The organism is Clostridium chromiireducens (genome assembly GCF_002029255.1).
GTDB classification, from domain to species: domain Bacteria; phylum Bacillota; class Clostridia; order Clostridiales; family Clostridiaceae; genus Clostridium; species Clostridium chromiireducens.
The window spans coordinates 1-57671 of record NZ_MZGT01000013.1; the positions used below are offsets into that span (position 1 = coordinate 1).

The 57671-nt window shown below is 32.2% G+C and carries 56 protein-coding genes and 1 other annotated feature (1 of these 57 running past the window's edge); of the genes, 48 read left to right on the forward strand and 8 right to left on the reverse strand.

Features of this window, described 5'->3' with window-relative positions; translation table 11 throughout:
• On the reverse strand, window positions 1-936 hold a 936-nt coding region (locus CLCHR_RS05985; RefSeq protein ID WP_079438794.1), incomplete at its 3' end, for a PucR family transcriptional regulator.
• A 224-nt stretch (window positions 937-1160) separates the two neighbouring features.
• On the opposite strand from CLCHR_RS05985, the gene CLCHR_RS05990 reads away from it, so the two are divergent.
• Entirely contained in the window at window positions 1161-2111 is a 951-nt protein-coding gene (locus CLCHR_RS05990) for a flavodoxin family protein (RefSeq protein WP_079438795.1), read from the forward strand.
• Between the two features lie 222 nt (window positions 2112-2333).
• Here CLCHR_RS05990 and CLCHR_RS05995 read toward each other — a convergent pair whose 3' ends face one another.
• Window positions 2334-3215, reverse strand: a complete 882-nt coding sequence (locus CLCHR_RS05995) for a LysR family transcriptional regulator (RefSeq protein ID WP_079438796.1) — start codon at window positions 3213-3215, stop codon at window positions 2334-2336.
• Between the two features lie 141 nt (window positions 3216-3356).
• Here CLCHR_RS05995 and CLCHR_RS06000 point away from each other — a divergent pair, with 141 nt between their 5' ends.
• Window positions 3357-5255 (forward strand): beta-glucoside-specific PTS transporter subunit IIABC, encoded by a 1899-nt coding sequence (locus tag CLCHR_RS06000; protein ID WP_079438797.1) that lies wholly within the window; start codon window positions 3357-3359, stop codon window positions 5253-5255.
• A 221-nt stretch (window positions 5256-5476) separates the two neighbouring features.
• Complete coding sequence (locus CLCHR_RS06005; protein ID WP_079438798.1) at window positions 5477-6913, forward strand: 6-phospho-beta-glucosidase; 1437 nt, start codon at window positions 5477-5479, stop codon at window positions 6911-6913.
• A gap of 138 nt (window positions 6914-7051) precedes the next feature.
• On the opposite strand, the gene CLCHR_RS06010 is transcribed toward CLCHR_RS06005, so the two are convergent.
• Window positions 7052-7912 (reverse strand): AraC family transcriptional regulator, encoded by an 861-nt coding sequence (locus tag CLCHR_RS06010; protein ID WP_079438799.1) that lies wholly within the window; start codon window positions 7910-7912, stop codon window positions 7052-7054.
• Between the two features lie 311 nt (window positions 7913-8223).
• On the opposite strand from CLCHR_RS06010, the gene CLCHR_RS06015 reads away from it, so the two are divergent.
• From CLCHR_RS06015 to CLCHR_RS06065, 11 genes are all read left to right on the forward strand, one after another.
• Window positions 8224-9375 carry a Gfo/Idh/MocA family protein gene (locus tag CLCHR_RS06015; RefSeq protein WP_242965995.1) on the forward strand — a complete coding sequence of 384 codons (1152 nt, stop codon included), beginning with the start codon at window positions 8224-8226 and terminating at the stop codon, window positions 9373-9375.
• A gap of 8 nt (window positions 9376-9383) precedes the next feature.
• Complete coding sequence (locus CLCHR_RS06020; RefSeq protein WP_341456883.1) at window positions 9384-9878, forward strand: VOC family protein; 495 nt, start codon at window positions 9384-9386, stop codon at window positions 9876-9878.
• Window positions 9879-9919: 41 nt separating this feature from the next.
• On the forward strand, window positions 9920-10738 hold the full coding sequence (locus CLCHR_RS06025; protein ID WP_079438801.1) for a sugar phosphate isomerase/epimerase family protein: 819 nt from the start codon (window positions 9920-9922) through the stop codon (window positions 10736-10738).
• Between the two features lie 44 nt (window positions 10739-10782).
• Complete coding sequence (locus tag CLCHR_RS06030) at window positions 10783-12141, forward strand: ABC transporter substrate-binding protein (RefSeq protein ID WP_079438802.1); 1359 nt, start codon at window positions 10783-10785, stop codon at window positions 12139-12141.
• A 71-nt stretch (window positions 12142-12212) separates the two neighbouring features.
• Complete coding sequence (locus CLCHR_RS06035; protein ID WP_079438803.1) at window positions 12213-13106, forward strand: carbohydrate ABC transporter permease; 894 nt, start codon at window positions 12213-12215, stop codon at window positions 13104-13106.
• Between the two features lies 1 nt (window position 13107).
• The gene (locus CLCHR_RS06040; RefSeq protein WP_079438804.1) at window positions 13108-13896 is read left to right on the forward strand and encodes a carbohydrate ABC transporter permease; all 789 of its coding nucleotides are present in this window, start codon (window positions 13108-13110) and stop codon (window positions 13894-13896) included.
• A gap of 41 nt (window positions 13897-13937) precedes the next feature.
• Window positions 13938-14303 carry a tautomerase family protein gene (locus tag CLCHR_RS06045; RefSeq protein WP_079438805.1) on the forward strand — a complete coding sequence of 122 codons (366 nt, stop codon included), beginning with the start codon at window positions 13938-13940 and terminating at the stop codon, window positions 14301-14303.
• Between the two features lie 150 nt (window positions 14304-14453).
• Window positions 14454-15542 carry a Gfo/Idh/MocA family protein gene (locus CLCHR_RS06050; RefSeq protein WP_169896767.1) on the forward strand — a complete coding sequence of 363 codons (1089 nt, stop codon included), beginning with the start codon at window positions 14454-14456 and terminating at the stop codon, window positions 15540-15542.
• Window positions 15539-17149, forward strand: coding sequence for a glycoside hydrolase family 43 protein (locus CLCHR_RS06055; RefSeq protein WP_079438807.1), 1611 nt, complete (start codon window positions 15539-15541; stop codon window positions 17147-17149). Before CLCHR_RS06050 ends, CLCHR_RS06055 begins: the two co-directional genes overlap by 4 nt.
• Before the next feature lie 266 nt (window positions 17150-17415).
• Entirely contained in the window at window positions 17416-18159 is a 744-nt protein-coding gene (locus CLCHR_RS06060; RefSeq protein WP_169896768.1) for an SDR family NAD(P)-dependent oxidoreductase, read from the forward strand.
• Between the two features lie 39 nt (window positions 18160-18198).
• Window positions 18199-18660, forward strand: coding sequence for a VOC family protein (locus tag CLCHR_RS06065; RefSeq protein ID WP_079438809.1), 462 nt, complete (start codon window positions 18199-18201; stop codon window positions 18658-18660).
• 237 nt (window positions 18661-18897) lie between these two features.
• Here the strand turns inward: CLCHR_RS06065 and CLCHR_RS06070 are convergent, their stop codons facing one another.
• Window positions 18898-19434 carry a fumarylacetoacetate hydrolase family protein gene (locus CLCHR_RS06070; protein WP_242965996.1) on the reverse strand — a complete coding sequence of 179 codons (537 nt, stop codon included), beginning with the start codon at window positions 19432-19434 and terminating at the stop codon, window positions 18898-18900.
• 299 nt (window positions 19435-19733) lie between these two features.
• Here CLCHR_RS06070 and CLCHR_RS06075 point away from each other — a divergent pair, with 299 nt between their 5' ends.
• The 4 genes from CLCHR_RS06075 (at window position 19734) to CLCHR_RS06090 (ending at window position 24315) form a co-directional block, all read left to right on the forward strand.
• Window positions 19734-19988, forward strand: coding sequence for a glycerate kinase (locus CLCHR_RS06075; protein WP_079438810.1), 255 nt, complete (start codon window positions 19734-19736; stop codon window positions 19986-19988).
• 326 nt (window positions 19989-20314) lie between these two features.
• Window positions 20315-22147: a helix-hairpin-helix domain-containing protein gene (locus CLCHR_RS06080; RefSeq protein ID WP_079438811.1), complete on the forward strand. Its 1833-nt coding sequence runs from the start codon at window positions 20315-20317 to the stop codon at window positions 22145-22147.
• A 148-nt stretch (window positions 22148-22295) separates the two neighbouring features.
• A complete protein-coding gene (locus CLCHR_RS06085; protein ID WP_423236626.1) occupies window positions 22296-22982 on the forward strand; it encodes a response regulator transcription factor in 687 nt (228 codons plus the stop codon).
• A complete protein-coding gene (locus tag CLCHR_RS06090; protein WP_169896769.1) occupies window positions 22972-24315 on the forward strand; it encodes a HAMP domain-containing sensor histidine kinase in 1344 nt (447 codons plus the stop codon). The genes CLCHR_RS06085 and CLCHR_RS06090 overlap by 11 nt, the downstream gene beginning before the upstream one ends.
• 219 nt (window positions 24316-24534) lie before the next feature.
• On the opposite strand, the gene CLCHR_RS06095 is transcribed toward CLCHR_RS06090, so the two are convergent.
• Entirely contained in the window at window positions 24535-26070 is a 1536-nt protein-coding gene (locus CLCHR_RS06095; protein WP_079438814.1) for a methyl-accepting chemotaxis protein, read from the reverse strand.
• 66 nt (window positions 26071-26136) lie between these two features.
• On the opposite strand from CLCHR_RS06095, the gene CLCHR_RS24715 reads away from it, so the two are divergent.
• Window positions 26137-26304 carry a hypothetical protein gene (locus tag CLCHR_RS24715; protein WP_169896770.1) on the forward strand — a complete coding sequence of 56 codons (168 nt, stop codon included), beginning with the start codon at window positions 26137-26139 and terminating at the stop codon, window positions 26302-26304.
• Window positions 26305-26402: 98 nt separating this feature from the next.
• Complete coding sequence (locus CLCHR_RS06100) at window positions 26403-27185, forward strand: class I SAM-dependent methyltransferase (RefSeq protein WP_079438815.1); 783 nt, start codon at window positions 26403-26405, stop codon at window positions 27183-27185.
• Between the two features lie 288 nt (window positions 27186-27473).
• On the opposite strand, the gene CLCHR_RS06105 is transcribed toward CLCHR_RS06100, so the two are convergent.
• A complete protein-coding gene (locus tag CLCHR_RS06105; protein WP_079438816.1) occupies window positions 27474-28475 on the reverse strand; it encodes a linear amide C-N hydrolase in 1002 nt (333 codons plus the stop codon).
• Window positions 28476-28905: 430 nt separating this feature from the next.
• Here CLCHR_RS06105 and CLCHR_RS06110 point away from each other — a divergent pair, with 430 nt between their 5' ends.
• The 8 genes from CLCHR_RS06110 to tkt all read left to right on the forward strand — a co-directional run bounded on the left by CLCHR_RS06110 (window position 28906) and on the right by tkt (window position 37533).
• The gene (locus CLCHR_RS06110; RefSeq protein ID WP_079438817.1) at window positions 28906-30189 is read left to right on the forward strand and encodes an MFS transporter; all 1284 of its coding nucleotides are present in this window, start codon (window positions 28906-28908) and stop codon (window positions 30187-30189) included.
• Between the two features lie 391 nt (window positions 30190-30580).
• Window positions 30581-31630, forward strand: coding sequence for a LacI family DNA-binding transcriptional regulator (locus tag CLCHR_RS06115; RefSeq protein WP_079438818.1), 1050 nt, complete (start codon window positions 30581-30583; stop codon window positions 31628-31630).
• A gap of 12 nt (window positions 31631-31642) precedes the next feature.
• The gene (locus CLCHR_RS06120; RefSeq protein WP_079438819.1) at window positions 31643-32386 is read left to right on the forward strand and encodes a sugar phosphate isomerase/epimerase family protein; all 744 of its coding nucleotides are present in this window, start codon (window positions 31643-31645) and stop codon (window positions 32384-32386) included.
• 20 nt (window positions 32387-32406) lie between these two features.
• Entirely contained in the window at window positions 32407-33372 is a 966-nt protein-coding gene (locus CLCHR_RS06125; RefSeq protein ID WP_079438820.1) for a sugar kinase, read from the forward strand.
• Window positions 33373-33389: 17 nt separating this feature from the next.
• Entirely contained in the window at window positions 33390-34013 is a 624-nt protein-coding gene (locus CLCHR_RS06130; RefSeq protein ID WP_079438821.1) for an orotidine 5'-phosphate decarboxylase / HUMPS family protein, read from the forward strand.
• Window positions 34010-34552 (forward strand): 6-phospho-3-hexuloisomerase, encoded by a 543-nt coding sequence (gene hxlB / locus CLCHR_RS06135; RefSeq protein ID WP_079438822.1) that lies wholly within the window; start codon window positions 34010-34012, stop codon window positions 34550-34552. The genes CLCHR_RS06130 and hxlB overlap by 4 nt, the downstream gene beginning before the upstream one ends.
• Before the next feature lie 74 nt (window positions 34553-34626).
• Window positions 34627-35274, forward strand: a complete 648-nt coding sequence (gene fsa, locus CLCHR_RS06140; protein WP_079438823.1) for a fructose-6-phosphate aldolase — start codon at window positions 34627-34629, stop codon at window positions 35272-35274.
• A 267-nt stretch (window positions 35275-35541) separates the two neighbouring features.
• Window positions 35542-37533: a transketolase gene (gene tkt / locus CLCHR_RS06150; RefSeq protein ID WP_079438824.1), complete on the forward strand. Its 1992-nt coding sequence runs from the start codon at window positions 35542-35544 to the stop codon at window positions 37531-37533.
• A 271-nt stretch (window positions 37534-37804) separates the two neighbouring features.
• On the opposite strand, the gene CLCHR_RS06155 is transcribed toward tkt, so the two are convergent.
• Entirely contained in the window at window positions 37805-38293 is a 489-nt protein-coding gene (locus CLCHR_RS06155; protein ID WP_079438825.1) for a MogA/MoaB family molybdenum cofactor biosynthesis protein, read from the reverse strand.
• A 275-nt stretch (window positions 38294-38568) separates the two neighbouring features.
• On the opposite strand from CLCHR_RS06155, the gene CLCHR_RS06160 reads away from it, so the two are divergent.
• The 20 genes from CLCHR_RS06160 to CLCHR_RS06255 all read left to right on the forward strand — a co-directional run bounded on the left by CLCHR_RS06160 (window position 38569) and on the right by CLCHR_RS06255 (window position 57185).
• The gene (locus CLCHR_RS06160; protein ID WP_079438826.1) at window positions 38569-38919 is read left to right on the forward strand and encodes a Na-translocating system protein MpsC family protein; all 351 of its coding nucleotides are present in this window, start codon (window positions 38569-38571) and stop codon (window positions 38917-38919) included.
• Window positions 38920-39074: 155 nt separating this feature from the next.
• Entirely contained in the window at window positions 39075-41216 is a 2142-nt protein-coding gene (gene fdhF, locus CLCHR_RS06165; RefSeq protein WP_079438827.1) for a formate dehydrogenase subunit alpha, read from the forward strand.
• A 20-nt stretch (window positions 41217-41236) separates the two neighbouring features.
• Window positions 41237-42448, forward strand: a complete 1212-nt coding sequence (locus tag CLCHR_RS06170) for a molybdopterin molybdotransferase MoeA (protein WP_079438828.1) — start codon at window positions 41237-41239, stop codon at window positions 42446-42448.
• Window positions 42426-42965 carry a molybdopterin-guanine dinucleotide biosynthesis protein B gene (mobB, locus tag CLCHR_RS06175; protein WP_079438829.1) on the forward strand — a complete coding sequence of 180 codons (540 nt, stop codon included), beginning with the start codon at window positions 42426-42428 and terminating at the stop codon, window positions 42963-42965. The genes CLCHR_RS06170 and mobB overlap by 23 nt, the downstream gene beginning before the upstream one ends.
• 3 nt (window positions 42966-42968) lie before the next feature.
• Window positions 42969-43760: a formate dehydrogenase accessory sulfurtransferase FdhD gene (gene fdhD / locus CLCHR_RS06180; protein ID WP_079438830.1), complete on the forward strand. Its 792-nt coding sequence runs from the start codon at window positions 42969-42971 to the stop codon at window positions 43758-43760.
• A 23-nt stretch (window positions 43761-43783) separates the two neighbouring features.
• A complete protein-coding gene (locus CLCHR_RS06185; protein ID WP_079438831.1) occupies window positions 43784-44341 on the forward strand; it encodes a 4Fe-4S dicluster domain-containing protein in 558 nt (185 codons plus the stop codon).
• 18 nt (window positions 44342-44359) lie between these two features.
• Window positions 44360-45745 carry a [FeFe] hydrogenase, group A gene (locus CLCHR_RS06190; protein ID WP_079438832.1) on the forward strand — a complete coding sequence of 462 codons (1386 nt, stop codon included), beginning with the start codon at window positions 44360-44362 and terminating at the stop codon, window positions 45743-45745.
• The gene (locus CLCHR_RS06195; protein ID WP_079438833.1) at window positions 45746-46315 is read left to right on the forward strand and encodes a 4Fe-4S dicluster domain-containing protein; all 570 of its coding nucleotides are present in this window, start codon (window positions 45746-45748) and stop codon (window positions 46313-46315) included.
• Between the two features lie 4 nt (window positions 46316-46319).
• Window positions 46320-46946 (forward strand): molybdenum cofactor guanylyltransferase, encoded by a 627-nt coding sequence (locus CLCHR_RS06200; RefSeq protein ID WP_079438834.1) that lies wholly within the window; start codon window positions 46320-46322, stop codon window positions 46944-46946.
• Window positions 46939-47895 (forward strand): GTP 3',8-cyclase MoaA, encoded by a 957-nt coding sequence (gene moaA, locus CLCHR_RS06205; RefSeq protein WP_079438835.1) that lies wholly within the window; start codon window positions 46939-46941, stop codon window positions 47893-47895. The genes CLCHR_RS06200 and moaA overlap by 8 nt, the downstream gene beginning before the upstream one ends.
• Before the next feature lie 4 nt (window positions 47896-47899).
• A complete protein-coding gene (gene moaC, locus CLCHR_RS06210; RefSeq protein WP_079438836.1) occupies window positions 47900-48370 on the forward strand; it encodes a cyclic pyranopterin monophosphate synthase MoaC in 471 nt (156 codons plus the stop codon).
• 8 nt (window positions 48371-48378) lie between these two features.
• A complete protein-coding gene (locus tag CLCHR_RS06215; protein WP_079438837.1) occupies window positions 48379-48810 on the forward strand; it encodes an MOSC domain-containing protein in 432 nt (143 codons plus the stop codon).
• A gap of 95 nt (window positions 48811-48905) precedes the next feature.
• Window positions 48906-49166 (forward strand) — a binding site (T-box leader).
• Window positions 49167-49397: 231 nt separating this feature from the next.
• Window positions 49398-50597, forward strand: a complete 1200-nt coding sequence (gene tyrS, locus CLCHR_RS06220) for a tyrosine--tRNA ligase (protein ID WP_079438838.1) — start codon at window positions 49398-49400, stop codon at window positions 50595-50597.
• Window positions 50598-50819: 222 nt separating this feature from the next.
• Window positions 50820-51956 (forward strand): ornithine cyclodeaminase family protein, encoded by a 1137-nt coding sequence (locus CLCHR_RS06225; RefSeq protein WP_079438839.1) that lies wholly within the window; start codon window positions 50820-50822, stop codon window positions 51954-51956.
• A 33-nt stretch (window positions 51957-51989) separates the two neighbouring features.
• Entirely contained in the window at window positions 51990-52301 is a 312-nt protein-coding gene (locus CLCHR_RS06230) for a (2Fe-2S)-binding protein (protein WP_079438840.1), read from the forward strand.
• Window positions 52302-52328: 27 nt separating this feature from the next.
• Window positions 52329-53906 (forward strand): FAD-dependent oxidoreductase, encoded by a 1578-nt coding sequence (locus CLCHR_RS06235; protein ID WP_079438841.1) that lies wholly within the window; start codon window positions 52329-52331, stop codon window positions 53904-53906.
• Between the two features lie 11 nt (window positions 53907-53917).
• Window positions 53918-54247 (forward strand): (2Fe-2S)-binding protein, encoded by a 330-nt coding sequence (locus tag CLCHR_RS06240; RefSeq protein ID WP_009172312.1) that lies wholly within the window; start codon window positions 53918-53920, stop codon window positions 54245-54247.
• 1 nt (window position 54248) lies between these two features.
• The gene (locus CLCHR_RS06245; protein WP_079438842.1) at window positions 54249-55376 is read left to right on the forward strand and encodes an NAD(P)/FAD-dependent oxidoreductase; all 1128 of its coding nucleotides are present in this window, start codon (window positions 54249-54251) and stop codon (window positions 55374-55376) included.
• A 93-nt stretch (window positions 55377-55469) separates the two neighbouring features.
• Complete coding sequence (locus CLCHR_RS06250; RefSeq protein ID WP_079438843.1) at window positions 55470-55874, forward strand: Rid family hydrolase; 405 nt, start codon at window positions 55470-55472, stop codon at window positions 55872-55874.
• A gap of 462 nt (window positions 55875-56336) precedes the next feature.
• Window positions 56337-57185 (forward strand): helix-turn-helix domain-containing protein, encoded by an 849-nt coding sequence (locus CLCHR_RS06255; RefSeq protein ID WP_079438844.1) that lies wholly within the window; start codon window positions 56337-56339, stop codon window positions 57183-57185.
• Window positions 57186-57278: 93 nt separating this feature from the next.
• On the opposite strand, the gene CLCHR_RS06260 is transcribed toward CLCHR_RS06255, so the two are convergent.
• Window positions 57279-57671, reverse strand: the final stretch of a protein-coding gene (locus CLCHR_RS06260; RefSeq protein WP_079438845.1) for an APC family permease. The gene runs 936 nt beyond the window's last position; only the last 393 of its 1329 coding nucleotides appear in the window; its start codon lies beyond the right edge, outside the window; its stop codon occupies window positions 57279-57281.

Below are 57671 nucleotides of genomic sequence, written 5' to 3' on the forward strand. Positions count from 1 at the left end.
ATAATACTCTATATAATCTTCAAAATAATTTATAGTATTATCTATTTTCATACATAATGATAATTCTAAGGCGTATATAGATTGGTAAAAAAAATCTTGTATATGTAATAGATTTTGGAAAACCATGCTGATACCACACCGTAAATTATTTAATTTCAAAAATTCTAAGAGAGTTTCTTTAAGAGAATCAGTAATAACCTCTTTATGCTCAGTACTTATAAGAAAAGTAATAGTATCCTTATAATATGTTGAAATACAATTTCCTAATATAGTTTTAATTTTCTTTATTAATTCCTTTAATCCGAAATTATGTCTATAATCCTTATATTTTTGTTTAAAGGGTACTGAAAGTATAATCAAGTTTTCATATAAATTAAAATTTATATATTGTAATCGTTCTGTTATGTATTCAACATTATCTATTCTATTTATTAATAAATCTGTTAAATAATATTCTTCATCCAATCCAGAATTACTAATAAACAAATTTTCTTTCTGAAGTTGAATGGAAAATACCTTAGACAGTACATTTGTCAATTCTAAATCTTCTGCATTGAATTTCCTTTTACTTTGCAAAACAGATATATATCCAACAGTAATATTATTAATTCTGATAGAACAAAAAATTAAAATCTCATCTGAGTTATGAAAAAACGCATTATCTGAATTATAGATGTTATCAATACATTTATTCTTTTGCATTAATTGAACAATATCTAGCAAAAGGTAACTTTCTCCATTATGAGTTTCTATGCTTGAATTATCAAGCTTGGCTAGGCTTGAACGGGCCATAATGCGATAACTGGTATCTAAAATAAAAATAGGATTACCTAAAAAATTTTCGCCAATGTTAAGAATCCCATCCATACTATTTTCAGTAAATAAACTATTGTATAGTTCGTATTTTTTTTTATATAAGTCATTTTTTTTCTGCATAAGTTTCTCCTTATTTTATCCGAATTAGAAAAATGTCTAAATAGTAAGCAATTTAAAGCATTATTTTAAGACTTATTTTGGATGAACTTCACTTCTTCACATGATAATATTATAACAAAAGATTTGATTTTGTAAGTGAAAATTCATGCCTTATAAAAAAACAAAACATAAAATTATAAAACACTTTAAGAAAAATATTAAAGTTGTTAAAAGGAGATTATATTATGGCTTTTACAGTATTAGGTATCACCGCAGGAAGAAAGGATTCAAATTCTGAAATTTTATTAAAAGAAGCATTACTTGCATGTCAAGAACAAGGTGCAGAGGTTAAAATGATTAACTTAAGAGATTATCACATTGAGGAGTGTTCAGGATGTACAGCTTGCACACATGGTATGAGTGCTGGAAAAAATGTTGGATGTACATTAAGTAAAAAAGATGATAAAGAAGCAATCATGAATGTTATGCTAAATGTGGATGCTATAATTGCATCAGCACCAACTTATGATTTAATGCCAACAGCAACATTTTCAAAATTTATGCATAGAAATTTAGCGTATGAATCAGCATTTTTAGAATTTATTGGAGCAATTGAACATAGAGATAGAGTTGCAGGATTAATTGCTGTTGGAGGATCTACTCGTTCATGGCAGTCAATGGCTTTAGAAAGTATGCAAGCTACATGTTTTACAAATGATTTTAGAGTAGTAGATATGTATTTAGCAACAAGAGTACCGGCTCCAAAACAATGTTTATTACATGATGATATGATTGAACGTGCTCATAAGATGGGTGAAAACATCATGAAATCATTAAATACACCTGTAGCAGAAAGAGAATGGCTTGGAGATGAAGGTATGGGATGGTGCCCACATTGTCATTCAAATGCATTAATTTTAGGAGAATTACAATGGGATGGGTTACTTTTCCCAGTTGAATGTCAAGTTTGTGGTGCAGGCGGAAATTTAGAAAAGACAGAAGAAGGTAAATGGAAGTTTGTAATTCAAGAAGATGGATTAAGCCGTGATCGTACTGATACTGAAGGAAGAGCAGAGCATGTAAAAGAAATTATGCATACACAAGGTGGCTTCTATACTGAAGAAAATCTAACAAAAGTTAAAGAAAAGTTTGTTAAGTATAAGGAATTAAAATTTCCTACAATTGATATAAATTAACAATAGATATTAACTTTTAATCTAGAATAATAAGTTTTTAAACAAAATAAATTTTATGGTGAATTTCAAAGGTCACGCTTCGCCTTAACTATGAAACCCACGAAAATATTGAATTTTCGTGGGTCTTTTATTTTATATTTGGTTTTAAAGCAATAAAAATACTCTTAATAATTTTTGATATCTATCTGGCATATAAAACACTTTATAACCGAAGTTAGAAAACTAATTATTTTGATGAAAATCTCTAATAATCTCTAAGAAAGATTTTAAAATATCATCTAAAAACAAATCTTTCCTATATATTAAGTTAATTGTTTGCTTAGGCGGATAATCAGAAATAGGAATTGCTTTAAAGTCAATTTTATTTACAGATTTTATATAAGAGTTTGGCAAAATAGTAATGTTATCTGAATGCTCTATTAACCTTATACAAGAATCTAAATTAGTTGCTTGAATCCTAGGTCTGCAAATATGATTTATCATGCTAAAGGCTTTATCAATATTTTTTCGTGAATTGGAATAATGAGGTAATAATACGATATTCTCTTGTGTCAAATCTCTTAAGAAGACAGAAGAATACTTTGCGAGTCTTGAGCTTAATGGCACAACTGCAAGATAAGACTCAATATTTAGCAGCTCAGAATGTATGGCGGAATCTTCTGAGGCCTCATAAATTAATCCTAAATCTAGCTTACCATTTTTTACATTATCAATAATTGTATTGCTGCTGTGCTCTTCCATTGTAATTAAAATATTATTATTAATATTATTAAATCTTGAACAAGGAATTAGTAACAAGTGAGAGCCGGATGCTCCTATTTTGATTTGTTCTCTTGATTTTCCTGCATAATTTTTAATGTCTGCTTCTGCTTGTTCAAGATCAAAGAAAATCTTATATACATGTTGTTTTAATATTTTACCAGGCTCTGTTAGTACTGTCCTTTTTTGAACATAATCAAAAAGTTTAACATTCAACATGCTTTCTAAAATTTTTATTTGATTACTTAGTGTTGGCTGTGAAATATTAAGACGTTCAGCAGCTTTTGTATAATGAAGCTCTTCAGCAAGGACTAGAAAGTAGTTTAATAATCTTATTTCTAACATAATATTATATTGCCTCCCATTCATAGATAGAAACTATGATCATCATATTAAATATAGTATTGATAGATAAATCATAAGCCAATATAATTAATTTGTAAATGATATCAAAAAAGAAAAATAAACTAACAGGGGGAGAATATTATGGATTATAAGCAGTTATCCAAAGATATTATTAAAAATGTTGGCGGTGTGGAAAACGTTTCCTCGTTAACACATTGTGCTACAAGATTGAGATTTAATCTAAAAGATGATAGTAAAGCAGCTACTGATATATTAAAAAATACAAAAGGCGTTATGGGGGTTGTAAATAAAGGAGGACAATATCAAGTAATCATTGGAAGCGATGTTGCAAATGTATACGCAGAAATAAATAAAATTGCTAGTTTTGACAATGATTCTTCAAGTGAAGTAAAGGATGATAAAGGTCCAGTAGTAAAAGTGCTTGATACAATTGCGGGTATTTTCACACCAATCATACCAGCTATTACTGGAGCTGGTATGTTAAAGGCTGTTATGGCACTATTAGTTACTTTTAAGGTAATTGGAGCTCAGAGTCAGGTATATTCAGTACTTAATTTTATGGCAGATGCAGCCTTTTACTTCTTACCATTTTTAATTGCTAATTCAGCAGCAAAGAAATTTAAATGTAATCCTTATATGGCAATGTCAATTGCAGCAGTTATTTTGCACCCTAACTTTGTTAGTATGGTGGGGGCAGCTAAAAAGAGTGGGGAAGGAATTTACTTTTTAGGGTTGCCAATAACTTTAGCTAGTTATTCATCTTCTGTTATTCCAATTATTTTAGGTGTTTGGTTTATGTCCTTTGTTGAACCTATAGCAGATAGAGTTTCACCAAATGCAATTAAATTTTTTACAAAGCCACTATTAACGCTATTAACTACTGGATTAGTAACTTTAATTGTGCTTGGGCCTATCGGAATAATTTGCGGTAATGGAATTTCTGGAGCTATTGCATTTTTAAATACATATGCTAGATGGCTGGTTCCTTTTATTGTTGGTACATTCTCACCACTACTAGTAATGACAGGTATGCATTATGGATTGATTCCTATTGGCATTAATAATTTGGCAACGGCTGGTTTTGATACAGTTGTAGGACCAGGTATGCTTGGATCTAATATTGCACAAGGCGGAGCAGCACTTGCTGTAGCGCTTAAAACAAAAAATAGTCAATTAAAACAATTAGCTTCATCAGCAGGTATAACTGCAGTTTGTGGTATTACAGAGCCAGCTATGTATGGAGTTACATTAAAATTAAAACGTCCTCTAATTGCAGTTATGATTGGTGGAGGCGCATCAGGATTATTTTTAGGACTTACTGGAGTTGGAAGATATACTTCAGGTTCACCAGGGCTTTTAGCATTACCTGGATATATTGGAACTGATGGCTTTAAAAATATTATGCTTGCATGTATTGGTGCAGCTATAGCATTTGTTGTTTCGTTTATTGCTACTCTTATTATAGGATTCGAAGATATTATTGAAGCTAAAGAGAATGATTCAGAAACAGCTGGTACAAATGCAGCTGAGATAGCTGTAGATGAAAATGATACTATACAAGACAGTATTGTTTATTCACCAATTGAAGGAAAAGTAGTTTCACTAAGTGAAGTTAATGATCCGATGTTTTCAGAAAAGATGATGGGAGAGGGAATAGCTATTATTCCAAAGGAAGGCAGAGTAGTTTCTCCTGTAAATGGTACAGTTAGTGCAGTTTTTGATACAAAACATGCTATTGGAATTACTTCAAATGAAGGTGCAGAAATATTAATTCACATAGGACTAGATACAGTAAAATTAGGTGGGAAATTCTTTGGTGCCAATGTAAAGGTAGGAGACAAAATAGAAATAGGCGATTTATTAGTTGAATTCAATGTAGAAGAAATAAAAAATGCAGGATATGATGTTATTACGCCTGTTATAATAACAAATACATTGAAATATGGAGAGATTTCATTTGCTGCGAGCAAAGATGCAAATATAAAAGAAAAAGATCAACTAATTAACTTAATTAAGTAGAAGATATTATAATTAATAATGGAGGATGAAAGCTATAAGGAAAAAGGCTGAAAGGTCAATATAAAATGCATGAGAAAAGTTCTGTAAAATCAGTATAAGAGCTTGAACATCATTTTTAGATTAGCATTGCTCCTTAGTAATTTCATCCTTTACTATTAAATTAAAAGTTAGAATTTATAACAATAGATGTAGTATAGTTTTAGATGGAGGAGAAGAAAAATATGAATATAAATTTTCCAGAAGGATTTTTATGGGGTGGTGCTTTAGCTGCCAATCAGTGTGAAGGCGCATATAAAGAGGGTGGAAAAGGATTAACTACAGTAGATCTTTGTCCAACTGGCCAAAAAAGATCTGAAATCATACGTGGAAAAATCGATGAATTAAGAGTATTGGAAGGAGAATTCTATCCTTCTCATGAAGCTATAGATTTTTATCATAGATATAAGGAAGATATAGCATTATTTTCAGAAATGGGATTTAAATGTTTAAGAGTATCAATAGCTTGGTCAAGAATATTTCCGAGTGGTGATGAAGAAATACCAAATGAAGAAGGGATAAAATTTTATGATTCTTTATTTGATGAAATGTTAAGTCATGGAATTGAGCCAGTGGTTACGATTTGCCACTTTGATACACCAATTGGAATTATTGAAAAGTTTGGTGGATGGAAAAATCGTAAGTTTGTAGATTTTTATTTGAATTACTGCAAAGTAATTTTCGAGAGATATAAAGAAAAAGTTAAGTATTGGATGACATTTAATGAAATTAATATGATACTACATTTACCGTTTATGGGAGCTGGAGTAAGATTTAAAGAAGGAGAAAATGAACTTCAAATTAAGTATCAATCAGCTCATCATGAATTAATTGCAAGTTCACTCGCAACAAAGCTTGCTCATGAAATAATTCCAAATTGTATGATTGGATGTATGATTGCAGCAGGAGATTTTTATCCATATTCATGTAATCCTGATGATGTTCTTAAAGCAAAGGAAAAAGAAAGAGAAAATCTTTTATTTATTGATGTTCAATCAAGAGGGAAATACCCAGGTTATGCTAAAAGATTTTTTAAAGAAAATAATATAGAAATTGAGATGGAGCAAGAAGACGAAGAAATTTTAGAAAAACATACAGTTGATTTTATTGGATTCAGCTATTATGCAAGCAGATGTGTATCTACTGATCCAGAAGTCTTAAAAGGTGAGACGGCAGGGAATGCATTTAAGTCAGTAAAAAATCCGTATTTAAAATCGTCTGAGTGGGGATGGCAGATTGATCCCAAGGGATTAAGAATTACCTGTAACAGTTTATATGATAGGTATCAGAAACCATTATTTATTGTTGAAAATGGATTAGGTGCTGTTGATAAAGTTGAAGAAGATGGTTCAATAAATGATGATTATAGAATTGAATATTTAAGAGAACATATTAAAGCAATGGGAGAAGCTATTGCAGATGGAGTTGAGTTAATTGGATATACTCCATGGGGATGCATAGATTTAGTATCAGCTTCTACTGGAGAAATGAAAAAACGCTATGGATTTATCTATGTTGATAAGGATAATGAAGGGAATGGAACATTAGAAAGATATAAGAAAAAGAGCTTCTATTGGTATAAAGAAGTGATAGCTACAAATGGAGTGGTTTTAAAAAAATAATCTCCGTTGCAGTATATAAATTTTAATGGTGGATTTTAAGGGGCATGATTTGCCTCCACCATAAAATTCATGAAGATAAACCTTTTCCGTTTTAAAATTCACAAAACTCATAGTCCCCGTTAGGGGATTTTTTTACGTTTACTTATTAGTCATCCTTTCCCTAAATTCTCTAGGGGAAATCCCTTTTATTTTTTTAAAAGCACGGTTAAATGAAGATAGGCTTGAAAATCCTGAGTCAAATGCAATATCTATTATATGTGCTTGTGGATTCGAAATCAAAAATTCTGTTCTTTTGATACGCTCAGTAGTAAGGAAATCTATAAATGTCATATTCGTATATTTTTTGAATAAATGCGAGAAATGGGACTTGCTAACCCCTATGTGATGAGAAATATCGTCAAGTTTAAGAGGTTTAATACAGTTTTGTGATATGTAAAGGCAAGCTTCTGTAATTAACTTAGTAGACTTATAGCCTGTGTTTGCATCATCAGAGAATTCTTCTTTCTTGGCATCGACGCAGTATTGTCCAAGCTTTGCAAAGAACTCCAGGAGAAGGGAATATATACGAACTTCATTAAAAAGCGCGTCGGAATAATAAAGCTCGGGCAATTTCTTTATTAAATAAATCATTCTGTCGGCATCAATATCTGATGGGTCATATTTAATGCAATGATACTGGCTAAATACAGAAAAATTGCTATTAAACTCACTCATAATCATCAGTAAGTCAAGAGGGAACTGAACGAGAATAAAAGCATTTTCAGTTACATGATCAAGCGAGTGCAAGTCACCAGGATAAATTATGATCAGGTCATTAGTTTTAAGAACATGTTTGGTGAAATTAATCGTTACTTCATTATTATCATAAAGGCTTAAAAGTATTTCGATAAAAGGATGCCAATGCATCGTATCAGAAAAATTTATATCGATTTTCTTTGATACATTAATTTTTTTCCCGCTACTAAAATTCAATCTCTCAAAATAATTATTCGTATGCATAAGCGAAATCTCCTTTAATGGTTATATATGTAAAGCTTTGTATACGATTAGTCTATCATTTACGATGTCAAATAGCAATATTTGATATGTTTAAAGGAAGGATATGCATACAAATTTGGCAAAATACCTTAGTATCAATGTTTCTTTTATGGTAATAATATTTGCAATAAAAATAATTATAACAAAATATGCACAGGTAATTCATAATTTTTAAAGAGTAAGTTGTAGGTAGAATTGATAATATATTAATAGCAAAACACATTGAGAAATGGTTTGCATAGATATAAATTTAATAAGAAAGGAGCAATATTTTGCGAATATTTAAAATAGGTATACTTGGATCCGGAGTTATAAGCAGAACATATCTTGCCGATATAATAGCATTTTACAAAAATCTTGAAGTAATCGCTTGTGCAGATATAAATGTAGAGCTTTCTCAAAAACTAGCATCGGAGTTTGGTATAAAAAAGGCATATACTACGGAAGAATTGTTAAATGATGATGAAGTTGAGATTGTAATAAATCTCACACCACCACAGTTTCATGTTGAGTTGAGCAAGCAAATAATAACGGCTGGTAAACATCTGTTTAGCGAGAAACCGTTTGCGCCCAATTTAAAAGATGCAAAGGAAGTGCTGGATTTAGCAGATGCAAAGGGTGTTAAAGTTGGTTGTGCACCGGACACCTTTTTAGCGTCAGGTCTTCAGAGTTTGAGATATTATCTTGATGCTAATCTTATAGGAAAGCCTTTCTTTGTTACTGCAAACATGACCACCTTCGGGGTTGAAACTTGGCACCCTAACCCTGGACCTTTTTATACGAAGAACAGCGGCCCTTTATTTGATATGGCACCGTATTATCTCTCTGCGATTGTATCATTGTTAGGATCAATAGAGAGCATTGCTGCTCTTGATGCAAAGAGTAGCGATACTAGACATATATATGTGGGACCAGAGGCTGGAACGGATATTGAAGTAAAGATCCCTACTCATTACTCTTCTATATTGAGGTTAAAAAGTGGCGTGGTTGTAAATTTGAACGTAAGCTTTGATATTTATAGGTCGAACCTTCCGATGTTTGAAATTTATGGAGATGGTGGCACACTAACCTATCCGGATCCGAATTTTGGCGGCGGCACTCCTAGTGTGTATAGGAAAGAACAGTATACGGACACTGTTTATCAAAAAACAGATGAAGCTATGGCAAGAAAAAATAGATTCTATGAGCTTCCGGAGCTATATCCTAGAGTTAAAGATTATTCAAGGGGCTTAGGCGTGCTTGATCTTGCGAAAGCTATAGAAGCAAACTCGAATAATAGAGCAAATGGAAGTTTAATAATGCACATTACCGAAGCCATAGAGGGAATGATGATTTCATCTGAAAATGGCGAGTTTTACAAAATGAAAACTACCTGTGAGAGGCCAGAGCCTTTAAAAGCAGGTGGATATATGGACGAAGTTTAATAATTTGATTGAGTAAAGTTTTGAAAGGAGATATAAATATGTCAGGAGTAATAGGAACAAATTTAGTGGCACAGGTAGGATTTATAGTTAAAGATGTTGAGGAAACAAAGAAAAAATGGGCTGAGTTTTTAGGGGTTGCCATCCCTGAGACGCAACCTATTGGTGACTATACGATTACAGGAACAGAGTTTAAAGGTGAACCCGCTCCAAATGCATATTGTTGGATGGCTTTCTTTGATGTTGGTCCGGGACTACAGCTTGAATTGATTCAGCCTAACGAGGAACCTTCAACATGGAGAAACTATCTTGATGAGAAGGGCGAGGGCATTCACCATGTTGCATTTCAAGTTAAGGATTCAAAGACTGCTGCTCTAAATGCTGAAGCTGCTGGTTTAAAGCTGGTTCAAAGAGGTGTTTATGGTGATGGCAGCGGCGAATATAATTATTTTGATGCTCCGGATCTAAAATGTGTAATTGAGCTTCTCGAGAGTTACAATAAGTAATATTAACCACTAACTATAAATAGAAAGGCATGATACTAAATATGAGACTTGGGACATCTTCACCATTAAAACACAGCAGTCCAAAGGAATGGGCTATGAAACATAAAACCTTGGGACTTGGAAGTATAAATTTCCCACTCTCTTACGAAAATGATGATGAGCTTATTGACGAGTATGTTAAAGAAGCGAAAAAAAACAACCTTGTGATAGCAGAGGTTGGAGTTTGGCGCAATACATTGGATTTAAATGAAGATGCACGTAAAAAGGCTATTAAGTACGCCGTGGGGCAGCTTGAACTTGCTGATAGGATAGGGGCTCGCTGTTGTGTGAATATTATAGGTGCAAGAGGCCCTCGCTGGGATGGTGCTTATAAAGATAATTTTACAAAGGAAACCTGGAAACTGGGTGTAAAGACTATTCAGGAGATTATAGATGAGGTAAACCCTAAGAACACGTATTTTACAATCGAGTCAATGCCATGGATGTTCCCGACTGGACCGGATGAATATCTGCAGTTGCTTGAGTCTGTGGACAGAGATAGATTTGCTGTTCATATGGACATTTTTAACTGGATAACTACACCGAGAAGGTATTTCTTTAATGAGGAATTTATATGTGAATGCTTCGAGAAACTAGGTGAGCATATAAAAAGTTGCCATCTGAAAGATGTCAAGATGGAGGACGATTATACGCTGTTTTTTAGGGAAACCAGTGCTGGAAACGGAGGGATAAATATCAAGCACCTAATCGAACAAGGATTATCCTTTGATGAAAATATGCCGTTTATTATAGAGCATCTTAATACAGATGAAGAATATTTAAATAGTGTCACGCACATAAAGACTCTAATGACGCTCTAAGCGTTTATATATAGTGAGTAATAAAAGTAAAAGGAGAGGTTAAAGTGAAAAAAACAAGAGTTTTAGTGGCGAGCTTAGTTACTTTAATGTTTATGATGACAACAGTGCTAGCAGGATGTAGTGGCAATAAAAAGGCAGAAGATACTTCCTCTGAAACGTCAGGCGAAGTAGTTTGGTGGGGGTGGACGCCGGGTTCCCCAACTAATGAAAAGTATATTGCAGAATTTAACAAAGAATACCCAAACATCAAAGTTACGTGGAAACAAACATCAATAGATGATTATGACGCGGCTATTAGACCTGCTTTAGCAAATGGCGGGGGTGTTGATGCTTTTGAGGTTTCAGCGGGTTCAGGAAATGGTGGTGTTAAAGTTTTTGGAGGACAAGCAATTGACTTGACTGATGCTGTAAAAAAGGCTTTAGGCGATAACTATGAAGACAAGCTCAACAAGGCATCAATCACCACAATGACTGTCAATGGTCAGTTGAAAGCACTTGGTGTCGGAACTGTATATTCAGGGAATATTTGGATTAACCAAGATCTTTTTGATAAATACAATGTAAAGGTTCCTACTAATTTAGATGAGTGGAAAGAGGCTTGCAAAGTTTTTGAAGAAAATGGTATCGAAGGTTTTGTGCAGGGAGCAGGTCAAGGTGCATTTAACATCGACACTTTCCATGCAATTGCTGATAATGTAAGCCCGGGCACTTTCACAAAAGCAACAAGAGGTGAAGTTAAATGGACTGATGACTCAATTGTCAAATCATTAGAGCTATGGAAAGGGTTGTTTGATGACGGAATTATGCAAAAGGGTGCTCTTGGTCTTCAACAATATCCAGACGCAAACAATTTATTTATGTCTCAAAAGGCTGCTATGGTTATGATGGGATCTTGGTATACATCAAACACTTTGCCTGATACTATGAAGGCTGCTATTGAGTCTGCATCTTCAACAGAAAAGCCATTCACAATGATTCCAATTGATTTCCCTGATATTGCTGGAACAGGAAAAACAGGATCTATGTTTGGCGATTTAGACTATTCAACCGCAGTGTCTGCAACATCAAAGAATATTAAGGCTGCAACTACATTTGCTGTTTGGCTTGGAACCTCTCAGAGTGGTCAACAGATGATTGCAGATTCCTTAAATGTTGTTCCTTCTCTAAAATCAGCAACTCCGGATTGGAACAAAGTAAAACTTGTAAATCCTGATAAACAAAACGAAGCAATCAAAAAATATATTGAAAAATCAATGAAAAGTGATGATAACCCTCGTTTTGCAGGAATAAATGCAGATATGAACCAAAAAATAATGGATGTATTGGCTGGCGTGGCAGGAGGAAGTATCACTCCTAAAGATGGTGCTGCTCAACTTGAAACGACTCAAGCTGATAGTAAGTAAGGGATAATATTTTTATAGGGGGCTATTTTTTCTAGTGCCCCTATCATTTAGTGTTGAGGAGAATTATAAACATGAAAAATATGAAAAAGAATAAAACATTGAGATCTACGAAGATAAACGGACTTCCGTGGATTCTTCCAGCATTTGTTTTTGTTGTAGGTATTATATATTATTCAATATTGTATACATTCAGGCTGTCTACTTTAGATTGGAATGGGATTGATCCAATTCAGACGAAAGTGGGAATAAGTAATTATACTAAAGCACTTTTTTCTGACTGGGTTTTTTGGACAGCTATAAAAAATACAATTGTTTATTTCATTTTAACATTTGTAATTCAAAACTTTCTAGGTTTTATATTTGCCGCAATTTTGCATACAAAAGTAAAGTTTGCTACATTGCATAAGTGCTTGATTTTTATACCAACAATCTTAGCACCAGCTACTATGGCACCAGTGTTTAGATTGATGTTCTCGCCTCAAGGAATTCTGCAAGGTATATTTGACACACTTCATTTAGGCATAACTGTTGATTGGCTAGCAAAACCAAATTCGGCACTTTTCATTCTCATGATTGTTGCGATTTGGGAGTTCACAGGAATGAGTTTCATTCTATATTATGCGGCAATGAGCCAAATAGATAAAGAAATACTTGAGGCGTCGCGTTTAGATGGAGCAGGAAACTTTAGGACTTTATTGAGCATTGTATTGCCAAACTGTAAAGGCACGACAGTTTCTCTTGCAATGCTTGGAATCATAGGTGCTTTGAAAACATTTGATATTCCTTATCTGATTACAACTGGTGGGCCAAATCACGCAACAGAATTTTTAGGCACATATATTTATAGGCAGGGAATAAGGCAAGCTCATCTTGGCTATGCAGCTGCAATATCAGTAATGCTCCTTGTACTTGCATTCTGCGGTGCAATACTTATAAATAGGCTTAATAAAGGAGACGAGAGATAAAATGTTTGAAATTAGAAGTTTAAAAAGTAAAGTCGTTTTGCAAATCATTCTACTAATACTAACGATACCTTATGCGATTCCACTTGTTCAAATGTTTCTTGGCTCTATCGGTGGAACAGGGTTTTTAAATTATAAGGCGGTTTGGGACACAGGTGTAGTTCCAATCTATTTTAGAAATTCATTCATTATATCAGCTAGTGTAATTTTGTTGGTTTATATATTCAGTATGACGGCTGGCTTTGGGTTTGCAAAATTACATGTATTTGGAAAAGAAGTATTCTTTTGGTTGATTCTTGTTGCGTTAACGTTACCTGAAGTAATTTTGTTGTCTCCATTGTTTGTAACATTCCAAAAGATGCATCTATTCAACACCTTTTTGGCTGTAATTTTACCTATTGCAGCATTGCAATTGCCATTTACAATTCTACTTACTAGAAACTTTGACAGTGGAATTCCTAATGAGTTAATGGAGGCAGCAAGAATTGATGGCGCGGGTATTTTTTCGACGTTTTGGTATGTTATTCTTCCGCTTACAAAGCCAATTGCATCATCAATTATTGTTTTGACACTCATCAGCTCATGGAACGCATATCTCATGCCACTTCTGTTCTTGCAAAGCCCAGATATGCAGACGGTAACTCTGCTTCCACAATACTTCCAAGGTGAGTTTACAAATGACCAGACGAAGATATTAGCTGCAGCTGTGCTCACTGCAATTCCTGAGATTATTGTTTATTTGTTCATGCAGAAGAATTTTGAAAAAGGCATGAGTGCTGGTGCTCTAAAATAATCGAAACAAGAGCAGAATAATAGTGAAAGAAGGAGATAATTATGCCGTTGATTCAAGTTGACTTAAAAAGGTCAGTGTTTGAGGATAAAGGAAAAGAAATATCAAATGCAATTCATAATTCGCTGGTTGCAGGTCTAGGTATGGATACAACCGATCTTTTCCAAGTGTTTAGACCGCATGATGAAGAGGAGATTATTTTTTCGCCAACTTATGATAATCGTGATAGACATGATTTGATAATCATTAGAATTACAATGGTTAATATGTTTTTACTTGAGCAAAAGAAAAAAACATATAAAGAACTAACAAAGAGGCTTGTTGACATTGGAATTAGGCGCGATGATATTTTAGTTTGTGTTGTTGAAAACAGTGCTGAAAATTGGTCCCTTGGCGAAAGAGAAGTTTGATTAAATTAAGTAAAAGAAATAGGTAATTGCGAAACTCGCAATTAAAGAATGCAGGCTTGTCATCATCAAATTTATTTTGAAAGTCGGTAAAAATTTCCGATTAAGAAAGCTGTTTATAATATGACAAGTTTACAGAAGGGAGTTCGTAAAATGATGGAAAATGTAAAAAAAGAATTTTTGCTAGGTAGGTCTTATCCTGTTCAGCTAGATGAAAAAATGCCTAATACGCATAGATGGGGTATCCTTGGTTCTGGCTGGATTGCAAGTTGTTTTTCCACACAGGTGATCAAAGCTGGTGGAAACATCGCTGCTGTTGGTTCCCGTGAATTAAAAAAGGCACAGGAATTTCAACGTGAGTTCCCGTCAATAAAAAAAGTATATGGTTCTTACGAAGAGCTTATAAAAGATCCTGACATTGATGTGATTTATGTTGCAACTCCGCATGCGCAACACCATGAGTGGGCGATTAAGTGTTTGCAACACAATAAGCCTATTTTAGTTGAGAAGGCATTTACACAAAATTATAAGCAGGCGAAAGAAATTTTAGATTTAGCAAAAGAGAAAAATCTATTTGTTATGGAGGCGTATTGGACACGATTTCTGCCACATATCATCAAGGTAAAAGAGTTGATTGATAGGGGCGAAATAGGGGACATTGTACAGATAATTGCTGACCATGGGGTTTACTTTCCTTTTGACCCTAAACATCGCTTATATGCACCTGAGCTTGCAGGCGGAGCTCTATTAGACTTGGGAGTATATCCAATTTCATTCGTGCAGTTTTTGCTTGGAAATCCAACGAGAATAATCGCTGCTGGCTCTGCAACGCCAACAGGTGTAGACTCAAATGATGCTGCCATTTTTGAATATGAAAATGGCAAAGGTACACTTGCGATATTAGCTTTTGGTTCGCTCGCATCATCTCCTATCACCGCTGCAATCTGCGGAACAAAAGGGAGAATAGAAATAAAAAGACAATTTTACAGGCCGTCAGACTTCACTGTTTTTTATAATGATGGCTCAACATTTGAGTATGTTTCAAAAACACATGAAAATTATGAAGATGGTCGAGGCGGGCTTTTTGGTATGCATTTTGAAGCTTCTGAGGTGCAAAGGTGTCTTTTAGAAGGTAAGGTTGAATCTTCAGTTATGCCTTGGGAAGACACATTATCTGTGATGAAAATTATGGATGAAATTAGACGACAACTTGATTTTAAATATGAAGGAGAAACATTATGAAAATCATAAATCCAGTTCTTACGGGTTTTCATGCCGACCCGTCAATGATTAGGGTAGACGATACTTATTATATTGCGTCTTCTACATTTGAATGGTTTCCTGGCGTCAGGGTTCATGAATCTAAAGACCTTGTGCATTGGAATTTGACCACATCTATTCTTGACAGCGTGGAGCTACTTGATATGAAAGGCGCCCCTTGCTCTGGTGGTATTTGGGCACCTGATTTGTCCTATGCTGATGGAAAGTTTTGGCTTGTTTATACTGATGTGAAAGTTATAGACGGTGCGTTCAAAGATATGTATAACTATCTGACAATTGCAGATGACATAAAAGGTCCTTGGTGCAAACCTATAAAGCTAAATGGCGTTGGTTTTGACTCATCTCTTTTTCATGATGATGACGGGAAAAAATATTTCATTCAACAAACTTGGGATCACCGTGAGTATAACAATCCATTCAATGGGCTTACTTTAACTGAATACGATGTGGACAATAAGAGGCTGAAACCAGAGACTGCAAAAACTGTATACAATGGTACCGATGTGAAGACGGTTGAAGGACCGCACATATATAAGCTTAATGGATACTATTATATATTTGCAGCACAAGGAGGCACATCTTGGACACACCAAGAAATTGTTGCCCGCTCAAAAAATCTGTTGGGACCTTATGAAACTGAGCCGGACGGACCATTTATAACTAACTTTGACACACCAGACCACTATCTTCAAAAACAAGGGCATGGTTCTCTTGTCCAAACCCCTTCTGGCGAGTGGTATTATGCTTCACTTTGCGCTAGGCCTCTTCACCATTCTACTGAGAATATCTATGACCCAAGAGGATGGTGTACGCTTGGGCGTGAAACAAGTATTCAGAAAGTTTATTGGGATGATGAACTTTGGCCAAGAGTTGTAGGTGGGCATGGCGGTTTGAAAGAGGTTGATGCACCAAAAGATGCCATATTAACTGAGGCTCCTGCAACCAATGCTGTTTTTGATGATTTTTCATCTGATAAGCTCAATGAGGAGTGGAATACTTTAAGGGTTCCTTTTTCTGAAAAAATGGGAAAGGTTGGAGGCGGAAAACTTGAACTGATAGGACATGGTTCACTTTCAAATAAGTTCAATCCATCGTTTATTGCTAGAAGATGGAAAGATTTTGAGTTTTCAGCTGTGACAAAGGTGAAATTTAGCCCATATAGCTATCAGGCAATGGCTGGTCTTGTAAATTATTATAACAGCGAGCATTGGTCATGGATTTTTATCACAAAAGATGACGAGTGTAATGATGTTATAGAAGTAGCAGAATGCGACAATAGAAAATACACTTCGGTTTTAAAAGATAACGCTGTGAGGATTCCTGAAGGTACGGAGTGGGTTTGGTTCAAGACAGTTGTTGATCATTTGGACTATTTTTATGAATATTCATTTGACGGAAAGAATTGGAACAGAGTGCCTATTAAACTTGATGCAATGATTTTGTCTGATGATTATGTGAATTCACATTATGGTGGCTTTTTTACCGGAGCATTTGTGGGATTGGCTGTAGTTGATTATTCTGGTTACGATTCAAAAGCTACATTTGAGTTTTTTGAGTATATAGTTTAGCGTAATTGGTTAACATGGTTAGTTTTATGCGATTTAGCGACTGCATGTGCAATTTGTACTAGTACAAGCAATTATTTGAGCTTGAAAGATGATTCTTACACTAGTTTTATACTGATTTAAGTTGAGAAGAGCAGCCCACGGCTCACCTAACCGTGTTTTGTGGTACATCTTCTCCTCAATATAATAATAACCAAATGGCGAAAACCGCACGCCATTTTTTCATTACTATTTGTGCCGCCGGCGGTAGCGGCGAAATGGAGGTTTTTATGAGTAAATTATTGGATAAAGAATTGTGTGTTATCACGGGTGCGGCGAATGGAATTGGCAGAGCAATCGCAGAACGTTTCATAAGTGAAGGTGCCGATTTGATTGTGGCTGATTTTGATGTTGAAACCGCAAAAAAAGTATATGAGGGAAACAGTCAGGTTGTTGACATTCTAAAAGTTGACGCGACAGATGTAAAGGATTTGGAAAAAATAGTGAAATCAGTTGAAGAGACAGGACGCAAATTAAAGGCTGTGTTACCAATTGTTGGCAACGGGCCACAAAACCCGATTCCAGAAATCACACCTGAGGAGTTTCATTTGACAATGGACCTTAATGTTTTTTCAGCATTTTTCACAGTACAGAAGTTAATTCCTTTTATGTCTAGTAAATCTTCAATTGTTCTAATATCATCAATTGCAGGTTTTCAGGGCGGGAAAAACAGCATTGTCTATAATGCGGCGAAAGCAGCGGTCAGGTCTATGGCACGTTCGTTCACAGGAGAGCTTGCAGAAAAGGGTATTAGAGCAAATGCTATAAGCCCTGGTCCAACTGAAACACAGGCGTTTACAGATTTTGTGCACGGCGATGGCGAACTACGAAACAATATAATTTCGCAACTTCCCATAGGGCATATCGGAAAGCCTAGCGAGATTGCTGCGGTTGCATTGTTTTTAGCGTCCGACGAATCTTCTTATGTGACAGGTGCTGAAATTATTGCTGACGGCGGTTTCACCAATAAATAAACAAATAGTGATTAATATATAACATTAGGAGGTAAAAAAATGGCATTATCATCAACAAATATACTTAAGGTTATTGTCGTAACAGACGATTTAGAAAAAACAGTTTCTGCATATAAAACTTTACTAGGCACAGGGAAAGAGGTTGCAGAGCAGAATATAGAGCATAAAGAGGTAAGAACACCTTTTATGAAGTATAAAGGTGCCAACATCACTGATACCCCAATGAAGGTAGAGAGCGTTTTCAGCGATAATTTTTGGTTTGAAATTATCCAGCCTTTAGGAAATAATGACCCGTGGGCAGCTTGGTTAAAAGAACATGGCACGTCAATTTGCTCAATTTGTTTGTTGTCAGATGGACCTTTAGAAGATGACGAAGAAACTATGAAAAATACAGGGTTTGATTCACTTTTTAAACACGAAAAGGGCTATGAGGCGTATGAATATTTTGACACATCAAAAGCGCTTGGGGTTTTAGTTGAGGTAAAAGAGCAGTATAAATAATGAGAGAGGTGGCGAATTCGTTCGTCACCTCTTTTTTGCACATAAGCTAAAAATTGCAATTAGTAAATATTACTTTCTGTAAGAACTTCTTCCACTTGTCCGATATTGATGAACAAGAAGAAGGTTAAAAGTATCTATCTTTGAAGATTGAGCAGGTAAAAGGCGATGAGTTTTTCCGTATTGGATTAATAGCATCTTATAAGGCACAATCCAGACCTGATCGATAAGTCGACTGCCTTATCGAAAAATATTGATGTTCAGGTTGGCGCAATACACGGCTTCCAAGGCGACGAATGTGACATCATCATTTTCATTTAGCTGCCCTTCAGCGGCTAAGTTTTCATTAATAAATACCATTGTTTTTAATGTATTGGGCACTGGTAATATTTCATCTGCTGTTACAACTATATTCGATATGGAGCTAGCAAAATCCTTTGCTTTACATGGACCAAAGCCTGTCTTTCTCATCTCATCAAGTTGTATATTTCGGGCGCTGAAGTCATTAAATACACAGAAAGCACCTACTGCAGCAAGACCTTCTTCTTCAGTCGCATTAAGTAAATTATTGGTAATAATCATACCAAGTTCTAACTCATAGTCTTTAAGTGTTGCATAATGTGGATAACTCACTAATTCACCATCTCCAATGAATGATAGAGAATTTCCCTTATAATATACGGGATTATCATACCACGCCTTTTTAGGTTTAAAAGCTGGAAATGGATGTCTGAATATAGTTTCATAGGCTCTTATTATGGAATATATATTGGGCATAGTATATTTTGTAAAGAGACGGCCGCTGTTAATTACATGTCTTTCACACAGCATAAAATCACGGTAAAGCAGCGGACGAAAAGGTATAATTTCTTTCATATTCTCAATTTGACAACAAATTTCCAAATCAGCCTTTTGAAAAAGTGAATTTAAACTTTAACGAGTTCTATACCCAAATAATACTTTGTTTAACATAAAATGTAGATGGGCGTTTTAACATTTTCGAGTAGAATGATTTTTTTAAAACAAGACTTAATTAGAATAATTGCTATTATTGACTGAATGATAAGTAAAAAGGTATGATAGACTATCAAACTCAATTTGGAAAAACTCCTTATGGAGTTGCATCTGTATGCAAAAAGTATAATAAATCTGTAATTGCTATTGCTAGAGGAATAGGTAAGGATGCTTCTGATCTTTATAAAAAGGGAATTGACAGTATTTTTTCTATAGTAGATAAGCCTATGATGTTAGAAGATGCTATAGATAATGCAGAAGCACTTTTAGAAGAAACAGCTGAAAGAATAATGAGAGTTGTAAAATTATTCAATTAAGTAACCTTATCATAGAACAAAAATATTCTTTAAATTTGAAGAGGTAAAGATATGATATTTTTAATTCAAGGTTTTAAGTGATTTCAATAATTAATAGATACGATAAAATATTGGAATAGAGAATGAGTGGCTAGATTCCACAAATGAAAATGTATAAACTAGAGTAAGAGTGAGTTTATACATTTTATTTTTCTTCAGAAATTCTTCAGATTTGCTCCATATTTTTCTGATATATATATTTTACAATTAAATCAAGAAATACAATTTCAATAAAGAATTAAATTGAAATTGTATATTGTATATCAATAAAATTAGAGGAGCAAATTATGAATAAGTATATTTTTATATTAATTTTTGCTTTATGCATAATGTCTTTTACAATAAAAGAAAATGTATATGCAAAAGAAGTAATAACAGAAACACCAAATGTAGTAGTACTTAAAGGAACGGATGAAACTAAGGATGGATTTCCTGTGTATGAACTTATTGATGACAATAAATTATTTATGGATATTTACAATAAATCTTTTATAAAGAAATCAGTTGAACTTTATGGAAAGGCTTTGCAATATTCTAATTTAGAAAGCAAAGATATATATTTTGCTTTCAGAGAAAACTCTGGATGCTATGGCAGGATTGGTTTTTATCTAAAAAAGAATGGACAGTTTTATGATAAGACAAAATCACCGTATATTGAGCTTTCTACCGGGCAATTGAAAAGGTATAATGCCCTTGAATCAATAACGCAAATATTACCTCATGAGATGGGGCATGTCCTTCAGAAAATTACTACATCCAATAATCATGAGATAAATCAAAATGTAGTGGATATGCATTATTCCAATATACAAACAGAATATAGCACTGCTTTTAGTGAAGGGTTTGGAGAGCATTTTGAAGTTATTTCAAGAATGTATGAAGAAAATAATGAAATTAAAGATGGAATTTATGAAGATATAGAAAGAACAAAAAATACTGCTAAATCTATTGTGAATAGTGGATCTAGAGATTTTACCTTGCCTTTAAGATTGGATTATTATAGAGAAGTATCACCATTTTGGCAACAAAAGTATGAAAATCTAAAGAGGAATGAACTTGGGTTAAGTGGTGATGGTAAATACAAGAATTTAAGTTATGATTTTATTGATCCAGAGAAATCAATTTTATATAGAAATATGGGACTTTATCAAGATAAGAGTAAGATGAAAAGTTTGGAACAGAGTTTATCTACTGAAATTGTTGTTTCTAATTTCTTTATTAAACTAGTAACAACTGATGCATCAGAATTAAACGAAAGATATTCTAAGGTCTTTAATGTTTTCAATAAATATTTAAATAAGGATAGCAAACCTCAATTAATAGAATTTGTTAGTGGATATATAAAGGAATATCCTAAAGAAAAGGTGAGGCTATTGCAGATATTTAAAGATAGCACAGGTCATGATTTTACTGAAGAATGTGCTCCAGAAATATGGTGCATTAGTGAAGGAGAACATAGTAATATTATTTTTGATCAATTTAGAGGTCTTAAATTTCCATATTATATATTTAATATAAATACCTGCGAAAAAGAAGATTTACTTAAACTAAAGGGTATGAGTAAAAGTGATGCAGAAGGGATAATTGCATATAGAGATAAAAATAATGGATTTAAAAATAGTGAGGAATTTTCTCATATTGAAGGGGTAAGCGGTAAAGCCATAGAAATATTAACAAATAACAGCAGCAAGGAGAATATTGAAAAAGTAACAAGTACAATAGATGAACGTGAATTTGAAAAGAGTTCTTCTACAATGTTTATAGCTAACCTTAAACATTTAATATCAAGAGCTATGATTTGGTTTGTGTTTTTTTTCATAACTTATTATTTATTTGTTATGAAAACTACAGTTAAAAGTAATATGAGCTTATTTAAAGTTGCCATTAAGAAGTTTTTTAAATTAATGTTTTATGTATTGGTAGGGTTTATTAGCGTGTTAGTTAGTAGTAATATTATCATAGGAAACAAAACATTAAATCCAATAATTATTTTTATTACAGTGATTTTCATAGGTGAAGGCATAACACTTTTTATTATAAGAAAGGACAAGCTTAAGGTAATAGATAGTATTATATCGACCTTAATGATCATTCCAATAATTATATATTCACAATATTAATATATTCAAAAAGATAGCAGGGCAGTATTTATAATTAAAGTTGCAACATTGATCTGCTATTTTAATTTAGGCGCATGAAAATAGGTTAGCAAGTGGACTTGTTATTTATTTAATTGTGCCTTAGGGACTAAAGGAGGAATTCTAAGTGATAAAACCCACCATATTGGTAGTTGATGACGAAAAGGAAATTAGGGAGCTTATAGAAATCTATTTGAAAAATGAAGGATATAATGTAATTACAGCAGAAGATGGACTGAGAGCACTTAACATAGCAAAGAAAGATAAAATTCACCTTATTGTTCTTGATATTATGCTGCCAAATATTGATGGAATACAAGTTTGCAAAAACATAAGGGAATACTTAGATGTTCCTATTATAATGCTGTCAGCAAAGAGAGAAGATAATGATAAAATTTTAGGGATAATAACTGGTGCTGATGATTATATAGCCAAGCCATTTAATCCTTTAGAACTTGTAGTAAGAGTAAAAGCTCAACTTAGAAGATATCTTAGGACCACCATACTTCCTAAAAATAATGAAATAGTAATTGATGATTTAGTTATAAACTCAAATACTCATCAAGTTACAATAGGAGAGAATGAAATAAAGTTTACAGGTAAGGAATTTGAGATATTAAAATTGTTAGCAGAAAATAAAAATGTGGTTTTTAGTAGTAGAAGGATATATGAAATTGTATGGAATGAAGAGTTTTATGAATCAGAATCCACCATTATGACTCACATAAAAAATATAAGAGAAAAACTTGGCGATAATGTAAAAAATCCAAAGTATATAAAAACCGTATGGGGAGTTGGATATAAAATTGAGAGGTAAAAATTTTGGTGGAATTAGGGCTGCATTTCTTCTTATCTTTTTAGTATCTTTAATTTTTAGTATAGTAATTACTCTTGTTATAAATGGAGTTTGGAGATACAAGCAAACGGATTATTCTGATCAAATAAGAAATTTCACTTTCAATTGTAAAGGAATATATGAAGAAATAGATGAAAATATAAACAATGATGAAAGACTTAAAGATATTGTAAGCAGAGATACGATTAAATTCAAAGTATTTATAGTTGATAAACAAGGAAACGTAATATTAGGTCCTGAAAATAATGGAATAAAGCAGTTTGATATAAATAAAATCTTAAGTGAGCAATATAAATCTAATTTTGATAAAAATAACATTATATATTATGACATAAAATTATTAGGGGAGGATAGATATGTTGTAGTTTCAGATGTTCTGTACAAGGGAGATAATTCAAAACTTTTTCCTTTAGGAATATTAATATTTTTAGCTCTATTCTTATTATTAACTTATGGAAAAGTAAAGTATATAAATAGTCTGTCAAAAGGACTTGTAGAAATATCAAAAGGGAATTTAAATTATAGAGTTGAAGTTAAGGGTAGAGATGAGCTGTCTATTCTAGGAAAAAATATAAATTATATGACTGAAGAATTAATGAATTTAAAAGAGCGAGAAAAAGAGATTGAAAATAATAAAGATAAGCTTATAGTAAGTGTATCCCATGATTTAAGAACTCCATTAACATCAATTATTGGTTACATAAAATTGATAAAAGAGAATTATAAAGAAAAAGATGATATAAACAAGTATATAGATATAATTGATAATAAGTCGAGTAGGTTAGAAGAGTTAATAAATGATCTTTTTGAATACACAAAACTTACATCTTGCGATATCAAACTTGAAAAGGTGAATATCTCATTAAATGAATTTATGAGACAAGTTGTAGAGGGAATGATGCCTACATGTAACCAAAATAATTTCAATATTTTATTAGAAGCATCAGATGAAGATTTAAATGTAGATGTAGATCCAGCAAAAATGGTAAGAGTCTTTGAAAATATAATTTCTAATGCTATAAGGTACGGTAATAAGAAAAGTGACATAAATATAAAGATTTCTAAAACTGAAAATAGAGCAATAATAAGGGTTGAAAATGAAGGTAAGCCTATAAAAGAAGAAGAATTGAATAAAATTTTTGATATGTTTTATAGAGCTGATGAATCAAGAAATAATCAAACAGGAGGTTCAGGGATTGGGCTTTCAATAGCTAAAAGTATCGTAGAGTTACATGGAGGAAAGATATGGGCAGAGTGTGAAGGAAATAAAATATGTATTGATATAATTATATAAAGTGGTGAATTTCGAAGGTAGTGCTTCGCCTTCACTATGAAACCTACGAAAATCTAAAGTTTTGATTTTCGTGGGTTTATTTTAATTATCAAAAGATAAAATTAATAGTGTGAATGATGAGAGTATTAATTTAAACATTACAATTTATTCCAGGAAGACATTGAATCAATAAAAAGAAATGTGAAAATTAAGTTAGGGTATAAATGATTTTTAAAAAACTTAGCCGAGTATTAGGTCTCCCATTAATATTCCTACAATTTGCTTTTGAGAATTTAGAACAGGTACGGATATTGCGATACAATAATTATTTGTATCTACAGAAATATAAGGTTCTGATTTGAAAATATGTCCCTCAATTGCTTCTTTAAAATATGGCCTATGAGAAAAGTTTACGTAAACTTCATTTTCAGTATAATCTAAAGTTATAGCTTTTCTTAAACCATCTTTTTGCATTAAAGCAAAAAGATCAAAATAAGGATACTCAGCTATCTTTTCTTTTAGTATTTTTGTAGCACTATTATAGTCCATATTCCATAAAATATCGTTTTTAGATAAGTTTATGAGAATTTCTAATCCATTATTTATATATTGGTTTGTTTTATCATCTATAGTATAATCTTTTGCAAAGGAATCAATATGTCCTTTTAAATTGCTATTCATATCAGCTAAAGAGGATGCAGAAGTAGAAATATTGATTATAGAGTTTAATTGTTCTTCGGAAGCAGCAGCAACCTTTTTTGTAGAATCTGATATAGCGGTAGAAACAATTTCTATATCATCAATGAATCTTTCGATTTTATCTATCTTATTTCCTTGAATATCAATTATTTTATTTATGTTTTTTACTGAATTTAGTGTGGCTTCATTTTTATCTTTAATAGTTTTCAACTTATCTTTTGTTATGCTTGAAAATTCAATATTATCATTTATTACTTTTACTTCAGCAGACATTGATTCTGATATATCTTTTATTATGTTATTTATATCATTTATTATATTTTTTATGTCTTTTGATTGCTCAGAGGAAATTTTAGCAAGTTTTTGTATTTCGGTTGCTACCACTGCAAAGCCTTTTCCTTGCTCTCCAGCTCGTGCAGCTTCAATGGATGCGTTTAACGCTAACAAAGTTGTATTTTCACTAATATTGTTTACTGCATCTGAAATACTTTGAATTGTATACACTTTGTCGTATAGTAATTTAGTCTTATATGCTAAATTTTCATTAGAAAGTGCAGAATTATTAAGTTTTTGTATTAATTGATCATAAATTTCATTTGTTTTATCTATCTCAAGTGTCATGGAATAAGACATATCTTCAATTGAATTTCCGTTATCTATTATAGACTTATTTTCTTCAACGATTTCTGCGATAAAATTCTTGGCTTGTACTATATCATTGGTTTGATTTTCAACAACAGTAGATATTTGATTTATTACTGTTGTCGTATTATTGGCGGCGAATTCAACCTCTTTTGCATATTTACCTAAATCTTTACAATAATCTATTAACTTATCATTAAGTGTTGCGGTTTCATTTATAAATTTTCTTATATATAATATAAATGTATTTATATTTAAAGAAAACTTTTTAAAAATCCCCATTCCGTTTAAAGTTAATGTTTTTGTTAAATCACCTTTGGATATCTTTTCTAAATGATTACTTATTGTATATAATTTTTGAGTATTAGACTTAAAAATTATTGCGACTAGTATTAATGTTATTAATACTGATGTAATTATAGTGACTATAAACATACTAATGCCTCCTTTTGTGATAATATCCGACTAAAACTATATGTTTAATATATATTATAATAAATATTGGAAATTGTAAACAAATTTTTCTTAAATTATTTTACGTTAAATAAGGATATAAGTAATGGTTATATTGAATTGAAATGTGTTGCTTGTGGCGAAATTAAAGATGAAGAAGGACAAAGACCAGCTTCATTATTTATAAAGAAAACTCATATTTCAACTGAAATATAGTATAATATTTGTTAGAACAAAAGAATAACTATATATTTTGTGATTATAAATTCATAATTATTTTTGCAATATATATGGAGAAAGATAGAGAGAGAGAAATGAAGATTGCAGTTACTACTACAAGAGATGCAGATGAGAGTTTAAATCATAAAGCAAAGGACGTATCTAAAGATTTAAATATACCTTATATAAAAAGAGGTAATTTTAGTATCAAAAAAACAATTTTGAAGGATGGTTTTGATTACTTATTAGTAATTGAAAGAGATAAGATTGTTATAAAGGGAGAAGATAGTACGGTGTTTTGGCATCCTAATATGTCAGAACTTAAGATTAAATCAATAAGACAAGGCAATAAAGAAGCTATAATAGAGGCAACAAAATTAGAAGAAGGAAATAGTATATTAGATTGTACATTAGGTCTTGCAGGTGATTCTCTTGTCTTTTCAGCAGTTGTTGGAGAAAAGGGATATGTAGTAGGAACGGAAGTTAATAAGTATATAGCCTATTTAAGTAAATGTGGATTAGAAACCTATAATGATGTTGATGGTAAAACCATAGATAATATAAAGGTTGTTAACGAATCATATGAAAATTATATTTTAAAGCAAAGTGATAATAGTTTTGATGTAGTATATTTTGATCCTATGTTTAAAGAACCAAATAGAAAGTCAGCATCAATAAATTCCTTTAGGGACTTTGCAGATCACAAAGGATTAACAAAAGAGATTTTAATGGAGGCTCTTAGAGTTTGCAGAAAAAGAGTTGTTATAAAAGAAAGACAAGGTTCTAATGAGTTTGAAAAGCTAGGAATAAAAAAATATTATGGTGGCAAAAAAAACGGTGCAATTATTTATGGAGTGATTGAAAAAAATATACAATAAATTTAGATATAAATGAGAAATAATTGAAACTTGACACTATAAATTAAATTGGAAATTCATATATATATCATATTAGTAGTGGATTGCAGAGGCCACGCTTCGCCTCCACAATTAAACCCACTAAAAATCTAAGGTTAGGATTTTTAGTGGGTTATTATACGTTTTAAGGAAATTATAATACACCCATTTTAAGAGTGATTTTTTTTATCTTTAAGTAATATCTGCTTATATGATTTGAGTGTGTAAAGATTTCATAGTAAAACTTTGAGTGAATTTTCACTTACAAGCTCAACATTGTTTTATTTTTTCAAATTTAACTGGACGCCTTAACTTTCCTAACGATATTAGCTGAGTACCACTTGTGTAGTTATCCCAAAGGCTTGTACTTGTAATCATAGTATTGTCATAAGTTTTAAAGAAGTATTCACAAGTATTTGTATTAATAAAGGCAGTATATTTTGTATAATCATAAGTATCTCTATTTGTTATTACTATTCCTTTTGGAATAGAAACACTTTCCATAATATGAAAGCACGCGTTTATTGCCTCTAAACTGTTATTAGGTGTCTGAATATGCGTTTTTTGATACGCTGTTCTTACAAATCTTTCTGGGGATGTGTATCCTCCCGGTAACTGCATGGTTCCTGCTGCCTGACCGAATGGTTTTAAACGAATTTTTCCCCAGTATGCATCATTGTTTTGTTTTGGTGATACATCCATGTAATTCCTAAGATTAGTCATATGCCACTGAAAATCAGGACTGTTGGCCATAACTCCAATTTGATTTTGAAATATCTTTAGACCTGTTTCAGTTTGTTCAATAACAACACATTCGCCGCTTTTATCTGTGGCAATCCAATGTAAAGGCGCAACTGTTTTTGTTACTGGGTCTTCAAGGCCTACAATACATATCTCTAGTAGGATTTCTTTAAGTTCTTCTACTGATCCACATCTTCCTAAAATATAATGGAGAAAATCTAAAGATGAAATAGGCTCCTTATCAATATAGTCTGACTGTGTTTTGTACTTTGCATAACCTGCAAAATATAATGTTGCGGCTGCAAATCCTTTTTCATTTACCCCGTCAAAAAAGCCAAGCATTCCATCACTTTCTTGTCCAATGCCTATAAAACTATAGCAATCATAAGATTTATGCATGTTAAGAACATTGTTCCATACATAATATTTAGGTACAATATAAAGCTCTGGATCAATATTATAAGAAAAATCCATGGTTCTGCCAAAAAAATTTTCCAACTGTTTTGATTGTAGCGTTATTGCTGTACACATGTTAATTCTCTGCCTCCTATATTTTATTAAATAACCACATCTAGTTTTAAGGTTCAGAAACATCGGTATGTGGAATACTAAATAAAATGTCTATATATTTCATAGATATACTTCCACAGGTAATAAAGTTCCAGTTTATATGCCTACGTAAGTTATAGAACAAACATTTTATATTATAAGAAAGATATAAGAGAAAGGGATTTGATGCTATATACTTTAGAATTTATTAATTGGATATAAATACAAATGAAATAAGGATATATTATTCTATAAGGAATTTTTTAAAATACCACTTGACATCTTGTCCTGAAAGCGTTAACATTAAATTGCAAGTTAGTAAACCGGTTAACTAAAACGATAAACTAAAGTTGAAATTGTTTTTAACTGATAATTAGGTGAAAATTAAAATGATTATTATGGAGGGTATAAAATGGATAAATCAAATATTCAACTAACTTCTAAAAGATGGAAAAGATTAATACCAGTAGCATTTATTACTTATAGTTTAGCTTACTTAGATCGTGCAAATTATAGTTTTGGTGTTGCAGGAGGAATGGGTGAGTCTTTACACATTACTGCATCAATAGCTTCATTATTATCTGCATTATTTTTCTTAGGTTATTTCTTTTTCCAAGTACCAGCAGCATGGTTTGCAGAAAAGAAAAGTGCAAAAAAATTAGTTTTTTGGAGTTTAATTCTTTGGGGTGTACTTGCAGCTTCAAATGGTATGATAACAAATGTAAAAGTTTTAATGGTCACTAGATTTATGCTTGGAATAATTGAAAGTGCTGTTATGCCGGCAATGTTAATTTTCTTAAGCAATTGGTTCACTAAAAAAGAACGTTCAAGAGCTAACACATTTTTAATTTTGGGCAACCCAGCCACTGTTTTATGGATGTCAATAGTATCTGGTTACTTAGTAAACTCTGTTGGATGGCGTTGGATGTTTATTATTGAAGGAATACCACCAGTTATATGGGCATTTTTCTGGTTAAAGCTTGCAGATAATAAGCCTAAAGAAGCAAAATGGTTGACAGATCAAGAGAAGAAAGATATTGAGATGGCAATGGAAGAAGAACAAAAGGGGATAAAACCAGTAAAAAATTATAGAGAAGCTTTCAAGTCACCTACAGTAATAATTCTTTCATTTCAGTATTTCTTCTGGAGTATAGGAGTTTACGGATTTGTAATGTGGTTACCGTCAATTCTCAAAGCAAGTCCACAAATTGGAATTGTTTCAGCAGGATGGTTATCTTCATTGCCATATGCTTTAGCAATAATATTAATGCTCGTATCATCTTATTATTCTGACCGTACAGGAAATCGTAAGACCTTTGTGTGGGTATATTTATTAATAGGTACGGTAGCATTCTTTGGTTCTTATTTAATTGGAACTTCGAACTTCTGGTTATCATATATTTTACTTGTAATTGCAGGTGGAGTAATGTATGCACCTTATGGACCATTCTTTGCAATAATTACAGAAATATTACCTAAAAATGTTTCGGGAGGAGCAAGTGCTTTAATTAACAGTATGGGAGCATTAGGTTCATTTGTAGGTTCATATGTTGTAGGTTATTTAAATGGTATAACAGGTTCAGTAAATGCGTCTTATATATTTATGTCAGGTTCATTGCTATTATCAGTATTCCTTATGGCTGCCGTAAAAAGTTCCAAAGCTTCAAAAAATATAGTAGAGGTAGAAGCTATATAATACTAGTTTTTTTATTTAATTGAAAGACATATGCAAATAAAATGAGAATTGGGATAACCTTCTAATAAAATTGATGTAAAGGATATCTAGAGCAAAATCCTAAGACACTTTTAAAGGGCACTTAATTTTATAAAGAAGTGCTTTTATATAATTTAATCTTTAGAACTAAGGCTTGACATTTTTTTGTGAAAGTCTTAACATTAAATTGTCAATTTAGAAACCGGTTAACTAAAACGATAAACTAGTATGAATATATAATTATTAGAGTCAATTTAGTTTTATTAGATTAAGTTTTGAAATATGTTAAGGAAAAATAGAGAATAATAGCATAAATTATTGAACCTTTAACATTTAAGATTGATAATAAAAGTATTGAATGGAGGAATAAGTTATGCTAAAAAATTCTACAGATAAACAAAAAAATGTCACAATTGCAGATGTTGCTGCTTATGTAGGAGTCTCTAAAACAACAATATCTAGATATTTAAATAAAAATTTTGAATTTATGTCACAGGAAACTCAAGAAAAAATAGATGAGGCAATTAAAGTGCTGAAATATAGACCCAATCGTATAGCACAAACACTAAAAGCTAAAAATTCTAATATAATTGGTTTAACAATTGCAGATATAGGAAATCCCTTTTCTTCATTACTTATCAAAGGTATAAACGACGTATGTCGAGCAAATAATTATCAATTACTTGTTACAAATGCAGATAATATGGCTATTCGGGAAAAAGAAAATATAGAGTCTTTATTAGATAGTCAAGTAGATGGATTGTTAGTAAATACTACAGGTAACAACTATGAATATTTAGAGGAATTTAAAAGCAGAGATAATTTTAAACCAATAGTGCTGCTAGATAGATATGTAACCCCGTTAATTTATGATTCAGTGACCATAAATAATGCAGATGTAACAAGAACTATATTAAATGAGCTGTTAAAAAATGACTATGATTACTATGTATATTTTACAGAAAATATAAATGGTATAAGTTCAAGATTAGACAGAAAAAAGACAATGGAAGAATTTTTATCGCAAAATTCATTTGTATCAGGAGAAACTGCTATTATTAAAAAAAATGAGGTAGGAGAGATACAAGAGAAGATAAAAGATATCTTAAATAAAAATAAAGATAGAAATATTTGTTTTTTTGCAAACAATGATGAAATATTAAAGGTTCTTGTAGAGTGCATATATGATTTACAAATAAGAATTGGAATAGATATAGGCATATTTGGTTTTGCTGATGAAAAATGGGCCCGTTTAATCGGTCCAGGTATTACATCAATAGATGAAAATCCATATGAAATGGGAGAAAAAGCTGCTAAATTACTATTTGAAAGAATAGAAGGCAGTAGAACAACAGAGTTTGCCTTAGAAGAAATTTCAGTTCAAATTCATTTAAACTACTCAACAAGAAGTATAAAAAAGTAAGTGGTGATAATTATGAATCAACTAGGTATAAATTTATTAGTTTTTAAAAATGATTTAGATAACGGAATAGAACAAGGAAAAATATTAAGTAACATAGGAAACTTAGGAGTGGCTATTGCTGAAATAAGAAGAGAATATCTAAAAAAATCTAATGAAGAATTAAAAGAAATAAGTAGGTTAGCTAAAGAACTCAACATAGAAATTTACTATTCAGTTCCTGAGAAAATAGCTTGTGAAAAAAGAATAAATTCTAATATAAAAGTTTATTTTGAAGAAGCAAAACAATTGGGTTCAACTCATATTAAATTTAACATAGGTGACTTAGAAAATTTAGATTTAGATGAAATGAAAAAACTAGAAGATATTATTAATTATTTCAATATAAAAGTCACAATAGAAAATGACCAAACACCTGAAAATGGGAATTTAAAATGTGTAACAAATGCTATTAATTTTATAAATACTAATTCATTGTCAATTGGCTACACCTTTGATTTAGGCAATTGGTACTGGCAAAAAGAAGATCCTAAAAATGCGTTTGATATTTTGAAATCAAATATCACTGTATTTCATTTGAAAAATGTAGACTTTTTGAATGACAATCTTAATACAACTTTGCTTTCAAAAGGAAAAATTGATTGGAAGTCAATGATAAATAAATTGCCGAAGGATGTACCAGTAATCATCGAATATCCAATCAAAGAGGAAGAGATATTAGATGAAATAGCGCAAATAAAAGAAGTTTTAACACATTAACAAGGGAAAGGGTGAAAAAAATGAGTGAGATAATAACAATTGGAGAGCCAATGGTAATGTTTTTGGCAGATACCAAGGAACATCTTAGTGATGTGGAACACTTTACAAGGTTAATTGCTGGAGCAGAACTTAATGTGGCTATGGGGCTTAGGAGACTTGGGCATACAGTAACATATATAAGCCAAGTTGGAGATGATCCATTTGGGCAATATGTAAAAAAATATTTAGAAAATGAAAATATAGATGCAAGATTTGTAAAAACATATAAGGAGGCTGCAACAGGATTTCAATTTAAAAATAGAACTGATGAGGGAGATCCAGAAGTACTGTATTTTAGAAAAGGAGCAGCAGCATCAAAGATAACTAAAGATATTTTAGAGGAGATAAGTTTTTCAGATGCAAAGGTTCTTCATATTACAGGAATCTTTCCAGCACTAAGTGAAACTACATTAGAAACAATATTTAAAGCTATAGAAAAAGCTCATGAACAAGGAATGCTTGTTACATTTGATCCTAATCCAAGACCAGTATTATGGGAAAGCCAAGAAAAAATGATTAGAGTGACAAATGAATTAGCTTTTAAATCAGATATTGTATTGCCAGGATTTAGAGAAGGGAAATTATTTACAGGAAAGGATACAAAAGAAGAAATTGCTGACTTCTATTTAAAGCAAGGAGTAAAAAAGGTAATTATAAAAATGGGTACTACAGGTGCATATTCTAGAGAGAAACTAGAAAACGGACAAGTAAAGGAATTCGAGTGTCCAAGCTTTGAAGTTCCAGTTGTAGATACGGTAGGAGCAGGCGATGGCTTTGCGGCAGGTGTTATTAGTGCTACTTTAGAAGATCTTGATGATATTAAAATTTTGGAAAGAGGAAATGCTATTGGCGGTATTCAAGTGATGAATTTAAGTGATAATGAGGGGTTACCAACATTTGAGGAATTAGATAACTTTCTTAAAAATTATAAAAGAAAAGTCTCATGATAATTAAGGAGGACAAAATGAAGTTACAAGTTGCTATAGATAGAGTTCCTTTTGAAAAGGCAGAAAATTTAACCGAAATATTTGATGGATTAGCAGATGTTATTGAAATTGGAACTTCGTTAATTAAAGATTACGGACTTTTCAAGCTAAAAGAGTTAACTAGTAAAAAAAAGACATCAAAATTATTAGGAGACATTAAGACTAGTGATGAAGGTGCTTACGAGTTTAAACAAGGCTTTAAACAAGGCTTTGATATTTTAACTGTAATGGGAAGTGCATCATTGGAAACTATAGAAAAATGCTATGAGGTTTCTGAACAAAATAATGGGACAATGATGATAGATTTATTGGAATGTTCAGATGAAAAGATTAAAGAAATATCACATTTTAATAATGCTATTTATTGTATACATGCGTCTATTGATAGAGAGAAATTATTAAATCCAGGTAAAACAGTGAAAGAATTTAAAGAAAGATTTCCACAAGTCAATAGAATTGCAGTTGCAGGAGGGATTACTTTAGATTGTATCCCTGAGTTAAATAAACATAATATAGAATTGGTTATCGTAGGTTCTGCAATTACTGGTGCAGAAAATCCAGTAGAAAAAGCAAGACAATTTAAGGGGGTAATAGAAAAATGAGAATAGTTGATCAAATATTAGAAGAAATTAAGGATGTAATAGCAAAAGTAGATGAAGAGGAAATAAAAAAAATAGTAAGTATCTTTAAAAAGGAAATAAGAATTTTTGTTGATGGAGAAGGGCGTAGTGGATTCCAAGCAAAAGGATTTGCAATGCGTTTAATGCATATTGGTTATAACTCCTATGTAATGGGAGAAACAATAACACCTGCTCTAAAAAAAGGTGACATATATGTTGCAATATCAGGTTCTGGAAAAACCAAAAATACATTAAGTAATGCAAAAGCGGCAAAAGACTTGGGACTAACTATAATTGGAGTTACAAGCAAGAAGGATTCACCTCTTGCAGAAGTATCAGATCTAGTACTTGAAGTTCCGGGAAAAACAAAAAATGATAATGCTGTTGAATCAATTCAGCTTTTGAGCTCTTTATTTGATCAATCTGTTCATATAGTTTTAGATGATCTATGCTTATTAATAAGTAAAAAAGATAATTTATCTGATAATGAGGCTGCTAAAAACCATATTAATGTAGAGTAATAGTATATTTTATATAAATGTAATATAACAAAAAATATATTATAGAAAATTATTAATAAAGGGGAGAATATAGAATGAGATTTTTCTTAGACACAGCAAATGTAGAACATATTAAAGAAGCAAATGAAATGGGAGTAATATGTGGTGTAACAACAAATCCATCATTAATAGCTAAAGAAGGAAGAGATTTCAATGAAGTTATTAATGAAATAACGGAAATAGTTGATGGACCAATAAGTGGAGAAGTTGTAAGTGAAGATGCTGAAGGAATGATAAAAGAAGGAAGAATAATTGCAGCAATTCACAAGAATATGATAGTAAAAATTCCAATGACAGTTGAAGGCTTAAAGGCAACAAAAGTTTTAGCTAGTGAAGGAATAAAAACAAATGTTACTTTAATATTCTCAGCAACTCAGAGCTTACTAGCAGCAAATGCAGGAGCAACATATGTAAGCCCATTCCTTGGAAGAGTAGATGATATCTCAATGATAGGTATGGATCTAGTTAGAGATATAGCAGAAATATTTGAAATCCATGGATTAGAAACAGAAATAATAGCAGCAAGCGTAAGAAATCCAATCCATGTAATTGAAGCTGCTAAAGCAGGAGCGCACATAGCAACAGTTCCTCATAGTTTAATATTACAAATGGTAAAACATCCATTAACAGATCAAGGTCTTGAAAAATTTAAAGCAGACTGGGCCGCAGCCTTTGGCAAGTAACGTATTACAGTGAACAGTTGTGGATGAAAAGCTTGTAGCTTTTCTTATAAATATATATTCTTAAGAATATATATTTATAAGAATATAAGAATATAAGAATATAAGAATATAAGAATATAAGAATATAAGAATATAAGAACTTAAAAATTTAAGAATATAACAATATATAAATAAAAACATAAAACAATAAAACAATATAAAAAGGTATAGTAATAAAGCGGGTTATAGCGTTTTACAAGCCATATTTATATAAAAGTGAGGTAAGAAATGAGTAGAGAATTAGATCAGCTATCTATTAATGCAATAAGAGTTTTATCAGCAGATGCTATCCAAAAATCAAATTCAGGACATCCAGGGTTACCACTTGGGTCAGCTACTATGGCATTTACGTTATGGTCAAAGATGAACCATAATGGAAAAAATCCTGAGTGGGATAACAGAGATAGATTTGTATTATCAGCAGGACATGGTTCGATGCTTGAATATTCATTGTTACACTTATTCGGTTATGGGGTTACTGTAGAAGATATTAAAAACTTCAGACAAATCGGAAGTTTAACACCAGGACATCCAGAGTATGGCCACACTAAAGGTGTAGAAATCACAACAGGACCACTTGGACAAGGTATTTGTAATGCAGTAGGCTTTGCTATAGCAGAAGCTCACCTTGCGGAAAAGTTTAATAAACCAGATTGCAGCGTAGTTGACCACTATACATATTCTATAGTTGGAGACGGATGCCTTATGGAAGGCATTTCAGGAGAAGCTTCATCTCTTGCTGGAACTTTAGGTTTAGGAAAATTAATCGTATTATACGATTCAAATAATATTTCGATTGAAGGAGATACAGACATAGCTTTTAGAGAAGATGTAGGAAGAAGATACGAAGCGTACGGCTGGCAAGTATTAAATGTAACAGATGGAAATGATGTAATAGCAATAGAAGCAGCGTTAGAAGCTGCTAAAGCAGAAACTGCAAAACCATCTATTATAATAGTTAAAAACCAAATTGGTTTTGGATGTCCTGCAAAACAAGGAAAAGCATCAGCTCATGGTGAACCACTAGGTGCAGAAAATGTATTAGCGATGAAAGAAAACTTAGGTTGGAAGACTGAACCTGCATTCTATGTACCAGACGAAGTGTATACAAACATGAACGAATATATTGAAAAAGGTGAAGCTAAAGAAGCGGCTTGGAATGAATTATTCACTTCATATGAAAAAGCTTATCCAGAACTTGCAGCAGAGTATACTAAATGGATGAGTGGTGAAATAGATAAAGAAGCATTATTAAATAATGAAGAATTCTGGAGCTTCGATAAAGAAATGGCTACAAGAGATTCTTCAGGAATATTAATAAATAGATTAGCTGCACTTATTCCAAACTTTATTGGAGGTTCAGCAGATCTTGCTCCTTCAAATAAAACTTACATGGCTGGAAAAGGAGATTTCTCAGCAGAAGATAGAAGCGGACAAAATCTTCACTTTGGAGTAAGAGAACATGCTATGGCAGCAATAGCTAATGCAATGTATGCTCATGGCGGACTTAAAGTATTCTGTGCAACTTTCTTTGTATTCAGTGATTACATGAAGGGTGCAATGAGATTATCTTCATTAATGAATTTACCAATAGCTTATGTTTTAACACATGATAGCATTGGAGTAGGAGAAGATGGTCCAACTCACCAACCAATAGAACAATTAGCAGCACTTAGAAGTATGCCAAACATGACAGTATTTAGACCAGCAGATTCAAAAGAAACTGCAGCAGCTTGGTATTATGCTGTGACTAATGGAACTACTCCAACATCATTAGTATTAACAAGACAAAAACTGCCACTATATGATGGATGTCCTAAGAGAGCATTAAAGGGTGGATATATCCTTAAAGAATCTAAAAACGAAACTCCAGATGTGCTTTTAATGGCGTCAGGTTCAGAAGTTGAATTAATCTTTAAAGCAGCAGATGAACTAGCAGCAAAAGGAATAGACGCAAGAGTTATAAGCATACCATCATTTGAGTTATTTGATGCTCAAGATGAAGCTTATAAAGAGTCAGTAATGCCAAAATCAGTTAGAGCTAGAGTTGCAGTTGAAGCATTAACCAGCTTTGGATGGCATAAATATGTAGGTCTTGATGGAGAAGTTATTTCATTAGACACTTTTGGAGCATCAGGTAAAGCAGAAATATTATTTGAACAATTTGGATTTACTGTAGAAAATGTAGTGGATAAATCTATGAATGTGGTTAATAAATAAAGAGTTCATAAATTAAACTGAAAAGATATTAAAACTAATCTAAAGTGCCATGAATATTAGTGGATTTCAAATGTCGTGTTTCCCTACACTATTAAACCCACAAAAATCTAATTTGGATTTTTGTGGGTCCTTTATTATATAGCATAGTTTTTTTTTATTGCACTGTTGTGCAACACTAGAGAGTTCAAGTAAGTATTTACTTATGCTAATAAGTCTTTGAATGAGCTTAAAAGTATGGAGTGTGTAATTGCATTACCTAAATTTTTCAATATTACCGACTACATTCAGAAGCCTCACCTGTTAGAATATCAATTCCATGAGGAAGGGCTGGCAGTATAACCTCTAGATTTTCTACAGCGCCTTTTGGACTTCCAGGTAAATTTACTATTAAGGTGCTTTTTCTAATTCCACTAACAGCTCTTGAAAGCATAGCTTTAGGAGTTATTTTTAGTGAAGCACTTCTCATTGCTTCAGGGATACCAGGCACTAATTTTTCGATAACACTTGTTGTGGCTTCTGGAGTAACATCTCTCTTTGAAAAACCTGTTCCACCATTTGTTAAGATCATATTAATACCTAAGGAATCACAAAGATATATTAGTTCTTCTTTTATCATTTCAACTTCATCAGGGATTATTTTATAATATTCTACAGAAAACTTATCAATTGGTAGAATATCTTTTATAGCTGGACCTGTTAGATCATCGCGTTGATTGTTGTAGCCTTTATCACTTATAGTTAGTATTGCTGTACTTATCATTATGCTTACCTCCTAAGGAAAGATTTGTATTAGTAAATATTTAAATTTAAATAATTATACTATAGTTTAATTAGAGATTAAAATAGTAATAGCAAATATAAGATTAATTAAAAAAAAGATGAAAGACTTAAAATGAGTGATAATTAGTTAGAAATATGTCAAAATAAAGCTATAAATGAAAAATTACATCAATATTCTGAATTGACTAAAATATTACAACACGGTAAAATATATAGAACTGGATTTTGTTAATAAAATAGGAGATTTAAATAGAAATGAGTGCTATAAATCTTGAATTACAAGAACAAATTAAAAAAGTTGCAGTTAAAATTATAAAATATTACAGAGGTAGAGGTCCAGAATATGTTAAAGTAAAGATTGATTCCCCTGATACGATAACTGTAGACGTAAAGGGTATTCTTTCAAATCTCAGCGAAATTTTGGTTAATGAAGGTGCTGTCAATATAGTGACAGATTATTGGAAAATAATGAAACCTCATCTTGAAAAAAATTTTCTTCAGGAAGTAAAAGATATATTAAAAAAAGACTTTACTTATAGCTGGAAAATTTGTAATATAGAAAATGATAATAGAACAGTAGTTATAACAATAAATTTAATAAATTAAGGTTGGATTGAAAAGAAGAATATTAATTAATATTTTAGCTTTAAGATAAACCAGTACTTAGGACTGTTGGAACAAACAGCCCTTGTACTGGTTTTTTTATTTTTTTAGATAATATTGATTTTATGAGTAGATAATTAAGAGGAGTGAATCAGAATATGGAAAAAAAAGTGTTAACGGTATGTCCTTATTGTGGAAGTGGGTGCAATTTATATCTTGTAGTTAAGGATGGAAAGATTGTAAGAGCAGAGCCTGCAAATGGTGATAATAATGAAGGAAAATTATGTTTAAAAGGATATTATGGCTGGGATTTCTTGAACGACCCTCAAATACTAACTTCTAGAATTAAAAAGCCTATGATAAGAAAAAATGGAGAATTAGAGGAAGTTTCATGGGATGAAGCTATTAAATTTACAGCAGAAAACCTTATGAATATAAAAGCTAAATATGGACCTGATGCAATTATGGGGACAGGCTCAGCTAGAGGTCCAGGAAATGAACCAAACTATGTAATGCAAAAATTTATGAGAGCAGTTATTGGGACTAACAATATAGATCATTGTGCTAGAGTATGCCATGGACCATCTGTTGCAGGACTTACTTATTCATTAGGTGATGGTGCAATGTCAAATTCAATTCCAGAAATTGAAAATTCAGACGTTTTATTTATATTTGGATATAATCCTGCAGAAACTCATCCTATAGTAGCAAGAAGAATAGTTAAGGCCAAAGAAAAGGGTGCAAAAATAATTGTGACAGATCCTAGAAAAACAGATGTTGTAAGATTATCTGATTTATGGCTTCAACTAAAGGGTGGAACTAATATGGCTCTAGTTAATGCCTTTGGAAATGTGTTAATAAATGAAAATTTATATGATCACGATTATGTAGAAAAATATACTGAGGACTTTGAAAAGTATAAAGCAGAAGTAGAAAAATATACTCCAGAATATGCTGAAAAAATAACAGGAGTAAAAGCTGACTATATAAGAAAAGCAATGAGAACATATGCAAAGGCTAAAAATGCCACAATATTATATGGTATGGGTGTTTGTCAATTCTCACAAGCTGTTGATGTAGTAAGAGGCCTGGCGTCTATTGCCCTTTTAACCGGAAACTTTGCAAGACCTAATGTAGGAATTGGACCAGTTCGTGGACAAAATAATGTACAAGGAACTTGTGATATGGGAACAATACCTAATAATTATCCAGGATACCAGCTTGTAACAGATAAGAAAGCACAAGAAAAATTTGAAAAGGCTTGGGGTGTTGAACTTTCAGATAAAAATGGATACTTCTTAACTCAAGTACCTGAATTAGTGCTTAAGGAAGATAAGATAAAAGCCTACTATATATTTGGAGAAGATCCAGTTCAAAGTGATCCAAATGCAGCAGAACTTAGAGAAGCTTTAGATAAAATTGAATTTATAGTGGTACAAGATATATTTATGAATAAAACAGCTCTTCATGCAGATGTTATTTTACCTTCAACTTCTTGGGGGGAACATGATGGAGTTTATAGTTCAGCAGATAGAGGCTTCCAAAGAATAAGAAAAGCAGTAGAACCTTTAGGAGATGTAAAAACTGATTGGGAAATAATAAGTGCAGTAGCAACAGCTATGGGTTACCCAATGAATTATAAAAATACAGAAGAAATATGGGATGAAATGAGAAGTCTATGTCCTAAGTTTGCAGGAGCAAGTTATAAAAAGATTGAAGAACAAGGAATTGTTAGATGGCCTTGCCCTACAGAAGATCACAAAGGAACTTCTTATCTTTATGAAGGAAATAAATTTACGACTCCTAGCGGTAAAGGAAGGTTATTCGCTTGTGAATGGAGACCACCAGTTGAATTAACAGATGAAGAATATCCTTTAAGTTTATCAACTGTAAGAGAAGTTGGACATTATTCAGTAAGAACAATGACAGGAAATTGCCGTGCCCTTCAAAAGCTTGCAGATGAACCAGGATTTATACAAATGAGTATTGAAGATGCAGAAGAGTTAAATATAAAAGATCAAGAACTTGTAAGAATAACATCGAGAAGAGGAAGTGTATTATCAAGAGCTCTTATTACTGAAAGAGTTAAAAAAGGAGCCACATTTATGACATATCAATGGTGGATTGGTGCATGTAATGAGTTAACTAATGATAGCCTTGATCCTATTTCAAAAACTCCTGAATTCAAGTATTGTGCAGTTAAGGTTGAAAGAATTGAAGATCAAAAGTCGGCAGAGGAATATATAATAACTGAATATGAGAACATAAGAAAGAAAATGAGAATAACATCTGAAAAATAATATTTGGAGAGGAAACTGCAATGATTAGTGTAGAAGAAGCTTTAAGGATAATTTTGGAAGAGTCTAAGGCCTTAGAAGGTGAAGAGAAGAATATTTTATCTTGTTTAAATAAGGTGCTAGCAGAAGATATATATTCTAGAGATAATCTTCCACCCTTTGATAAATCAGCAATGGATGGATATGCTATAAAAAGTGAGGATACTGATTTATATAAAGATGGAGTTTCAATAGAGCTTGAGATAGTTGATCTTATAAAAGCTGGGGAGTCTAGTGATAAAGAATTAAAAAACGGGCAAGCCATGAAGATAATGACAGGAGCACCAGTACCTGAAGGTGCAAATGCAGTAATACAAATTGAAAAAGTAGAAGTTCGTGAAGATACTCTTCATATTTCTGAGAAAGTTAAAAATGGATGCAATGTAATAAAACTTGGTGAAGAAATTAAAGTAGGAGATATTGCTTTAAGAAAAGGAACACTGATTAGGCCAACTGAAATTGGAGTTTTAGCTTCTTTAGGTTATAGCAAAATTAAAGTTCCTAGAAATCCAGTAGTATCAATACTTACAACAGGAGATGAACTTGTAGAAATAAATGAAACTCCTAAGTTTGGACAAATAAGAAATAGTAATGAATACTCACTAAAAGCACTAATTCAGAATTTAGGATTAGAAGCTCTATCCTTCGGAATTGTTGAAGATAAAAAGGATACTCTAAAGAGTAAAGTTAAAGAAGCATTAGAAAAATCAGATATAGTTATTACTTCAGGAGGTGCTTCTGTAGGTGATTTTGATTTTGTAGAACAAGTATTGAATGAGATAAATGCTGATATAAAATTTCAATCTGTAGCTATAAAGCCAGGGAAACCAATAAGCTTTGCAGTTATTGATAAAAAACTATTTTTTAGTTTACCAGGGAATCCATTATCTGCAATAACTACCTTTGAAGAATTTGTAAAGCCAGCTTGTGAAAAAATGCTTGGTAAAAACATGGAGAGTGATAATACTTTTCCAGTTATATTAGCTGAAGACTTTAAAGAAAAAGAAGGCAGAAGTAAATACATATATGTAAAGATAAAAGCTGAGAACGGAAAGTTATATGCATATAAAGCTGGATCTCAAAGTTCTAACCAGTTAATTACTATGAGTAAGGCAAATGGAATAATAATAATGCCAGAAGGAATCGGATATAAAAAGGCAGGAGAAGTTTTAAGTGGAAAATTCATCTTTAAATAAATCAAGTGAAATTAAAGCTATATCTATAGTTGCAACTAAATCTGGAACAGGGAAGACAACGCTCATAGAAGCATTAATACCTATATTAAAAGAAAAAAACTACAACATAGGAGTCCTAAAACATGATGCTCATAAATTTGATATTGATAAAGAGGGAAAAGACAGTTATAGATTTGTAAAAGCTGGAGCAGATAAGATGGTTATTTCGTCAAAAGAAAAAATAGCTATGATAGAAAAAACTAAGGAAGAAAAGGATCTTGAAGAAATAATGGAACTATTTGTAGGTATGGATTTGGTAATAATAGAGGGATATAAAAATAATGGATATCCTAAAATAGAAGTTCATAGAAAAGAAGTTGATTCAAAACTTTTATGTGAAGATGAGAGTTTAGATAGAATGAAATTTTTAGCAGTAGCGACTGATGAAAAGCTAGATTTAAACATAGATCAATTAGATATCAATAATGCGACTAAGATAGCTGAATTTATTGAGGATAAAGTTATAAAGGAGAAATAAATAATGGAAAAAACATTAGAATGTAAAGTTTTTAAAATAGAAGACGGCATAGGTAAAGCAGATGTAGATGAACTTCTAGTTAGAGAATACCCGCTAACAATTTTTCTTAATGGAAGAAAATTGGCTACACTATTATGTAGTCCAGAAAACTTAAAAGCATTGTCATTTGGCTTTTTAAGAACAGAAGGTTTGATAAATACAAGAGATGATATAATATCTTTTAATTTAAATGAAGAAAAAGGGATTGCAGAGGTTGAGACTAAAAATAAAGATGCTGCTCGTGAAAGTTTTTTCTCAAAGAAAATTGATTTAGAAAGTATAAAGGATCAATCAATTGATGGAATTGATAATTTCTTAGATTCCTTAAACTGCAAACCTGTTGAAAGTGACGCTAAAATGTATACTGAAAAAATATTTGAATTTATGAGAACAAATTTAGATTATTCAGATGTTTTTAAGAACACAGGAGGAGTTCACTGCGTTGCATTATGTGATAGCAATGAAATGCTGGTAGTATATGAAGATGTAGCTAGACATAATGCATTGGACAAGGTTATTGGAGAATCACTTATGAAAGGCATATTCCTTAAGGATAAAGCAGTTATACTTAGCGGGAGAGTCTCTCTTGAGATGATATTAAAGGCGGCCAAGCTAGAAATACCAATAATTATATCTAAATCAGCACCTACAAGTCTTTCTGTGGCGCTTGCAAAAAGGTTAAATATTACCTTAGTTGGATTTGTAAGAGGCAATAAAATGAATATATATGCTAATGGATATAGAATTAAGCCTTAATTGTACAAAGGAGTGAAATTAATATGAAGTCAAATTGTAATTCCTTTATTGTGGGAGATGCTAATAAGTGCGTCGGTTGTAAGGCTTGTGAAATAGCTTGCTTTAAGGCTCATAATGAAGCAGTCACTGTTGGAAATATAGAAACACCAATAATTTCTAGAATACATGTTATTAAAGAGAAGGATTTTACAGTTCCAGTTCAATGTAGACATTGTGAAAATGCACCTTGCGCAAAGGTCTGTCCTATAAATGCAATTAAAAATGAGGATAATGCAATAATAATTGATGAAGAAATTTGTATAGGCTGTAAAGCATGTGCAGTAGCTTGTCCGTTTGGAGCTATTGAAATGGCAACTAAATATAAGGCTGGAAAAGCAGTCATGCAAAATGTGCAGAAGGAATTATTTGAAGAAGTCCTAGAAGAGAAAGAAACAAAGGTTGCATATAAATGCGATTTATGCAAAGAACAAGATGAACCAGCTTGTGTAAAAGCATGTCCTAAAGATGCTCTTAAATTATTCGACGTCATAGAAGAAAAAAGAATAAGAAACATAAGAGCGGTAAGTAACTTAAACTTATAAGAGAGAGGAATTTAATTTATGGATATTGGTTTAGTTAATATTGATAAAGAGTTATGTACTGGGTGTCAGCAATGTGTTGAAGTCTGTCCTGTAAATGCAATAGAAGGTAAAGTAGGACAACCTCAAAGCATTGATTATGATGTTTGTGTTTCTTGTGGACAATGTATACAGGTATGTAATTCTTATGCGTTTGAAAATAGAGAAAACAGTCATTTAATAGAAGAGAAAAGAAGAGATAGAGGTTTACTTGAAAGTGTAAAGGAGCCAGTGTTTGCAGCCTTTAATAAAGGAAATGCAACTAAGGTGAAAGAGGCTTTATATAATGAAGAATTATTTACTATAGTTCAGTGTGCACCAGCCGTAAGGGTCTCTTTAGGTGAAGAATTTGGACTTGAGCCTGGTAGTTTAACAGCTGGTAAAATGGCGGCAGCACTACGAATGTTAGGTTTTAATAGGGTTTATGATACTAACTTTGGTGCAGATTTAACCATAATGGAAGAAGGCAGCGAGCTTATAAAAAGGGTAACAGAAGGTGGGAAATTACCAATGTTTACTTCTTGTTGTCCTGCCTGGGTGAAGTTTATGGAACAAAGTTATCCAGAGCTTTTAAATCATCTTTCAAGCTGTAAATCACCACAACAAATGGCTGGAACAATTTTTAAAACTTATGGTGCTAAAATAGACAAGGTTGATCCTAAGAAAATATATAATGTAGCTATAATGCCATGTACTTGCAAGCAGTTTGAATGTGATAGAGAAGAAATGCAAGATAGTGGCTTTAAGGATGTAGACATAGTTATTACTACAAGGGAATTTGCTCAGCTTATAAGAGATAAGGGCATAGATTTTACAAATTTAAAGGATGAAGAGTTCGATTTGCCACTGGGAAGTTACACTGGGGCAGGTAATATTTTTGGAGTAACTGGTGGTGTAATGGAAGCGGCACTTAGAAGCGGCTATGAGATGCTTACAAAGAAATCTATTCCTAATTTAGAACTTAATTTTGTACGGGGCAGTGAAGGCATTAGGGTTGCAGAAGTGAAATTGCCAAAGATAACACTAAAGGTAGCGGTGGTTTCAGGTTTGAAAAATGTAGTTCAAATACTTGAAGATATAAAAGAAGGAAAGTGTGATTTTGATTTTATTGAAGTTATGACTTGCCCAGAAGGTTGTGTAAGCGGCGGTGGACAACCTAAGTTTATATTAGATATAGATAGAAAAAATGCCTTAGTAAGCAGAAAAAAAGGTATCTATAAACATGATTCTGAACTTGAAATAAGGAAGTCTCATGATAATCCTTTTATAAAAAAATTATATGAAGAGTTTTTAATAGAACCTCTTGGTGAAAAATCTCATCATCTACTACATACAAAGTTTGTTTCGAGAAAGAAGGAGGAAATATAAATGAATAATTTTGTTATAGCAAATCCCAAAAGATGTATAGGATGCAGAACTTGTGAGGCTGCATGTGTTGTTGCACATTCTGAAGAAAACATACTTGTACAAAGTAAGGATAAGGTTAATTTTAATCCTCGCTTAAAAGTTATTAAAACAGCAGATGTAAGTGCTCCGATTCAATGCAGGCATTGTGAAAATGCTCCGTGTGCTAATGCATGTCCAAATGGTTCAATAATAAATAAAGACGGGGTAGTGTTAATAAATAAAGATACATGCATAGGCTGTAAATCTTGCGCAATAGTTTGTCCTTTTGGGGCTATTGATATAATAGTTGAACATAAAGCTGGAGAGAAAGTTATTCAAAAAGGTTTAATGTGTGATAAAGACGGAAAGCTAGAATATAAAGAAAGATTAGTTGCAAACAAATGTGATTTATGTATAGATAGGGAAAATGGTCCTGCTTGCGTAGAGGTATGTCCTACAGAAGCATTAAGATTAGTTGAATCTAAAATTATAGATAAAGACATTTCAGAAAAGAGAAAAAATGCTGCAGCTAATTTAGTAAATATATTATAAGTGTATGAATGTAGAAGTTTTTAAAACAGCAGTAATACTTGCAGGTGGAAAAAGTTCACGAATGGGCTTTGATAAGCAGCTCTTAATAATTAACGAAGTGAGAATTATGGAAAAGTTAATTCATGAACTAAGTAAAGAATTTGAAGATATAATTGTTGTCACAAATAAGCCAGAAGAATATAAAACTGCAGAAGACGGAATAAGAATAATCAGCGATGAAATAAAAGAAATTGGTCCCCTATCGGGAATCTATGGTGGGCTTAAAGAAAGTAAGAGCAAATATGTATACTTCATAGCTTGTGATATGCCTAATGTAAACTTAAATTATATTCGTTATATTAAGAAAGTGCTTGCGAATAGTAAAGCCAATGCTTGTGTTGCTAAAAGAGAGGGTAAGGTTGAGCCTTTTAATGCTTTTTATTCTGTAGATATATTGCCCAAAATTGAAAAACTTATAACACTTAACAGAAGATCTATATCTGGATTAATTGATATTATAGAGCCTATTTTTATTGAAGAAAATGTTCTGAAAAGATATGATTATTCTTTTGATATGTTTATAAATCTTAACTCGAAAGAAGATTTAGAAATTTATAATAGAAAGAATAGGCAGGAGGAAAACTATGTTTGATTCGTATGGCAGAAAGATAAATTATTTGAGAATATCAGTTACAGATTTGTGTAATTTAAGATGCAAATATTGTATGCCTGAAAAAGGAATAGATAAGATGTGGCATAAAGAGATTCTAACTTTGGAAGAAATAGAAGCCATTACTGAAAGTTTTGTTGAATTAGGTGTAGATAAAGTCAGGATAACTGGAGGAGAACCTTTAGTAAGAAAAAATATTTTAAAGCTAATTGATGGTATAGGTAAAATAGGCGGAGTTAATGATTTAGCGATGACTACAAATGGAATTCTCTTAAAGGATTATGCTAAAGATTTAAAAAACGCAGGTCTTAATAGACTTAATATAAGCTTGGATACTTTAAATGAAGAAAAATATTCACAGATAACGAAGGTAGGCAAGCTCAAAGATGTACTTCAAGGTATTGAAGCAGCTAAAAAGAGTGGGCTTACTCCAATTAAATTAAATGTAGTTTTAATAAAGGACTTTAATGAAAATGAAATAGAAGACTTTATAAATTTAACAAAATATGAGGATATAGAAATAAGATTTATAGAACTTATGCCAATAGGTACTCTAAAGCATTGGTCATCTAATAAATATATTTCTAATGATACAGTTTTAGAAAAGATGCCAGAATTAATAGAAATAGAATCAGCAGATATTTCTTCTCCAGCAAGATATTATAAACTTCCAAATGCAAAGGGGAAAGTCGGGCTTATTAATCCTATATCATGTAAGTTTTGCGAAAATTGCAATAGAATAAGATTAACAGCAGATGGAAAGCTAAAGTCATGCCTTCACTCAAACGCTGAAGTGGATTTAAAGAAATTGCTTAGAGAAGGTAAAGATATTAAGACAGTAATTACTGATACTATTAAAAGCAAACCCAAAGAACATGAATTGGAGAACGGAAATTATATTAATAGAGAAATGACAGCAATTGGAGGTTGATTTTATGGAATTTACTCATTTTAATGAAAAAGGAAGAGCTCATATGGTAAATGTGAGTGAAAAGGATGAGACAAAGAGAGTTGCTATTGCAAGAGGATCAATTAAAATGAAAAAGGAAACTATAGATTTGATAAAAGATGGCCTTGTTAAAAAAGGTGATGTTTTATCAGTTGCTCAAATTGGCGGAATAATGGGCGTAAAAAAGACCTCGGATTTAATCCCTATGTGCCATAATATTTTTATAACAGGATCTGATATAAATTTTAATATAGGTGAAGAAGAAATAGAGATTGAAGCAACAGTTTCAACGGTTGGGAAAACAGGTGTTGAAATGGAAGCATTAACAGCTGTGACAACTGCAGCTCTTACTATATATGATATGTGCAAGGCTGTTGATAAGGATATGGTAATAGAAAATGTTCGATTAATAAAGAAAACCGGGGGAAAAAGTGGAGAATACATAAGGGAGAATTAAATAAAATTATGGCTAAAGTATTATCAATAAATATTAGTGAAAAAAAAGGTGTTATAAAAACTCCTATAAAAGAAGGCATTTTTATAGAGGAGCATGGTTTAAAAGATGATGCCCATGCTGGAAAATGGCATAGACAGGTAAGCTTACTAGCTCAGGAAAGCATAGATAAAATGATTAAAATGGGGATAAGCGACTTAGATGCTGGGAAATTTGCAGAAAATATAACAACTGAAGGTATTGTTCTTCATGAATTACCTGTCGGGACAAGGCTAAAAATAGGAGAAACAGTTCAGGAAGTGACTCAAATAGGAAAAGAATGCCATAAGGGTTGTGCTATAAAAAATCAAGTTGGCACATGCATTATGCCAACAGAAGGAATCTTCACAAGAATAATAAAAGGTGGAGTGATTATAGAAGGCGATTCTATAGAAATTTTATAGTGGCATACCAACTGCAGAAGTATTTATACCAGTTTGTTAAAAAAGATATTGACAAATTTTGATGAGAAATATAAAATAAATTTAAATTAGAATACAGTAAAGCTTTGAAGAGAAAGAGTAAAATTAACAGAGTTTTAAAGAGAGTTCCCGGATGGTGAGAGGGGCAAAACAAGCTGATTTGAATACATCTCTGAGCAGCACTCCGAAAGATAACAACCAGTAGGCAGATGTCGTTAGTTGCACACGTTATAGTGCTAGAGTATAACCAATAATTTTTGGCGTACTTGAAGAGGTTGTTATTGTGAGGTAACAATAAATTAAGGTGGTAACACGTAAGTAATGCTTTCGTCCTTTTATAAGGATGAGAGCTTTTTTGTTTTGTATCAAAACAATACTTACCAGGACATCAGTATTCTATTTTATCTATATAATTATTAAGGCGCCAATAATTATATAGTTTAATATAAGGAAAATGCAAAAAAATAACCATGGCATTTTGAAATTGTTATTTTCTTTCATTTGCCTAAGAATTAATGTTGAAACAAAAAATCATAAAATATAAATAGAAGCTAGGAGGATAAATTAAAATGATTAATATAGATGAACAGGTACAAATTATAATGAAAGGTGTAGATGAAATAATAGGATTAGATTCCTTAAAGGAAAAGTTAATAAAATCTAATGAAAATAATAAACCTTTAATTGTTAAACTGGGATTAGATCCGAGTGCACCGGATATACATTTAGGACATACAGTCGTGCTTAGAAAAATGAAACAACTACAAGATTTAGGACATAAGGTAATTATAATTATAGGAGATTTTACAGGAAAAATAGGTGATCCAACGGGTAAAGCCAAGGGGAGAAAAGCACTTACTACAGAGCAGGTTTTAGAAAATGCTAAAACCTATGAAGAGCAAATATTTAAAGTGTTAGATAAAGATAAAACGGAAGTGAGATTTAATAGTGAATGGTTATCTAAATTAACTTTTGAGGAAACAATTAAGCTCGCGGCTACAATGACTGTAGCAAGAATGCTGGAAAGAGAAGAATTTAAAAAGAGATATGAAAATCAAGTCCCAATTTCCGTTCATGAATTCTTTTACCCTTTGATGCAAGGGTTTGATTCAGTTTCAATAAATGCTGATATAGAGCTTGGTGGAACCGATCAAAGGTTTAATGTCCTTATGGGTAGAATGCTTCAAAAAGAATATGGTCAAGAACCACAAGCCACAATATTCATGCCATTACTTGAAGGGCTTGATGGAAAAGAAAAAATGAGCAAAAGTCTTGGAAATTATATTGGAATAGATGAAAAAGCTGAAGTTATGTATGAAAAAGCAATGACAATACCTGATGAATTAATAGTAAAATACTTTAATTTAGTTACAGACATTCACCCGGATGATATTAAAGAGTTAGAAAATGATTTGAAAGATGAAAAAGTAAATCCAAGAGATATAAAAATGAAATTGGCAAAAGAAATTGTTAGACTGTATCATGGAGAAAATGAAGCTGAAAAAGCTGAAGAAAGATTTAAAACAGTATTTCAAAAAGGTCAAATGCCTAAAGATATAGAGACTATTATCATTGAAGGGGAAAATTTTGATATTGGAGAAATTTTAGTACTAAATGGATTTGTAAAAAGTAAAAATGAATTAAGAAGGTTAGTTTCCCAAGGTGGAATCAAGATAAATAATGTTAAAGTAGATAATTTTGAGGATATAAAAATGGAAAATGAAATAGTAATTCAGATTGGAAAGAAGAAATTTGTACGATTAAAATAAACTAGGTAATCTACTTTTAAATCATATAGTATTTGTTTGCGCAGCAAAGTCACAAAAAAAGAAAGCTTATCAATAATAGATGATTTAGTTCCGATTTTTACAATTTTTGTTTATATAGATGGAGTAATATAATACTCAAGAAAGGCAAAGAGGTCTAGCTTCAATGAAGAAGTTAGACCTTTTTTTATAAAATATAATTATTTTTTAGGAGGTAAAGGTAACATGAGCGAAACAAAAATTGATTTTTTATATTTAAATGAAGAAGACATGATTAAAGCTGGAGTTAAAGAAATGGCTGGATGCGTAGAAGCCATGGAAGAAATGTTCAAGTTATTAAAAATGGGAGATTATCGTATGGGTGGTCCTAATGGAAATTCACACGGAGTTATGATGGTTTTCCCTGAAGAATCACCATTTCCTAATATGCCTAAAGATGGTCCAGACAGAAGATTTATGGCAATGCCTGCCTACTTAGGTGGTAAGTTCGATATGGCTGGGATGAAGTGGTATGGATCAAACGTAGAAAATAGAACTAAAGGACTTCCAAGATCAATACTTATGCTTACCTTAAATGATAAGGATACAGGAGCTCCTATTGCATATATGTCAGCGAATATCTTAAGTGCTTATAGAACAGGTGCAGTTCCTGGTGTTGGTGTGAAATATTTTGCTAAAGAAGATTCAAAGGTTGTCGGAATTATTGGACCAGGGGTTATGAGTAAAACAGCATTTGCAGCGACTATGGCTGTTAGATCGGAAATTGAAACTGTAAAAATTAAAGGAAGAAGTAAAAAATCAATTGATGGATTTATAAAGTATCTTAATGAAGATTATCCACAAATTAAAGATATCATTGTTGTGGACACAATAGAAGATGCTGTTAGAGATTGTGATATTGTACATATTGCAACATCAAGTCCAACGGGTGATATAAATGAATATCCATATATAAATGAAGAATGGATTAAGCCGGGTGCAGTACTCTGTTGTCCAGCAGCAGCAAGATTTGATGATGATTTTATTTTAAATAGAGCAAGAACTGTTACAGATAATATTCAATTATATGAAGCTTGGGAAGAAGAAATGGAATTTCCAGCATATAATTCTATTCCAATTCCAGCAGTACACTGTATGGACTTAATTGAAGAAGGCAAAATGAGTAAAGACAAAATTGATGATTTAGGAGATGTATTAATTGGTAAAGTGCCAGTACATCGTAAGGAAGATGAAATTGTTATTTATTCAGTTGGTGGTATGCCAGTAGAAGATGTTGCATGGGGGACTATAGTTTATAGAAATGCTATTGAAAAAGGAATAGGGACTAAGCTAAATCTTTGGGATGAGCCACAATTAGCTTAAGTTTAATTATTACAGTTGAAAGGAGATCTTTATATGAGAATTGAAAAGCATCCAATTTTAGGTGAGCTTAATAAAGGACGTTTAGTGAATTTTGAATTTGATGGGAAAGCGTTTGAAGGATATGAAGGAGAACCAATAGCAGCAGCACTAAGAGCTGCGGGTGTACTAGTTCATAGACATACTAAGAAAGGATCACCAAGAGGCATATTCTGTGCTATTGGTAGATGTACAGACTGCGTAATGGTAGTTGATGGTAAGCCAAATGTAAGAACTTGCGTAACACCTCTTGTAGAAGGGATGAAGGTTCAAACACAATATGGTGTTTCAGCCCAAAAAGAAGCATAAAATTTTTATGAAAGGATAGGTATTCGTATGAAAAGATATGATTGTATTGTTGTTGGAGCAGGGCCAGCGGGTCTGTCAGCAGCTATAGAAGCAGCAAAAAGAGGACTAAAGGTTGTTGTATTTGATGAAAATTTTAAGCCTGGTGGACAACTATTTAAGCAAATACACAAGTTCTTTGGATCAAAAGAGCATAGAGCAAAAATTAGAGGCTTTAAAATAGGTGAGGAGCTTTTACAGGAAGCAAATGATGCAGGAGTAGAAGTTGTTTTAAATGCTATAGTTATTGGTCTTTATTTAGATAAAGAAGTTACTGTAAAAATAGATGATGAAGTTATTCATTATAAGGGCGATGCAGTAATAATTGCAACAGGTGCATCTGAAAATATGGTTACCTTCGATGGATGGACACTTCCAGGAGTAATTGGTGCAGGTGCAGCCCAAACTATGATGAATCTTCACGGAGTACAACCAGGAAAGAAAATTCTTATGCTTGGCAGCGGAAATGTTGGAGTAGTTGTAGGATATCAACTTATACAATCAGGCTGTGAAGTGGTTGCAATAGTCGATGCGGCACCTAGAATCGGAGGATATGGTGTTCACGCTGCAAAGGTAGCTAGATGCGGAGTTCCTTTCTATTTGTCTCATACAATTATTAAAGCGGAAGGTGAGGAATGTGTAACAGGAGTTACTATTGGTGAAGTTGATGGTAATTGGAAGATAATACCTGGAACAGAAAAGCATTTTGATGTGGATACTATATGCCTTGCAGTAGGACTTTCTCCTATGTCCCAGCTTACTAAAATGGCTGGCTGCATTATGGAGGAGAATCCTAAAAAGGGTGGCTATGTTCCTGTTTGCGATGAATATGGTGAGACTTCAATTAAAGGAATATTTGCAGCAGGTGATGTTTCAGGAATTGAAGAAGCAAGTTCGGCCATGATAGAAGGAAGAATTGCAGGGGTAGCAGCCTCTTATAGATTAGGATTTATTGAGAAAAAAGAATTAGAAGAAAAGGCAGAGGAATTGGAAAAGGCATTATCTAGTTTAAGACAAGGTATGTTTGGTCCAGAAAATAAAGGAAAAGATATTGATAAGACAGATGAAGGCTTTGAGGTCTCAAAGAATCTTCTTAAGAAAGGATATTTAACTGATGAAGAAGTTATAAAATATCCAGGGGTTAAGTCTATGAAGGGAGTACATCCAGTTATAGAATGTTCACAAAATATTCCTTGTAATCCATGTCAAGATGCGTGCCATAAAAACTGTATTAAGATTGGAGTAAATATTACCTCTCTTCCAGTTGTTGATGAAGAATCAACATGTATTGGTTGTGGAATGTGTGTTGCATCTTGTTCTGGACAATCAATTTTCCTTGTGAATGAAGATTTTGAAGAAGGTTATACTTCAGTAACACTTCCTTATGAATTTTTACCGCTACCAGAAAAAGGTGCAAAAGGCATTGGTTTAGATAGAAGTGGAAAAGAAGCATGTGAAGTGGAAGTAGTAGGTGTTAAATCTGTTAAAGCTTTTGATCACACAAACTTATTAACAATAAAGGTTCCTAGTGAAATGGGAATGAAAGTAAGATTCTTTAAGCAGGCATAGGAGGTAAGATTATGAGTAAAGTAAATGATAGATCAAGAGATATAGGTGAATTTATTTCGCAGCCTGATGATGATATGATAATCTGCCGCTGTGAAGAAATTACAAAGGGTGAAATACGAAAAGCAGTACATGATGGTATGTTTACCATAACTGAAATTAGAAGATATTTAAGAACAGGTATGGGCCTTTGTCAGGGACAAACCTGCGGTAAATTGGTTAAGGGGATTGTGGCAAGAGAGCTTAAAATATCACCTTTAGAATTAGAGCCAGCAGTATCGCGTGCACCTATGAGACCTATAGAAATGGAAGTCTTCGGAAATGAACAAGTAGGAGGTAAATAGCATGAAAAATAGTGCAGATGTAATAATCATTGGAAGTGGTGTAATTGGAAATGCAGCAGCATACTACTTATCAAAAAAAGGCCATTCTGTTATTGTCCTCGATAAAGGTGACAGTATTGGAGATGGAGGCTCAACAAGAAATGGCGGAGGAGTTCGTCAATCAGGGCGTGATAAGAGAGAACTTCCACTTGCTATGTATGGTATAAAAAATCTTTGGCCTAATCTTTCAGAAGAATTAGGAGTCGATGTAGAATATTATCAAGAAGGTAATTTAAGATTAGGCAAAACAGTAGAGCATATGAAGATATTAACTAATCTTGCAAAGAATGCTCAGGATTGTGGGCTTGAGGTGAACATAATCTCTGGAGATGAAGTAAGAGAAATTAATCCATATCTTTCAGAGGAAGTTATAGGTGCAAGCTGGTGTCCTACTGATGGACACGCTAATCCTTTGACTACAACTTTAGGTTTTTATCATAAAGCAAGAGAATTAGGTGCTCGTTTTATCACAGGAGAAGAAGTTATTGAAATTAGAAAAATAAAAGGAAAAGCTAGGCAGGTAGTAACTAAGGATAATGTATATGAAGGAAATCATATAATTCTTGCAGCAGGCTATGAAAGCCGAAAAATAGCTGCTACAGTTGGGATAGATATTCCAATGAATCAAGTTCTGCTAGAAGTTCTTGTTACAGAAGCTCAAAAGCCAATGTTCTACCAAATGCTTGGTACTGCTGAAGCGGATTTTTATGGGCATCAAAGTAAACACGGTTCCTTTGTATTTGGTGGTGCATCAGGTTATGAAGCGCTTAATAAGGATAATGGAACACCAACTACAGCAAGTATTACAGCTTCATGTATATGTAGAGGAATAATGAAGTATTTTCCAGATTTAAAAGATGCCAAGATAGTTCGTACTTGGGCAGGCTGGATAGATGATTGTAAAGATCATGTACCTGTGATAAGTCAGGTAGAAGAAGCTCCTGGACTTATACTTGCCTGTGCATTTTGTGGACACGGATTTGGAATCTCTCCAACAGTAGGTATGCTATTATCAGAAATGGTAGAAGGAAATGGAACTACTCTTGATATAAGTGCCTTCCGTTATGATAGGTTTAAAGCTAAGATTTAGATATTAAATAGTCAAAGATTAATTTATAAAATATAAGTTTAATTTTTTTATTATGAGATTTTTTATAAATAATATCAAAGAAGGAGAATTAATATGGATTTAACGAGAACAAATTATTCATCAGGTGCTCCATTGGAAGAAAAAACAGGATATTCTAGAATGGTAAAGGTAGGTCCATTTGTTTATATCGGAGGTACTACTTCTGTACAACCAGATGGCACAGTCTATGGTGAGGGTAGTGCTTATGAGCAGACAAAATATATTTTAGAAAAGCTAGTGAAATTGTTAGAGAAATCGGGTTCTAAAAAAGAAGAAGTTATTAGAATAAAAGGCTATACAACTGATATGAAGTATGGAGCTGAAATTGCAAGAGCTTATTCAGAGATTTTTCATGATATCAAACCGCTTTTTACAATGGTTGGTACTACTATGCTTAATAGGCCTTCTCAGTTAATTGAAATAGAAATGGATGCAGTAATTATAACTAATGAACAATAAAAGAGCTTAGGAATACGAAAGAAAATACCAAGTCCAAATGGCCAAGGAGATCGACTTGGCTATTTTTTTACAATAATTTATTTGATGAATATATATATGCCATGATTAACAATTGATAAATACAACTTAAATCATTACAGAATTTTTCAAAATGTAGAATAATATATAGAATTAAGAATAAATTTATTCCTACATAACCATGAAAAATGTATTCTCAATGTAAAATAAATAATGTATAGTTGATATAAATATCTGTTTTTTGAAATTTATTAGATATATGTTAAGTAATTGATAATTATTAATGGTATTCTTTGAAGAATTTTCAAAAATGTTTAATGGTAGATGAAAGTTAATAAGAATTTATATATGTGAGTTTCGATTAAATTTATACTTTTTAAAAGATAATTTTACAAATTCAAGGAAGTTTAATTTATGTGATAAAAGAAGTGGAGTGGAGTAAATATGGTGGGAGAAACAAAAGGAAATATTATTAGGCCTAAGCAGCCATACTTTGTAATGACTACATCTCATTATTATAAGGCAGTTATAATGAATTATGGAATTTCTCATTTCTACTGCTTCCAAAAAGAAGATATTATAGAAAGACCTTTTATTGCAGTACCAGATGGATGTATTGACATCTTATTCTGTTGTGATGATAAGGCTCCATATGCACATATATGTGGAACAGTTCTTCGTCCAACATTAACCCATAATAGTGAAAATAAATATTTCTTTGGAGTAAGATTTTTACCAGGAAGTCCATTTGAATTTAAAAATATCACCATGTCAGATTTGGTAGAACAGGAAATTCCATTTTTAGAAGTGATAAAAGATAATGAATTGTTTGAAAAAATTACTTCAAGCAGAGATTTTAACTATCAGATACAGGTGTTTTTAGAAAGATATATAAAGCTTTATGCTAATTTTAATGAAATAAATAAATACAAAGATCTAAAGAAATATATGATAAATAACATTATGCAGACAGCAGGAAAAATTAAAATTAATGAACTTGCAGAGGCAACAGGATATTCAGTTAGATATATAAATAAGACATTTTCTAAAGAGTTTGGATTATCTCCAAAAGTATTCTGTAAACTTATGAGATTTCAATATTTATTAAGTACTTTAAATGAGTTAGATAAAGAAATGTTTGAGTCTAATTTAGCACAGATCTCTATGGATTTAGGTTATTATGATCAGTCCCACATGATTAAGGATTTTCACGAATTTACAAATACAACGCCTAAGATGTATATGAAGTCATTAAAAGAAATCGAATATAAAAAACGGATAATTATTATATGATGAATAAAATGCAAAAGGAATACTCAAAGCAATAGATGCTTTGAGTATTCCTTTTTTATAAGTAAGTTGCAGCTACTTTATTTTTGAATGTGCTTAACTTAATTCTAACTGTGGAACAGGATTTCTAAAGAATTTTGTGACACCTGCTAAGTATAAGCAGCCAGCTAACAGCCAAATTGCTCCGATTAAATGTGCATTTGCATCTAGATTAATAAAGATCCAGACTGTTACTGCTAAGCCAATCACAGGACATATTCCATAATTTATTATTTTCTTTTGTAAGCTGATTGGTTCATCATTCTTTAGTAAAAATCTGCTGATTACTGCAATATTTAATAGGATAAAGCCTAGTAAAGCACCAAAACTTACGATTGAAGTAATAAAGTTAAGAGAACAAAACAGTGAAATTGGTGTTATAATAATTCCTACTAATACAGTAGCAACTACGGGACTTTGTGTTTTTTTGCTGACATATGCAAGCTGCTT

What these genes read in the sequence shown, in the direction of transcription:
- CLCHR_RS05990 (WP_079438795.1), top strand. Translation starts at nt 1,161, where the DNA reads ATGGCTTTTACAGTATTAGGTATCACCGCAGGAAGAAAGGATTCAAAT.
- CLCHR_RS05995 (WP_079438796.1), bottom strand. Translation starts at nt 3,215, where the DNA reads ATGTTAGAAATAAGATTATTAAACTACTTTCTAGTCCTTGCTGAAGAG.
- CLCHR_RS06000 (WP_079438797.1), top strand. Translation starts at nt 3,357, where the DNA reads ATGGATTATAAGCAGTTATCCAAAGATATTATTAAAAATGTTGGCGGT.
- CLCHR_RS06005 (WP_079438798.1), top strand. Translation starts at nt 5,477, where the DNA reads ATGAATATAAATTTTCCAGAAGGATTTTTATGGGGTGGTGCTTTAGCT.
- CLCHR_RS06010 (WP_079438799.1), bottom strand. Translation starts at nt 7,912, where the DNA reads ATGCATACGAATAATTATTTTGAGAGATTGAATTTTAGTAGCGGGAAA.
- CLCHR_RS06025 (WP_079438801.1), top strand. Translation starts at nt 9,920, where the DNA reads ATGAGACTTGGGACATCTTCACCATTAAAACACAGCAGTCCAAAGGAA.
- CLCHR_RS06035 (WP_079438803.1), top strand. Translation starts at nt 12,213, where the DNA reads ATGAAAAATATGAAAAAGAATAAAACATTGAGATCTACGAAGATAAAC.
- CLCHR_RS06040 (WP_079438804.1), top strand. Translation starts at nt 13,108, where the DNA reads ATGTTTGAAATTAGAAGTTTAAAAAGTAAAGTCGTTTTGCAAATCATT.
- CLCHR_RS06045 (WP_079438805.1), top strand. Translation starts at nt 13,938, where the DNA reads ATGCCGTTGATTCAAGTTGACTTAAAAAGGTCAGTGTTTGAGGATAAA.
- CLCHR_RS06050 (WP_169896767.1), top strand. Translation starts at nt 14,454, where the DNA reads ATGATGGAAAATGTAAAAAAAGAATTTTTGCTAGGTAGGTCTTATCCT.
- CLCHR_RS06055 (WP_079438807.1), top strand. Translation starts at nt 15,539, where the DNA reads ATGAAAATCATAAATCCAGTTCTTACGGGTTTTCATGCCGACCCGTCA.
- CLCHR_RS06060 (WP_169896768.1), top strand. Translation starts at nt 17,416, where the DNA reads ATGAGTAAATTATTGGATAAAGAATTGTGTGTTATCACGGGTGCGGCG.
- CLCHR_RS06065 (WP_079438809.1), top strand. Translation starts at nt 18,199, where the DNA reads ATGGCATTATCATCAACAAATATACTTAAGGTTATTGTCGTAACAGAC.
- CLCHR_RS06070 (WP_242965996.1), bottom strand. Translation starts at nt 19,434, where the DNA reads ATGCCCAATATATATTCCATAATAAGAGCCTATGAAACTATATTCAGA.
- CLCHR_RS06075 (WP_079438810.1), top strand. Translation starts at nt 19,734, where the DNA reads ATGATAGACTATCAAACTCAATTTGGAAAAACTCCTTATGGAGTTGCA.
- CLCHR_RS06080 (WP_079438811.1), top strand. Translation starts at nt 20,315, where the DNA reads ATGAATAAGTATATTTTTATATTAATTTTTGCTTTATGCATAATGTCT.
- CLCHR_RS06095 (WP_079438814.1), bottom strand. Translation starts at nt 26,070, where the DNA reads ATGTTTATAGTCACTATAATTACATCAGTATTAATAACATTAATACTA.
- CLCHR_RS06100 (WP_079438815.1), top strand. Translation starts at nt 26,403, where the DNA reads ATGAAGATTGCAGTTACTACTACAAGAGATGCAGATGAGAGTTTAAAT.
- CLCHR_RS06105 (WP_079438816.1), bottom strand. Translation starts at nt 28,475, where the DNA reads ATGTGTACAGCAATAACGCTACAATCAAAACAGTTGGAAAATTTTTTT.
- CLCHR_RS06110 (WP_079438817.1), top strand. Translation starts at nt 28,906, where the DNA reads ATGGATAAATCAAATATTCAACTAACTTCTAAAAGATGGAAAAGATTA.
- CLCHR_RS06115 (WP_079438818.1), top strand. Translation starts at nt 30,581, where the DNA reads ATGCTAAAAAATTCTACAGATAAACAAAAAAATGTCACAATTGCAGAT.
- CLCHR_RS06120 (WP_079438819.1), top strand. Translation starts at nt 31,643, where the DNA reads ATGAATCAACTAGGTATAAATTTATTAGTTTTTAAAAATGATTTAGAT.
- CLCHR_RS06125 (WP_079438820.1), top strand. Translation starts at nt 32,407, where the DNA reads ATGAGTGAGATAATAACAATTGGAGAGCCAATGGTAATGTTTTTGGCA.
- CLCHR_RS06130 (WP_079438821.1), top strand. Translation starts at nt 33,390, where the DNA reads ATGAAGTTACAAGTTGCTATAGATAGAGTTCCTTTTGAAAAGGCAGAA.
- hxlB (WP_079438822.1), top strand. Translation starts at nt 34,010, where the DNA reads ATGAGAATAGTTGATCAAATATTAGAAGAAATTAAGGATGTAATAGCA.
- fsa (WP_079438823.1), top strand. Translation starts at nt 34,627, where the DNA reads ATGAGATTTTTCTTAGACACAGCAAATGTAGAACATATTAAAGAAGCA.
- tkt (WP_079438824.1), top strand. Translation starts at nt 35,542, where the DNA reads ATGAGTAGAGAATTAGATCAGCTATCTATTAATGCAATAAGAGTTTTA.
- CLCHR_RS06155 (WP_079438825.1), bottom strand. Translation starts at nt 38,293, where the DNA reads ATGATAAGTACAGCAATACTAACTATAAGTGATAAAGGCTACAACAAT.
- CLCHR_RS06160 (WP_079438826.1), top strand. Translation starts at nt 38,569, where the DNA reads ATGAGTGCTATAAATCTTGAATTACAAGAACAAATTAAAAAAGTTGCA.
- fdhF (WP_079438827.1), top strand. Translation starts at nt 39,075, where the DNA reads ATGGAAAAAAAAGTGTTAACGGTATGTCCTTATTGTGGAAGTGGGTGC.
- CLCHR_RS06170 (WP_079438828.1), top strand. Translation starts at nt 41,237, where the DNA reads ATGATTAGTGTAGAAGAAGCTTTAAGGATAATTTTGGAAGAGTCTAAG.
- fdhD (WP_079438830.1), top strand. Translation starts at nt 42,969, where the DNA reads ATGGAAAAAACATTAGAATGTAAAGTTTTTAAAATAGAAGACGGCATA.
- CLCHR_RS06185 (WP_079438831.1), top strand. Translation starts at nt 43,784, where the DNA reads ATGAAGTCAAATTGTAATTCCTTTATTGTGGGAGATGCTAATAAGTGC.
- CLCHR_RS06190 (WP_079438832.1), top strand. Translation starts at nt 44,360, where the DNA reads ATGGATATTGGTTTAGTTAATATTGATAAAGAGTTATGTACTGGGTGT.
- CLCHR_RS06195 (WP_079438833.1), top strand. Translation starts at nt 45,746, where the DNA reads ATGAATAATTTTGTTATAGCAAATCCCAAAAGATGTATAGGATGCAGA.
- CLCHR_RS06200 (WP_079438834.1), top strand. Translation starts at nt 46,320, where the DNA reads ATGAATGTAGAAGTTTTTAAAACAGCAGTAATACTTGCAGGTGGAAAA.
- moaA (WP_079438835.1), top strand. Translation starts at nt 46,939, where the DNA reads ATGTTTGATTCGTATGGCAGAAAGATAAATTATTTGAGAATATCAGTT.
- moaC (WP_079438836.1), top strand. Translation starts at nt 47,900, where the DNA reads ATGGAATTTACTCATTTTAATGAAAAAGGAAGAGCTCATATGGTAAAT.
- CLCHR_RS06215 (WP_079438837.1), top strand. Translation starts at nt 48,379, where the DNA reads ATGGCTAAAGTATTATCAATAAATATTAGTGAAAAAAAAGGTGTTATA.
- tyrS (WP_079438838.1), top strand. Translation starts at nt 49,398, where the DNA reads ATGATTAATATAGATGAACAGGTACAAATTATAATGAAAGGTGTAGAT.
- CLCHR_RS06225 (WP_079438839.1), top strand. Translation starts at nt 50,820, where the DNA reads ATGAGCGAAACAAAAATTGATTTTTTATATTTAAATGAAGAAGACATG.
- CLCHR_RS06230 (WP_079438840.1), top strand. Translation starts at nt 51,990, where the DNA reads ATGAGAATTGAAAAGCATCCAATTTTAGGTGAGCTTAATAAAGGACGT.
- CLCHR_RS06235 (WP_079438841.1), top strand. Translation starts at nt 52,329, where the DNA reads ATGAAAAGATATGATTGTATTGTTGTTGGAGCAGGGCCAGCGGGTCTG.
- CLCHR_RS06240 (WP_009172312.1), top strand. Translation starts at nt 53,918, where the DNA reads ATGAGTAAAGTAAATGATAGATCAAGAGATATAGGTGAATTTATTTCG.
- CLCHR_RS06245 (WP_079438842.1), top strand. Translation starts at nt 54,249, where the DNA reads ATGAAAAATAGTGCAGATGTAATAATCATTGGAAGTGGTGTAATTGGA.
- CLCHR_RS06250 (WP_079438843.1), top strand. Translation starts at nt 55,470, where the DNA reads ATGGATTTAACGAGAACAAATTATTCATCAGGTGCTCCATTGGAAGAA.
- CLCHR_RS06255 (WP_079438844.1), top strand. Translation starts at nt 56,337, where the DNA reads ATGGTGGGAGAAACAAAAGGAAATATTATTAGGCCTAAGCAGCCATAC.